Annotated in this window: 30 protein-coding genes (1 of these 30 running past the window's edge); 20 read left to right on the plus strand and 10 right to left on the minus strand. The window is 45.5% G+C overall.

Annotated elements, in window-relative coordinates; all coding sequences use genetic code 11:
* The 8 genes from GXP65_RS01505 to GXP65_RS01535 all read right to left on the minus strand — a co-directional run.
* Window positions 1–1,388 (minus strand): VWA domain-containing protein (locus GXP65_RS01505; RefSeq protein ID WP_162091818.1); only part of this gene is annotated, 1,388 nt, incomplete at its 3' end.
* Window positions 1,381–2,385, minus strand: a complete 1,005-nt coding sequence (locus GXP65_RS01510) for a VWA domain-containing protein (RefSeq protein ID WP_162091819.1) — start codon at window positions 2,383–2,385, stop codon at window positions 1,381–1,383. The genes GXP65_RS01510 and GXP65_RS01505, both read right to left, overlap by 8 nt.
* On the minus strand, window positions 2,378–2,854 hold the full coding sequence (locus GXP65_RS01515) for a DUF4381 domain-containing protein (protein WP_005432148.1): 477 nt from the start codon (window positions 2,852–2,854) through the stop codon (window positions 2,378–2,380). The genes GXP65_RS01510 and GXP65_RS01515 overlap by 8 nt, the downstream gene beginning before the upstream one ends.
* A gap of 43 nt (window positions 2,855–2,897) precedes the next feature.
* Window positions 2,898–3,824 carry a DUF58 domain-containing protein gene (locus GXP65_RS01520; protein WP_162091820.1) on the minus strand — a complete coding sequence of 309 codons (927 nt, stop codon included), beginning with the start codon at window positions 3,822–3,824 and terminating at the stop codon, window positions 2,898–2,900.
* 14 nt (window positions 3,825–3,838) lie between these two features.
* Window positions 3,839–4,795 (minus strand): MoxR family ATPase, encoded by a 957-nt coding sequence (locus GXP65_RS01525; RefSeq protein ID WP_005432145.1) that lies wholly within the window; start codon window positions 4,793–4,795, stop codon window positions 3,839–3,841.
* 175 nt (window positions 4,796–4,970) lie between these two features.
* Window positions 4,971–5,150, minus strand: coding sequence for a hypothetical protein (locus tag GXP65_RS25170; RefSeq protein ID WP_045457415.1), 180 nt, complete (start codon window positions 5,148–5,150; stop codon window positions 4,971–4,973).
* A complete protein-coding gene (locus GXP65_RS01530) occupies window positions 5,147–5,644 on the minus strand; it encodes a hypothetical protein (protein WP_240334925.1) in 498 nt (165 codons plus the stop codon). Before GXP65_RS01530 ends, GXP65_RS25170 begins: the two co-directional genes overlap by 4 nt.
* Window positions 5,645–5,725: 81 nt before the next feature.
* Window positions 5,726–7,102, minus strand: a complete 1,377-nt coding sequence (locus tag GXP65_RS01535) for a hypothetical protein (RefSeq protein ID WP_162091821.1) — start codon at window positions 7,100–7,102, stop codon at window positions 5,726–5,728.
* Window positions 7,103–7,215: 113 nt separating this feature from the next.
* Between GXP65_RS01535 and GXP65_RS01540 the strand changes: the two genes are divergently transcribed.
* The 9 genes from GXP65_RS01540 (at window position 7,216) to GXP65_RS01580 (ending at window position 16,650) form a co-directional block, all read left to right on the plus strand.
* A complete protein-coding gene (locus GXP65_RS01540; protein WP_144421250.1) occupies window positions 7,216–7,959 on the plus strand; it encodes a Crp/Fnr family transcriptional regulator in 744 nt (247 codons plus the stop codon).
* Window positions 7,960–8,172: 213 nt separating this feature from the next.
* Complete coding sequence (locus tag GXP65_RS01545) at window positions 8,173–10,089, plus strand: methyl-accepting chemotaxis protein (RefSeq protein WP_045376450.1); 1,917 nt, start codon at window positions 8,173–8,175, stop codon at window positions 10,087–10,089.
* A gap of 58 nt (window positions 10,090–10,147) precedes the next feature.
* Complete coding sequence (locus GXP65_RS01550; protein WP_005432140.1) at window positions 10,148–10,348, plus strand: hypothetical protein; 201 nt, start codon at window positions 10,148–10,150, stop codon at window positions 10,346–10,348.
* A gap of 177 nt (window positions 10,349–10,525) precedes the next feature.
* On the plus strand, window positions 10,526–11,194 hold the full coding sequence (locus GXP65_RS01555) for a LuxR C-terminal-related transcriptional regulator (RefSeq protein WP_077201958.1): 669 nt from the start codon (window positions 10,526–10,528) through the stop codon (window positions 11,192–11,194).
* Between the two features lie 229 nt (window positions 11,195–11,423).
* Entirely contained in the window at window positions 11,424–12,080 is a 657-nt protein-coding gene (locus tag GXP65_RS01560; protein WP_086015387.1) for a LuxR C-terminal-related transcriptional regulator, read from the plus strand.
* A gap of 204 nt (window positions 12,081–12,284) precedes the next feature.
* The gene (locus GXP65_RS01565) at window positions 12,285–12,869 is read left to right on the plus strand and encodes a calcium-binding protein (protein WP_005432137.1); all 585 of its coding nucleotides are present in this window, start codon (window positions 12,285–12,287) and stop codon (window positions 12,867–12,869) included.
* Window positions 12,870–12,929: 60 nt separating this feature from the next.
* A complete protein-coding gene (locus tag GXP65_RS01570; RefSeq protein ID WP_162091822.1) occupies window positions 12,930–14,648 on the plus strand; it encodes a type I secretion system permease/ATPase in 1,719 nt (572 codons plus the stop codon).
* Window positions 14,623–15,963, plus strand: coding sequence for an HlyD family type I secretion periplasmic adaptor subunit (locus tag GXP65_RS01575; RefSeq protein WP_050910498.1), 1,341 nt, complete (start codon window positions 14,623–14,625; stop codon window positions 15,961–15,963). Before GXP65_RS01570 ends, GXP65_RS01575 begins: the two co-directional genes overlap by 26 nt.
* Window positions 15,964–16,089: 126 nt before the next feature.
* Window positions 16,090–16,650, plus strand: a complete 561-nt coding sequence (locus GXP65_RS01580; RefSeq protein ID WP_045396287.1) for a sugar O-acetyltransferase — start codon at window positions 16,090–16,092, stop codon at window positions 16,648–16,650.
* 88 nt (window positions 16,651–16,738) lie between these two features.
* On the opposite strand, the gene GXP65_RS01585 is transcribed toward GXP65_RS01580, so the two are convergent.
* Both GXP65_RS01585 and GXP65_RS01590 read right to left on the minus strand, forming a co-directional pair.
* Entirely contained in the window at window positions 16,739–17,368 is a 630-nt protein-coding gene (locus GXP65_RS01585) for a response regulator (RefSeq protein WP_162091823.1), read from the minus strand.
* Window positions 17,365–18,759 carry a HAMP domain-containing sensor histidine kinase gene (locus GXP65_RS01590; RefSeq protein ID WP_162091824.1) on the minus strand — a complete coding sequence of 465 codons (1,395 nt, stop codon included), beginning with the start codon at window positions 18,757–18,759 and terminating at the stop codon, window positions 17,365–17,367. Before GXP65_RS01590 ends, GXP65_RS01585 begins: the two co-directional genes overlap by 4 nt.
* Window positions 18,760–19,045: 286 nt before the next feature.
* Here GXP65_RS01590 and GXP65_RS01595 point away from each other — a divergent pair, with 286 nt between their 5' ends.
* The 11 genes from GXP65_RS01595 to GXP65_RS01645 form a co-directional block, all read left to right on the plus strand.
* Entirely contained in the window at window positions 19,046–19,675 is a 630-nt protein-coding gene (locus GXP65_RS01595; RefSeq protein ID WP_240334927.1) for an SDR family oxidoreductase, read from the plus strand.
* Window positions 19,676–20,151: 476 nt separating this feature from the next.
* A complete protein-coding gene (locus GXP65_RS01600; RefSeq protein WP_162091825.1) occupies window positions 20,152–30,669 on the plus strand; it encodes a DUF11 domain-containing protein in 10,518 nt (3,505 codons plus the stop codon).
* Window positions 30,670–30,699: 30 nt separating this feature from the next.
* Complete coding sequence (locus GXP65_RS01605; RefSeq protein ID WP_162091826.1) at window positions 30,700–34,215, plus strand: hypothetical protein; 3,516 nt, start codon at window positions 30,700–30,702, stop codon at window positions 34,213–34,215.
* A gap of 29 nt (window positions 34,216–34,244) precedes the next feature.
* A complete protein-coding gene (locus tag GXP65_RS01610) occupies window positions 34,245–35,138 on the plus strand; it encodes an OmpA family protein (protein WP_162091827.1) in 894 nt (297 codons plus the stop codon).
* A gap of 327 nt (window positions 35,139–35,465) precedes the next feature.
* Entirely contained in the window at window positions 35,466–35,957 is a 492-nt protein-coding gene (locus GXP65_RS01615) for a DM13 domain-containing protein (RefSeq protein ID WP_162091828.1), read from the plus strand.
* A gap of 199 nt (window positions 35,958–36,156) precedes the next feature.
* Window positions 36,157–47,415, plus strand: a complete 11,259-nt coding sequence (locus GXP65_RS01620) for a DUF11 domain-containing protein (RefSeq protein WP_240334936.1) — start codon at window positions 36,157–36,159, stop codon at window positions 47,413–47,415.
* Window positions 47,416–47,483: 68 nt separating this feature from the next.
* Entirely contained in the window at window positions 47,484–50,999 is a 3,516-nt protein-coding gene (locus GXP65_RS01625) for a hypothetical protein (RefSeq protein ID WP_162091829.1), read from the plus strand.
* Between the two features lie 9 nt (window positions 51,000–51,008).
* Window positions 51,009–51,914 (plus strand): OmpA family protein, encoded by a 906-nt coding sequence (locus GXP65_RS01630; protein ID WP_162091830.1) that lies wholly within the window; start codon window positions 51,009–51,011, stop codon window positions 51,912–51,914.
* A 97-nt stretch (window positions 51,915–52,011) separates the two neighbouring features.
* Window positions 52,012–52,860 carry a mechanosensitive ion channel family protein gene (locus tag GXP65_RS01635; RefSeq protein ID WP_051118907.1) on the plus strand — a complete coding sequence of 283 codons (849 nt, stop codon included), beginning with the start codon at window positions 52,012–52,014 and terminating at the stop codon, window positions 52,858–52,860.
* Window positions 52,861–53,183: 323 nt separating this feature from the next.
* On the plus strand, window positions 53,184–55,274 hold the full coding sequence (locus tag GXP65_RS01640) for an EAL domain-containing protein (RefSeq protein WP_079401873.1): 2,091 nt from the start codon (window positions 53,184–53,186) through the stop codon (window positions 55,272–55,274).
* 337 nt (window positions 55,275–55,611) lie between these two features.
* Window positions 55,612–57,671 carry the 5' portion of an EAL domain-containing protein gene (locus GXP65_RS01645; RefSeq protein WP_162091831.1) on the plus strand. Its footprint extends 7 nt past the window's final position, so only the first 2,060 of its 2,067 coding nucleotides appear in the window; its start codon is at window positions 55,612–55,614; the stop codon falls past the right edge of the window.

Here is a 57,671-nt window from a genome sequence, read left to right on the forward strand (position 1 = left end):
TGCTGTTGCTGCTGTTGCTGCTGTTGCTGCTGTTGCTGCTGTTGCTGCTGTTGCTTCAGTTTCTCCTCTACAACCGACAGATTCTTTTTCGCAGCCTCAAAGTCTGGCTTCTCTTGAACAAGCTGCTTGTAGAGAGCGGCTGCGTCTTCAAGTTGGCCATTTTGAGCAAGTGCATTGGCTAAGTTGTAACGGCCATCAAGGCTTTGGTTATGAGAAAACGCTTCAATCGCGCTTTCGTAATCCCCAGCTTGGTAGCTTGCTGCGCCTTTCCAATTAGGATCAGTAAAGGTATTTTGGGCCTTTTCGTACTCACCTTTTTGATAAAGCTGTTCACCTTGTTGGTTCTGATTCAAGAACGCATTGGCTTCTGCTTTTGGTGTCCAACTCATCGGTAGCACGGTCGCAACCAGTACCCAAATCATGCCTCGACGGAAGAGTAGGGCTGCAGGAATCAACAGCAGAGGTAGCAACCAGAAACCACCGTTCAAGCGAGAGTCGGTTTTCACGTCTTCACTTTGCTTGGCAGCAAGGTTGTTACTCGCGTTATTAGTAAACGCGGCAATGTTCTCGACATCACGGTTATTGTGTTGAATTGGCACAAATAATCCGCCGGTCTCTTTGGCTAACTTCTGTAAGTTTTTCAGGTTAGTCTTCGCTACCACTGTGTTGCCTTGTCGACTCTTCATCAAAGAACCATCCGGAAGAGCAATTGGCGCACCAGTTGATGTTCCGATAGCGAGTACTGACACACGAATGTCTTTACCGTTTAGTAACGCTAATGAGCGAGATAGTTCGGAGTCATCCAAATCATCTGCCAGCACGACGATGTCACCTTGATTTACGCCCGCCTGAGTAAACTGACCAAGCGCGGTTTCAATCGCTGATGGTAAGTTGGAGCCTTGATACGGCATTAACTCAGGAGACAAGTTTTCGATGATGCCAGCGAGTGTGCTGGAGTCAGTCGTCAGTGGACTTAACGTATAAGCATCGCCCGCGTACGCGACCAAACCTGTTGAACCTTCTTTCCATTTCGGCAATAAATCCAACGCTTTATAGCGGGTTTGTGACAGGCGATTTGGCTTCACATCCGTTGCGTACATAGAGCGCGACATATCCAGAACTAACACTCGGTTTTGGCTTAGTTCAAAGCTTGGGCGAGTGTTGGATTGCCAACTTGGACCTGCTAGAGCAATACAAGCGATCGCCCATGCTAATCCCCAAATGGCGAAGTAGTGCTTGGTTTTCACTGAATGACCAAGCATTTTGGCTAAATGGGGCGCAATCAACGATGACTTTTTGGTTCTGTATTGGCTGTTAATCGCAAGAACGACAGGGATGACGAGCAAACCCAACAACCAATAAGGATTTAGAAAAGTAAACTCAGCCATGTTTTCTCCTTAGAACAAACAGGAACACGGAAAGCACAAGTGCAGCGCCTAGTGGGTAAGGGAACCATTCCGACTGAGGACGCCAAGTTTGCGTATCGCTAGAAACTGGCTCTAGTTGATTAATGGTGTCGTAGATCGTTTCGAGTTCTTTAGCATCACGAGCTCGGAAGTATTTACCACCAGTCATCTCTGCAATCTTGGTCAGCGTTTGCTCATCAAGATCTGAGGCGGTATTGACCTTGCGCGTCATGAAGAAGTCTTTCACCATCATTTCACCAGCGCCCACACCTACGGTGTAGATGGTTGCGTTGTACTTTTTAGCGATTTCAGCGGCTTCAAGCGGATCAAGGACACCAGCAGTATTGCTACCATCACTGAGCAAGATCATCACGCGTTGTGGTGCGTCACTGTCTACAAAGGTTTTAGTGCCTAAGCCGATACCATCACCAATCGCGGTGCGCTGGCCAACCAAGCCAATGACGGTTTGATTGATCTGTTGCATTACGGTTTTACGGTCAGCGGTCAGCGGCGTTTGCAGATAAGCATTATCACCAAATAGAACCACACCCAAGCGGTCGCCTTGGCGTTTTTCTACGAAATCAGATAAGACTCTTTTGACGGCGGTTAAACGGTCTATGTATTCACCGTTGTCGTTCATGTCTTCTTTCTGCATAGAGCCAGATAAGTCGACCACTAACATCATGTCACGGTATTTCGGTTGGAACTCAACCGGATCGCCATACCAAACCGGTCGAGCACAAGCGACAACTAACAGAGCCCATACGCCAATAGACAGGTATTTTTGTACGACCTGTTTTGGTTTGTTGCTGTGTTTGTTGTCTGGCAGGTACGCCAGCTTAATTTCAGCTTGCTGAGTCTCTTCAGGGAAGAACTTATAAATCAGCCAAGGTAGGGGCAGTAACAATAATGCCCACCACCAGACAAACTCAATGTTCAACCACTGAGAGAGGCTCGAAACGAGAGTTGCCTCAGTCACGAGTTTTTGCCTTTTTCTTTGGTGGCAATGCGGTCGCAATCCAGTATGCACAATCATCAATCAGATCTTGATGCTGTTCGTGACCTGATTTTTGATACAGCGCCGCTTGCCACTGTTGTTGTTTATCGACAAATCGAGTTTCTTTGGTGTAACTATCAAGAAACTCGTACCAAGCAGAACCTGTTAATGGCGCGATTTCTTCACGAGGGAAGTAACTCAAAGCCGCTTGACGAAGAACCTCTAATGCAGAAGACGGTGTGTGTGGTGTGATCGGATTGGTCAACAATTTCAATGCGGTCTTCTTGGCAACAAGACGCTTTGTACGCCATCTTAAGTACAGTACGACGATTAAGATGGAGAGAATTACACCGCCCAGAACAGCCCACCATCCCCAAGCAAGTGGGAACCAATCTGGTGCATTTGGCAGGATTAAAGGTTCAAGGTTTAGGCTTTGATTATTCGTTGTCATTATTATTACTACTGCTTGAATGATTTGTATGTTGTTGCTTTGATTAGCTTAACTGCTGAACCAACGGTAACCCGCTCGACAGACTGTTAAATGGAATCGCCATCGAATGACACTGCTGTTTGATGGCTTGCTGATGCTTAACGAAGTGAGATTCCAACGCTTGGCGCTGTCCTTTCGAACCGAAATTAAACCACTGACTTCGATGACCATCGGATGCTTTCGCTTGGCCTCGGAAGTCGGTTTCGCCTCGCTCTAGAGGATCATAAAACTGTACTGCACGAACGCTGTTGTGTTGCTTTAATCGACGCAGTTGAATCAGCTCTTTCTCCTCCACTAGAGCAAAATCACTCAGCAGAATAAGCTCACTGCCTTTCGGCGTCAGGTTGTGTAGCGTTTCAATTGCGCTCATGTATGGCAACGTGCGTGTTCTGTCAGCTTGTTGATTCGTAATTAATTGATTGTGAGTATTCACTATCGCGTCAAGAATTCTCAGCCCTTGCTTTTGTAAAGAAGAAGGGCGGAACTCAATACACTGGGAACCATCATCTATCACCGCGCCAATTCGGTCTTTCTTAGCTAATGTCAGCCAAATCAAGACGCTAGCGAAGTGTGCCATTTGAACTGACTTCAATACATATTGCGATCCAAAGTGCATGCTTGGGCTCAAGTCGATGTACAAGATCACCGCTTGCTCTTTGTCTTCAGCAAACAACTTGGTGTGCGCTTTTCTCGTTCGAGCCGTGACTCGCCAATCGATGCTGCGAATGTCATCACCCGCTTGGTATTGGCGCACTTCCATGAAGTCCATACCACGACCTTTTTGACGGCTGGTATGGTTACCGCTCATTTGCGACCAAATACTCTGTGCTGGTGGCAGCCAACGAACCGATTGAGTGCGATATTGAAGCAGCTCTTCAAGGGTTAATGTCACCCCATTCGCATGAGGTGGCAATGCATATGATGCAGACATGTCACCTACCTACGTTATGCGCTACCTACAAGGTTAAGAAGCTTGTCGATAACCTGATTTGCTGTAATGCCTTCTGCTTGAGCGTGGTAGCTAAGCAGCAGACGATGGCGTAGTACAGGGTAAGCCATGGCTTGAACATCTTCTGGTGAGACGAAATCACGACCTGCCAGCCACGCATGAGCGCGAGCACAACGGTCAAGCGCAATCGTCGCACGTGGACTCACACCCATAGATAGCCATTTCGCAAGCTCTGAGTCGTAATCGCTTGGCTGTCGAGTCGCCATCACAAGACGAACGATGTATTGCTCGATTGCGTCTGCCATGTGGATGTTGAGCACTTCTTTGCGTGCGGTGAAGATGTCTTCTTGGCTCAAGCTTGGGCGCTCAATCGTCGCTTCGCCTTTTGCCTCACCACGGTTGATGCGCAAGATCGCCAGTTCATGCTCTGCATCTGGGTAATCTACATCAAGGTGCAGCAAGAAACGGTCAAGCTGCGCTTCTGGCAGCGGGTAAGTTCCCTCTTGCTCGATTGGGTTTTGCGTTGCCATCACCAAGAATAGCTCTGGGAGTGCGTATGTGTTTCGTCCTGCTGTCACTTGCTTCTCAGCCATTGCTTCAAGCATTGCGGCTTGCACTTTAGCTGGCGCACGGTTGATCTCATCAGCAAGGATCAGTGAGTTGAAAATAGGACCAGACTGGAAGGTAAATTCGCCCGTTTCTGGACGGAAGATATCGGTACCCGTCAAGTCCGCTGGCAGTAAGTCTGGTGTGAACTGAATACGGTGGAAATCACCCTCTACACAATCCGATAGAGATTTCACCGCACGGGTCTTAGCCAATCCTGGAGGGCCTTCAACCAAGATATGCCCATCGGCAAGTAGAGCAATGAGAAGCTGTTTAACGAGATCATGCTGACCAATGATCTGAGACTCTAAGTAGCTTTGAAGAGTTTCGAAGTTTGTTTTGTGCATTTTTTGGACTCTCTGGTATCCATATGATTCTTGTTTTGAGTATTGGTCACTTCTTCTAAGGGAAAAGTTCCAGTACGCACATGCAATTTATCTTTTCAATATTGGGTTATTGCTATGTTTTACAAGGTCATGACAATGACTTAGGGCTACGGAAAGCCCTAACCTTAACAAGTGCTCATAGTGCGTGTTTCAATGTCAGCCAAAAATTGTCGTCTTCGTCAGCATTTAATGAAACTGTCGCCTCTTTTGTGATGTTGTGTCCAACCTGTGTCACTAACTCAAACAAACGAATTTTCTTACCACTCAAGCTGTAGGTGTATTGAGGCACTAAATTGACAAACCAATCGTCACTCATTTGCCAGCGAAAAAAGCTATACAAGGTAACGATAGGCGTTGTTGGGAAAAGGGTATCTCGTACTTGCTTGTCGTCTGTCCAAGTTGAGCCATATAACACAGCAGGGTTGATACGAATGGTCTCTGAAATGGGAATGATTTGAATGGCTCCAATGGAAGCTCTGTTGATTGGTAATAGACCCGCGTTGTTCCGTTGAGCGTCAACAAATACGCCGTACCAGACGACTTATAAATAGAAAAGTGGCGTAAGTGTACGGTTTCAAAATCATCTTTGAACTGCAGGAAACTATTATGCCCAAAGTGACTATCGGGACGATTAAAACTTAGCTGACCGATGGCACCATAGCCATTGGTTCCTGAACGAAAGCCAACAAATGAGCTAAGTGCGGTTGGATCATCAAGTTCATCGCGCTGCTCAGAGCGGTTGGTTGGGGAGGCATACACTGTTGCAACTAAAGAAATGAACAGCAGTAGGCACAGTAGCTTTAATATCATGGCTACCTCGATATCTGTCGTTAATGAGTGGTGAGATGGCAGGGAGGGGAGCCCTGCCATCTGGGTTGACGTGCTTGGCGATCAGTCCTGTGGACAGGGGAACATCAGTTCGAAATTGTTTGTCGTGGTGTAAAAGGTTCTTGGATAGTACTCTTTCATCACGGGTGCGATGTCTTTGTCTTGCTGAATGTTCTGGATAGCGTGCTTGAACTTCGGTGAGGCGAGCATGTGTCGAATTTGAACAATGGATGCGTCTTCATCAATGATGCCATCGCCATCGTCCGCCATAGGTAGCCAGCCAATGCCACATTGAGCAAATGCGTTACGCGGTCTATCTGATGCGCGGCTTACTGCAATGGTGTAATACCCGTCTTTGTCTACAGGAATATGTTCATCATACAAACAGTCATTCACTTTTGTAACGGCAAAGCCTTTATTTGAACAAACGGACCAGTAGCGAACCTCGCCTCCTTCCATCTCTTTGTTGCCGTGAAACGTCTTTGGTGCGGTCGGTGCTTTGGCGCGAAAAACAAATACTGGTCCATGTTTACGGTTAACAACGGTTCTTATGTAATTGTTGTCCAAGTTTGGATAAAAACCGCCGGAACTGCGTCGAGCTTCTGGATTTATCTTGCCTGTGTAAATGCCAAGTAGGCTTTCTCTGTCTAACTGTATATGCCATGTGGCGGGGTTGGTTGCAGGGAAGCCAGCAGGCTTGTTGGGTTGAGTAACCAACTTACGATACTTCTCAACCGGAATGCCCAGAGCATTGAGTTGCGCTTTTAAAGGCTGGCTGCTACTAAGAGCGTCACACGCCTCAGGTCCACGGAGCTCTTTTCCTGAAGCGAGCGTAACGACGGGTTCAGGTAGGGCTGTGTTGCCTGTGCCATCCGTGTTTTCGTCTTTTGCGTAGATACGGTAAATCAGTACTTGTTGATTGGATGCTGATTTTGGTGTGTGAAGGGCGTCTGTTTCAAAACCTTCGCGCATTTGACCTGCGGTGTAGTCGCTTTGTGGCTCTGAATCAAGCACCTTTACTTGATAACTTCTGAATACGCTATCTCGCTGGTTTCCATTTCTAAAAGGGTTCACGCTGCTTTTATTCGGTTTAATCATGTAGTCTGGGAGAGACTGAACTGGCCTGCCACGGTCATCATAGCTGATCAGTGACATGTAGCGAGAGTGGGGGAATTGCCCCTCCAATCTTAGTTTTGCACCCTCTGGCACGGTAAAGGCCGCTCCCCAATATTTTACTGCTGCGTCAGGATAGGCCACATTGATGTAGGGATCGGCGGACACTGGACCATAACGGAAGAAACAGGTTCTTTCTCCAGGAATTCCCTCAAACGTGTCATTTGCGACGGCCGTTGTTGTCCAAACTGCACTGCTTATTAATGCTGCTACGATGGAGCCATGACGGACCCATCGGTTTAGTGTTGTTACGCATGGCATTTGCATTATTGAATCCTCGTTCCACAACCTTGTGGTTTGTCTCTCGTATTTTTATGGGATTAATTGTTAATCTTGTTGTAACAATTGATTAACAACTTATCAGAGGTAGGATTGGAACAATGTCTAAAATCTTACAATCTCAATTTAGCCATTGGGCTGAGAGGGAAGAGCAGTATTCGCAAGTTGAGCTGCTACTTAAGAATGATCCTACCTTGGCGAAGCTAAATGACAGCGCGATTGAAGAAATGGCAAAGTCGGCAAAAGTTGAAGCATATAAGGTCCCAACGTTGTTGAACTCTGCCCACACGTCGGTTGATACCATGCGGCTGGTTGTGGCTGGTCATATAGAGTTAGTGAGTTGCAGTGCCAGTGGTGAAGAAGCGTGCATTGCAATACTGGGACCGGGAAGTTGGTTAACTTGGTTGGGGTGCTTTGAAGATGCGCCGACAAACCATGATTTCTACTCTTCATCTGATGCGGTAACCATTGCTATTCCGGTTAAGAAGATGCGTGATATCGCACAGCGTTACCCTCAGCTGTATCAAATTGCTATTCATGAAATCAGCTTTCGCTTCAGGCTTTTAATGGAGTGGACGACGGAGTCTGTTTTGCTAAAAAACGAATTCAGAGTCGCGAAGTTGTTGTCTCTTGTTAGCCGCTTAAATGCACCACATGGTGAGCACACTCCGATTGTGTACACGCAAGATAAACTGGCCCACCTTTCACGATGTACGCGGCAAACATTGAGCCGTTCGCTGCAGCAACTTGTTAAGCAAGGCATCATTACTATCGGTTATCGTCGTATTGAGATAGTCGACGATGAAAAGCTCAGTGCGTTCATTCTTGAGGGGATGCCAGATTGAGCATAGTTATCTGGTGATGATCGTCACATTAAGGAGTTAAATTATCTTACTAAACAATCTATTACATTGGGTTTGCATAAAGTTGTGAGAATTTTCTCTAGTTTTGTCAGATAAGGCCGATAAAAGTGTCATGCTGTGCATAGTAAATTTATATGCGCAAGGTTGTATTTATTCAGAATGCAGATAACTAGTGATTCTTTTAAAGGTCCAGATATGTTGAAACTTAGCTCTTTGAGTATCAAACAAAAGGTTGTACTCGGTATTACATTTGCAGTGCTTGCATCAACGATTATTGTAGGGGTGATGGCACAGCGTCATGCGCGAGACGTATTAAGTCATCGCCTTATTGATATTGAATTGCCTGCGATGTTGCAGCAAATCAATACGGAGATTGACCGTGAAGTTGTACAGATGCAGCAAGCGGCGAAACAGTTGGCGACCAATGAATTTGTTGTTGAAGCACTATCGACGACAGACCGTAACCCAACAGTCGAAGCGCAATTAGTTCGCCAACTAAATAACGTAAAGTCCCAATACCAGTTGAACGATGCTTCTGTCGCGAACAGACAAAGTGCTTATTACTGGAATCAAAACGGTTTCCTGCGTCAGCTTAATCGCTCGCAAGATGCTTGGTTCTTTGGATTCACCTCTTCTGGCCAAGATACGTCTGTAAGCGTATTTCAAGAGGCAAATGGCGACGTAAAAATGTTCGCGAACTACCAAAACGTCAATGGCATCTCAATGTCTGGCCTGTCCAAGTCAATGGACGATATGGTTTCGTTACTAAATGGCTTTAAGATTGAGAAAACAGGCTACGTTTTTCTTACCAATAGTAAAGGTGATATCCAGATTCATCGCCAGCAAGGTAAGAACCAAAGCTCTATCAACCAATTGTTTGGTCGTGAAGCTTCTCAGTTGCTCAACAAAAATCACTTCAATTTAGTAACGACAGAATTTGAAGGACAAGAGATGTTTGTCTCGAGCTTGTACGTGCCTTCAATGGATTGGTTTGTCGTTGGTGTTGTACCAGTAAACGAAGTATTTGCTGACCTAGATGCAACCGCCGAGAAAATGTTATTCACAACAGCGATCGTCGCGCTGATCTTCATTGCGATGGGCGTTCTTCTTGCAAACAGCATTACCAACCCAATTCGCCAAATTGCTGACCGCTTCACTGATCTTGGCGAAGGTGAGGGTGATCTGGCTCAACGAATTGAAATCAAAGGCAACGATGAGATCGCTCAACTTTCTAAAGGCTTTAACGGCTTTATTGAGAAGATCCATGCAACCATGAAGGAAGTGTCGCTAACCAGTGGTGCTTTAAGCCAAGCGGCAGACAGTGTTTCAAATAAAGCAACGTCTACGCATGATAATAGCCAAGAGCAACGTGACCAGACGATTCAGGTAGTGACGGCCATTAACCAGATGGGTGCAACGATCAGCGAGATTGCTTCAAACGCAGCAACCGCAGCTGATACGGCAAACCAAGCGTCTGATAATACGCAGACTGGCCGCCAAGTGGTGACGCAAGCAAAAGAAGTGATTAGCCGCCTTGCTGGTGATGTGGAAACGACAAGCATGGTAGTGACCCAGCTTGCAACAACCACCAAAGATATTGGTTCTATTCTGGATGTGATTCGCGATATCTCTGAGCAAACCAACTTACTTGCGTTGAACGCAGCGATCGAAGCGGCTCGCGCGGGTGAGCAAGGTCGTGGCTTTGCGGTGGTAGCTGATGAAGTACGTAACTTAGCGTCACGTACGGCTGATTCGACCGAAGAGATTCAGAAGATGATTAATCAACTTCAAAGTGATGCGCAAGATGCAGTAACTGCAATGGAAGCAGGTAAAGCGGTGACGTTTGAGGGTGTGGCTTCAACTGATGAGGCTGTTGTTGTTCTAATGAATATCTCTGAACGGATTGCGGATATTTCGGATCGTAATACTCAGGTTGCAACGGCAACAGAAGAGCAATCGACAGTGGTTCATACCATCAACCAGAACATCGAAGAGATTAATGCGATCAATGAGATGACGACAGCGACAGCAGAAGAACTTGCTGGTGCAAGTCGAGATCTCCAAGAATTATCATCTCGCCTAGATAAGATGGTTGGTAGCTTCAAGCTGTAGAGTTGGATAGAATAGACCTAGTTTACAAGTTTAACGACTCGATATTTAGGTAAGTACTATGAATGATTTCGAAAAAGAACTAGCACAGATCTCGCAAGAAGCGTCTCAAGAGCCGGAAGTAAAGCTACCAACTCTTGAAGAGCAGAAGCAAATTGCGGCAGAGCTCAAGAAGTTAGAAGCTGAAGGAAAACTGACTCCGGAAATCCTTGAGCAATACTTTGGTAAGTTCAATCAGAAAAATTCAGTGCCAGTGCATTAATAAAGGGGGAGTTTGATACTCCCTTTTTAATACCTATCCATTTCCTCACACCTTTTATCTACATACCAATCAATAATTTAGTCTTTGCTACTACTTTTTTTCATACTTGACAATAGTGCCTCTCTAACTAAATCTATGCCTTATTTCACTCAAAATGACTAAAGGGCATCGATCAAGATGGAGAATCAAAATACAAGGAAAGTGATCTTAATAACGGAGGACAGCTTACAGTCTTCACTGTTAAAAGATGTGCTAGAGACTAAGCTCAACATCAATGTTCAGTTGATCTCTCCTGAAAAGCTCGATACTCAGCCTGAATCGGTCAGTTCAATCTCTGCGATATTGTTGGATTACAGTGTGATATCAGACGAGGTCTTCTCTCGTTACATGGAGTTTAAAAAAACGGATCTCAAAGACACGATAGAAGTTCTTATTAACTGCGATAAATCGATTACAACGGAAGAGTTGTTTGTTTGGCAATCATTGGCTGGCATCTTCTACACTTCTGACGACATCAGTATGTTACAAGCTGGAATAGGAAAAGTATTACAGGGTGATATGTGGTTTAGCCGTAAGTTTTCTCAGCAATATATCACGCATTTACGTCGACACAGCAGACCACTTAATAAGACCGTTCCCGCAATTTTGACCAAAAGAGAACAGCAAATCATTACCTTTTTATCTATGGGGGCTTCGAATCAACAGATCGCTGAGCAGTTATTTGTGAGTGAAAATACTGTCAAAACTCATCTCCATAATATCTTTAAGAAGATTGATGTGAAAAACAGAGTGCAAGCATTAATTTGGGCAAAAGAGAATATGTCGGACCTCTCTATTGCCGTATAATTAGTGTGTTTATTACAATGGGTTTCATATTATTTGCGACTCATTGCAAATATAAAATTTCAGATTTAAAAAAGTGTTTCTTTTATGAGAAACACTTTTTTTGTTTCTGATCTTGATCAAATTACAATTTAAAAAAGTAGCAAATAACTCTACTCTATCGGCTAGCACTTAGATATGAGCTTAAATACTTATAACTAGTTATTAATCTAGAGCATTTAGTCAGTAAAGTATGAGAAAGATTATGGAACAGCATAAAGAAAAACCTGAAATCCTAATGATCACTCAGCAAAGTTTACAGAGTGAAAACTTCAAGGAGATTCTTTCTAGGAATACCGGAACAAAAATTACAATTATCGATAACAAGAATGTGAGCTACCACGAGCTCATTCCTGAAAAGTACTTCCTATTGGTTGATTTCTCAGTAGAAACACCTTCCGATACCTTAGTTTATTTAAAGGATAATGAGAAAGTGTTAGGAACGATCATGCTCAACTTAGGTCACGATTTAGATGCGTCTGAATTGGCCTCTTGGCCTCACGTTAAAGGTATATTTGGGCCTAATGATTCGATGGAAAAACTTTGCCAAGGATTAAGTGCGATTATTTCTGGAGAAAATTGGCTGTCTCGTCGTTTGCTTGATCAATTGGTTAATTACTACAAAGGAAAAGAGGTACACCACGTTGTGGAGCCTGCGATAGAGGTAGAGTTGACCAGAAGAGAGGTTCAAGTTTTACAGATGCTAAAAGAGGGGGGCTCGAATATGGAGATTGCTGATTCATTATTTATTAGCGAGCACACTATAAAATCTCATCTTTACAATATCTTTAGAAAGATTGAGGTTAAAAATCGAACACAAGCCACTAGTTGGGCAAAAAGAAACTTGTAGTACTAGATTTAACCTTATGTTTTCAATGTCTTTTATATCTAAAAGTACCAGTTTTTAAAGTGCTAATAATATTGTTAGTTTGAAATATCAATCCATATTCAAACTTGTTCCTATGCTTTTGTTTATTAGACTTCCCGGTGTCTGCAGGAAGTTAATTCAGACGTGAAAAGGTCTATTCAAATATAAAGCCAAGAGGGACATACAATGAGCACAAATGACACATATCTCGGTGATGCGGGCGAAAATCACGAAATCGCTGATTTCGATGGTGGTAACGATGTATTCATCGGTTTCGGTGGTAATGATTCATTCGTCGGTGGCGGCGGTGATGACTTTGTTGTTGGTGGGGCAGGCAATGACCGTCTAACAGGCGGTGCAGGTGATGATATTTTGATGGCTGGCACAGGTAATGATTACCTAGGTGGCGGCACTGGAAGCGATTTGCTACTTGGTCTGTTAGGTGACAACAAACTTAACGGTGGTGTTGGCGAGGATCTGCTTGTTGCTGGTTCAGGCGATAACATCTTGATCGGTGGTTCAGGCGCAGACAAGTTTATTTTCACGGATAAATTTGAAGGTCATGGTGAAGCTAAAGTGGTTGATTTCACAATCGGCGAAGATTCTTTGCACATCATCAGTGACTCTGTCACATCATTCTCTGATTTAACCATTAGCTACGACGCTAAAGGTAATGCTGTCTTTACTGATGGCGCAGATCTGACTGTCAAATTGATTGGTGTTACGCAAGAAGACATCAATACCTATGGCAGCGACTTGTTCATCATTTAAGTCATTCTATTAGGCGCTAGCGGGTCTAGCGCCTAAATATAAAAATATGTGGAAGTAATCGTGCAAAATACGGTTTTCAAAGAAGTTAAACAAAAACTATGCACGCTGACGGGCCTGCTGATTGGTTTTAGTTTATTTATAAATTTATTAGTGCTCTCTATCCCTCTGTACATGTTGCAAGTGTACAACCGCGTTATCTCTTCCTACTCAATTGATACCCTCTTTTTATTGACAGTGATTGTTCTGGCTGCGCTTTTAACTATGTCGCTGATTGATATCGCGCGAGCTCAGATGAGTAAGTCATTTGGGTATTGGATTGATTCAAAACTTTCGGTATTTATGCTCAAACGAAGCATTCAGTACCAAACACACACGGGCAAAAGCTATACATCTCAGGTGTTGAGAGATATCCAAAACATTAAAAGCTTTCTCAGTAGCCAAGCGCCTTATCCTTTGCTTGATGCACCTTGGACCCCGGTTTTTATACTTTTCGTTTATTTGCTGCACCCTGTTTTGGGCCATATTGCGTTAGGGGGCTCAATTGCTTTGTTTAGTTTGGGCGTGATCAATGAGCTTGTGACCCGAAAAACCATGCAAGAAAGTGAAGTTCGATCGATATCTCACATCAATCAAGCAGAAGTGGCGACTCAAAACGCGAATTCAATTATGGCTATGGGCATGATGAATGCTTTTCTGGAAAGCTGGTACTCACGTGTTAATAAGTCTAATCAACTGGAACAAAGTGTTACTGGTAAGTCGATTTACCTTGCTAACTTTTCGAAGTTCGTACGCGGCTCCCTTCAGATATGCTTATTAGGTGGTGGTGCTTGGTTGGTCATCCAACATGAGATTACCGCAGGTGCGATGATCGCCAGTTCTATTCTAATGAGTCGCGCACTCTCTCCGATGGAGCAAGCGATCGGTACATGGCGCAGCGCGATGTCTGCCAGAAATGCTTACAAGCGTTTATGGGAGATTGATCGGATTGTTAAGCAAGATGAATCTGACATGCCTTTGCCTCGTCCAAAAGGTCACTTTGAACTGACGGGGTTAGCTTATCGTCATCCTGGAGCATCGGAACCTGTTTTATCAGCGATATCACTGTCGATTCCGCCAGGTGTTTCTGTGGGCGTTATTGGTCCTTCTGGAACGGGAAAGTCAACGTTTGCAAGACTACTACTCGGAAATATCAAACCTTTGGCTGGCAAGGTCACCTTAGATGGTATGGAAGTATCAACGTGGGCTTCAGAAGACAGAGGTTCTCACTTTGGTTATTTAGCGCAGGAAGTGGAGTTATTCCCCGGAACAATTCGAGACAATATTGCACGATTCAAAGATGAAGACCCGGCAAAAGTGATTCAAGCTGCTCAACTTGCAGGGTGTCATGAACTTATTCTTAAGAAAAACAAAGGCTATGACTTTACCATTGGGGAAAATGGCCGCGGCTTATCCGGTGGAGAGCGACAACGCATTGCTCTGGCAAGAGCCGTTTACGGTGACCCTTCTGTTGTCGTGTTTGATGAAGCAAACGCGAACCTAGATGGAGAAGGTGAGGCGTCATATCAACGTTTAATAGCACACCTCAAGTCTCAAGGCTCAACAGTGGTTGTGATTGCTCATAACCCAAGTACGTTAAGGCAAATGGATCGACTTCTGTATTTAGCTGACGGACGAGCTAAGTTATACGGAGCGCGAGACGAAGTGTTGAAGCGTTTGATGGGAGAAGATAGAACAGATATACCGAGGGTGCGAAATGAGCAATCAACTGCCAACCGTTAATGAACTTGCAGCAGAAAAAGTATTCCGCTTTTTGCCTTCTTCGGAGCTTCACTTGAAAGGGCCGATTTTATTAGGTGTCTTAACGCTAAGCCTGTTTCTGGGAGGGTTAGGTTATTGGGCTGCCACGGCGAAACTGGAGAGTGCTGCTATTGCTTACGGTGATCTATCGGTATTAAGTAAGCGTCAGGAAATCCAACACTTGGAAGGTGGCATTATTGAAAAGCTCTATGTTCAAGAGGGCGACTTAGTGGAGAAAGGGCAATTGCTCCTTCGGCTTTCAAAGCACCAAGCCAATGCGAAACTCGACTCTCTTGGCGGTCAGTATATTCATACGATCGCTAAAGAAAACCGTTTGAATGCGGAGTTAGATGAGCTACCGGACATCAACTGGGCTCGTGACCTTGAGACCATTCAAAATGGAGAAATTGTCGCCGAGGCCAAGTTGGTCCAAAGCAAGATTTTCGAGGCTAGGAAACGCTTTTTTGACAGCAAGTTAAACATCATTGCGCAAAGTATATCTGGCGCAAATTTAGAGCTGGATAACCTCAGTGAAACGAAAGTCATTGAACGTGAACGCTTGAAGTTTATTGAAGAAGAGATAGCCAGTAATCAAGCGTTGGTACAGAAAGGTTTCTCCGGAAAGTCGGCGTTACTTCAGCTCAAACGTCTCGCCGCAGAAGTGCGTAGCACGTTGAGTCAACTTGATCGCCAGTCGCTCACCGTTAGTAAGCGGCTAGATGAAAACCAAGCAAAGATCGAAGAGCTAAAGCTAGAGCGACTCAATGAAATTGTCGAGGAGTTACGCAATACCAAGAAAGAGCTCGTCTCTATTCGGGAGGAGTACCGTTCGGCAAAAGACATTGTTGCACGTACCGACATTGTCGCTCCTATTTCGGGCAGGGTCGTCAATATGCAGGTCTTTACTGAAAAAGGTGTCATTGGTTCGGGAGAGACGTTGCTTGAGCTGGTTCCTCAAGATGACAAGCTGCTGGTGGAGGCTCGCGTGAGTCCCCAAGACATCGATTTAATTACACCGGGGCAACATGCTCAAGTTCGTTTAACGGCTTTGAATGCGAGAACACTTGCGCCCTTGGATGGTACAGTGTTAACGATTTCAGCAGATAAACTGTCTGAACAGAACCAAGATGACTTTTATCTTGCTCGCATCGCTTTGTCTCAAGAGGACGTCGCAAAGCATAGGTTGACATCAGGTATGAATGCAGAGGTACTGATTTTATCTGAACCAAGGACACCGCTCAGTTATTTGGTTAAACCATTAACGGAAAGTATGAATCGCGCATTCCGAGAAGATTGATGGATAACTTCTGTTTGAAATCTCACCACAGTGTTCACGCAAATAAATAATCCATTACGCCAGTCACATTTTGCGGCGTTGTGATGTGCTTTGATGCGTTTTTACTTTGGTGAGATGATGTAAATAATGAGAACAGAAAAAGAAAAAATGTTGGCAGGCGAGCCATACGATGCTTGGGATACAGAGCTATACCAAGCAAGAATTGGATGCCGAAAAGTTCTGCAAAAACTTAACAACAGTATTCCTGATACCGACGAATGGCGAAGCGCAATTGACGAGCTTATTCCCGATTCAGAGGGGGCCTACCTTGAGCCTCCTTTTCGATGTGATTATGGTTCTAACATCAAAGTGGGTAAAAACTTCTATGCCAACTTCAATTGCGTGGTGTTAGACGTTGCGGAAGTACATATCGGTGATAACGTTCTGTTTGCACCTAACGTGCAGATTTATACAGCGGGGCACCCTCTGGATGTCAAAGGCCGTGTAGAGGAGGGCGTTGAGTTTGGCACGCCGATTACTATTGGTGACAACGTATGGTTAGGCGGCGGCGTGATAGTTTGCCCAGGTGTGACTATCGGTGAAAACTCGGTAATTGGCGCGGGCAGTGTCGTTACGAAAGATATCCCACCGAACGTAGTTGCTGCAGGAAATCCGTGTAAAGTAATTCGTCCAATCACACAAAAATAATTGAATTGGTAACTTATCTCAGGACGGGAAAGCGAATTAAAATTAAGAAGCCGACATTCAGTCGGCTTTTTCATGCATTTAAAAGGCGTCAAAGCATGCTGGAATGAACTTGTTGACCTTGTTCTGTAAGTGAGTAAATTCGCCCATCTTCTTTAATAACCAAGCCGCTGTTGACTAGTTGTTTTAGGTGGAAGTTGAACTTGGTGTGGTCTTCAATACCGACGACTCGACACAGAACCATGAACTTCATTTTTCGATGGATTTTTAGTTGCTTGATAACCGAGCGGCGAATTGGGTTGGAGAGAGCACTAAAGATTTGGTCATGCTTCCTCTCATCGAGAGGAGATTTTGGTGACCGTTCAGCATGGACTCGTTTTAAGGTGACAGATAGAGCTGCGAGATTGAATGGCTTAGTGAGAAACTCATCCGCTCCTTTTTTCATGGCGTCTACCGCTACGTCGACTGTAGCAAATGCAGTAGTGATGATAATGCCAATGTTGGGATGCTGCCTTCTTAAGGTAGAAAGGGCCTCGATTCCGGTCATCCCCGTCATTACGACGTCAAATAGCGCTAGGTCGAAATGTTGTTCACTGGCGATGTCTAATGCATCTTCTGCATTATCACATGCGACCACTTGAAACGATTCCAAGGTTAATGCTTCAACGAGAACCTCTCGCAATTCTGCGTCGTCTTCTGCAAGTAAGAGTTTTAATGTCATTCAATGTTCCTTGGTAAGCGGATCTCAACCGTTAAGCCAGTAATGTGGTCACTCTTCTTCGAGTTCCTCAAGTTTAGCTCGCCACCGTGTTGTAAAATAATTTGATTACTGATTGCCAATCCCATTCCTGTGCCTTCACCCCTTGGTTTTGTGGTGTAGAAAGGTGTTTTCGCTTTGGCAATCTTGTCCAGTGGCATGCCAGTTCCCCAGTCGGAAATGGAGAGGATCGCCATCAGTTTGTCTTGATACGTTTCTATGTAGAGTTGTTTGTGTTCTTGGCTAGCGTCAATTGCATTGCCAATGATGTTGGTCACTACTTCTTCCAATTGACCTGCATCACCTAAGACACTAAGCGTATTATCTAGGGATGTGCTTACAGCAAAGTCTTCTAAACGGTATTGGTTCAGAGAGAGTGCCTGTTCAACGACCTGTTGCAGTGAAACGATTTCTCGCTGAATCGGTTTATGGTGAGCATAGTTCAGAACCTCATGACTGATTTCAGCAGCCCGTTCTAATCCTTGCCTAATTCGAGCCAGATGACGGTGACTAGCCTCGTTGTCGGGCAGTTGTTTTTCCAACAAATCACAACTCATGGTCGCGCTGGAAAGCGGTGTCTTGATTTCATGAGCGACAGCGGAAGTCAGTTCACCAAGTTCTTTAAGTTTGGCATCTTGTTGAGAAATTTGGATGTTGCTTTCGAGCTGCTTGCTTTTCTCATCATCAAATACGCGTAATGCAATCCAAAGGGTGCACAAAATAGAGAGTGCGCAAACCATTCTCACGAGCAGCACCCAGAGCCCTAAATCAACTGTAAGTAAGCCTGCTGAAATGCCGTATGCAATGAGCGAAAGGCCGGTCAGTTTAAAGGGTAGTGAAGCACCATGACCTTCTTGTTCGAGAATATTGGCGTAACTCATCATGGCTAATCCTGAAATTAGCCCAGAACCTAAACCAAAGATCCAGCGGACTTGATTCGCAGTATCGTGAATATAAATGGCGTACTCTTTGTTACCAAAGCGGATGACCAAGCTAGCAGCAAACAGAGCGATAACCGCTACGGCTCCGTATTTAATGGCTTTGACGTTTTTCCAATCAGTGAGGCCAAGCATCTTCCACGCAAAAGCACCGAGAGCAATGAACGAAAACAAAAGTTTGAATACCTTGAAAGTTTCTACGCCTTTGGTCAGGGTAAACTCGTGTTCATACATCACCAAGTAAAGTTCTGACCACTCATGGAAACCATGTATGAAGCCGAATAACGCAAGGATGGGCAAAGCAGAAGCAATTGCGATCCGGCTTTTTCGTAAATCCCGAAACAAAATTGCAAAAAAGATGGCGAAGAAAGCTAAGCCATAGAAGAGGTAGATTTTGAAGATGAGTAACATATCCATGGTTTCAGTCTAAATTGCGTTTTTATCAGTAGCAATAAGGGATATTTGCAATCTTATTGTGGAAAGTTACCTGTATATTCGAAGCGAGTTTCAGGGTTGAGTGAAGTTAACTTATCAATGCTATGGCTAATTTGATAGGAAAGTTACCCAACAGAATAGGGATACAGCTCATTTGATATTACTCCGCTTCTGGTGAAGGTATTTTGGTCGTTTTTGCTTTTATTTCTATTTTTATGAGTGGTAGCACTCTAAAATTGTGGTTATTAAAAACAATTAAGAACTCTGTATGTATAAAGATAAAGTGGTCGTGATTACTGGTGGTAGCCAAGGTATCGGTCAACACCTTGCTCTTGCCTACCTTGAGCAACAAGCAAAAGTTATCGTGCTAGACATTGCGCCCAATAAGAATCCAGATATGGATTTTCACCTCGTTGATTTAGGGCGACCAGAGCAGATTGAACAGGCTTTTGATGAGATCCAAAGACAGTACGGCAAAGTCGATGTTCTCATCAACAATGGTGCGATCGCCAACTTTAACAAACCCATTCAACAGCTGACTTTTGAAGAGTTTTCACGGGTGATTGATGTCAACCTCAAAGGTGCGTTTGCTTGTTCCCGACGATTTATTGAGTTGAATCATTCTCAGCCTTATGGGCGAATTATCAATATTGCCTCTACGCGCTGGAATCAAAATGAATCTGGTTGGGATGCTTACGGCGCGTCAAAAGGTGGTGTGGTATCAATGACACAGTCGATGGCTATTTCGTTGGCAGAAACGTCCATCACTGTAAATGCAGTCAGTCCGGGTTGGATTCAGGTTGAAGGGTATGACGAACTTGATGGTTTTGACCATCAACAGCACCCATCAGGCCGAGTAGGGAAAGCCAAAGATATTGTTAATGCGTGTCTTTTTTAACGCACCCTGAGAATGATTTCGTTAATGGTCATAACTTGGTTGTTGATGGAGGAATGAGTAAGAAAATGATCTACCAAGATAGTTTGCTAGATTAGAAAAGCCCTATTGCTATTGACTAGGAATACGCTTTGTTGAGGTGTTCCTGGTCACTCATGTCAACAAAAACTTCCCTCTTTGAACTTGATTTGGTCGCTAATTATGCGCATTTATAAGGTTCCATAAGCTAAATAGTTATAAAAATATTGGTTTTGATTTTATTCATTGCGCCAAAGTATCAATAACTTGAATGGTATCCCCCTCAAATTCTAGCTTACATATTGCTTTTCTATATGGTTGAAATAGGCATTTAAAAAACTCTTCAATAGAAACATGCCGACTGCATTGAAATCTACTTCGATACACTTTTCTGCTGATTAATTCGCCTTAATTAATCTTAATGAACCTTAACTTTCTGATTTTGGGTAGTAGAAGTAAGTATGTCGAAAGATTTTAGTCATTTTATCCGTATTCTCATTGGTGCCGTCATATCACTTTTCATGGTATTGATTGCTATGCCTGCAAAAGCGGATATAGCCGGTCTTGATGTCCAGTTGTCACCTATAAGTGGCCAATACGATAACGGCAGCCAGATTGAATACACATTGACTCTAACCAATACCTCTGGCTCCACGCTTTTTGGCTTAGAGGTTAATGACGATGTTATGAGCATCATGACTTCCGGGGAGTCTGGAGGTTCGGTTAATGCGTTTGAAAGCGCAGAGATCTCGGCAACTGCTTCTTTTCTATCTTCAGCAGGTGATTACGACAGAAATGGCAGCCTTGCCGCGACTAACGTAAACATTCGAAATAATGGCACGGTGTCTTACACTATCAAGGCCAAAGTATCTGTTCAGGCAGCAGGGGATATTGCTAATGTTGCAAATGTCCGCTCTGGTGCGCTTTTAAGAGAACAGTCTAATACGACGACACATCAACGCGTCGTTTACGAGCACTCCATTGAACTTGATGTAACTGAAGGCAACTACGGTGTTGGGGAGGCTCTTGTCTATGAGTTAACAGTTACAAACCTGGGTACAGCAAAAATCCAAGGCATGACTGTTACCGATCTCGTAGCGGATATCGAGGCAGAAGATACCAATGGCGCTTTGATTCCAGCGTTTACTTCAGTGTTAGTTAGCGCTAAGACATCAGATCCCGAAAGCAGTGCAGGCACATATTCTGACACTGGAAACTTGCAGGCGACGGATGTATCGATTACGGCGGGTGAGTCGGTCATCTATACCATCACTGGCATCGTAGATCCGAAATTAGTTGGTGATATCATAAACGATAGCGCAGAAGCTGAGACGCGTGACGGTACAAAAAAGCCAGCAGCGACGTCAACACCACCCAAAGAAGCCGATATAACGCTAACCCACACGCTGAACAAAACAGATGACTATCTCGTTAGCGACGATTTTTCTTATACCGTCAAGGTTAGCAATGCATCCAATGCTGGTATTGCTCACAACTATACTGTGCAGCAGTTGATGGACGCTTTAGCGTCAGAGCTAGGCAATGATATTAGCAACGACAAAAATGCTGATGACACCATGGGGAACCCTTACTCGAATTGGACCAACGAGGTCACTCATATTGACCCTCGAAGCTCTTCCGTTCTTGCTGCCTCTGGAGCAGAGACCAATAAGTCCCTTAATGACAAAGTGTCAATCTACCCTGGAGAGTATATTGAGTACACCATACTTGTCCACGCGAGTCCGGTTTCTATTGGTCAAATCCCGCCGATCGAAGCTAAGGTTCTTAACGACGAAGGCGGTGCAGATTCTGCTGGCGTCATGGCTAGTACTCTAAATACTGAAGAGGTGTTGGGTTCGTCTTCCAGCCAAATTACTCGATTCAAAAAAACCACTGACACGACTTATGTTCCAGGTGTTTCTGGTGAGAATGAGGTGGTGTATGACATTGAGATCTCAAATACAGATTCGAAGTACTTTGCCAACGATGTGGTGGTGCTAGATAGGTTTGCTTGTAACGTTACCGAGCAAGTGGATGGTTCAACTGGCTCAGCATTTTCTGAGTGGAAGCTTGAAGTTGCAAATAGCAGTGGTGAAGGTTCTAACTATGGTTCATTCAACTATGGCGCTTGGACTAGCAATGACATCAACTTAAAAGTTGACTTGGCCCCAGAAGGTTATGTTCGTTATAAACTGACCGCAAAAGTAGCAGATAACAGTGTCGGACAGATCGTAGACGATGGTACGGATACTGGGCTGTGTCTGGGTGATAACCTTGGTGAGGTAGGCTCTGGTGTTCAAATGCCTAACTCCAATCTTAAAGTTCAAAAGGAAGTCGATTCACGTTATTACTCTGCGGGTAATACGCTCAATTACACCATTACCCTAGAAAACACCGGTGATGGCTACGCCATCGATGTACCGGTTGTTGATGACTTAGCGTCAGTAACCACCACTTCTATCTATGGCACATCGATTCAGGCATACATCAGTTGGGTGGTGACTGCGGTTGCGTATGCGGAAGATGGCACGGTTTCTACGATCAGTGAGCCGGGCTTTTCTGGCGAAATTAGTGGTAATCAAACTAATAAAAATATCTTAAATGTTACTGCCACTGTCGCTCCAAAAGAAACCATCATCTATTCGATTGCTGCCATTGTAAACCCAATTGCAGACGGCGAGATCAGAAATGTCGTCGAAGTTAATGAAAAGCTTTTCTCTGACAGAGGCTCGTACCCTCGTGATTACTATTTGGTACTAGATAAGCGCGTCGATGGGAATGATGAAGAAAGTTGGTACACCAATACGACCAATGAAGTGACTTACACCATCAGTGTGACTAACCCTGAAGGCAATGGTTTTGCTTCTAATATCGCAATCAAAGACGAAATCAGCACCATAGAGGCAGAACTGCTGGAGCCTGCTGGTGCGATGAAGAAAGTATTCTCCTCCTGGACTATTTCAGCAGATATCGAGGCGGATTCACCTTGGTTAAAAGTCGCCGCTGACGCCGGAGACTTTTCTGATAACAACGATCTTGATGTTATCGCTCAAATCCCACCGGGTGTAACCATCACATATACCATTGTTGGTACTCTTGATCGCAGTGATGATACTGAGATCCTGTGGGGATCGTTCTCTAACACTGCAACCGTCAAGTCGACTGAAGTAGAAGACAATATCAATCTGGCGGATTCAGTCACGACGCACCCGAATGAGCCAAATCTTGTTGTGGCGAAAACAGCTCAAAACACCGATTTTATTGTTGGTGAGCGTGCAACGTTTGATATCTACATCTACAACCGTGGAGTGGGGTACGCCAATGATGCAACCGTTAAGGATGACATCGAAGCACTGAACTTCTTCTCGAGCTGGTCTGTAACAGGCTCGACAAATACCGACGAGCTTGGTTCACGCTACGGTGATGTTGCAGATAACGAAAATATTGATACCGACGTTGATATCACGCCGGGAGGTTGGGTTCACTATGTGGTTACGGGCGTTGTTGACAATGCTTACCCATTTGACCAAGTTTCTAACCGTGTTGATGTTTATGATCCACTAACCGATCGTGACCACAGTGCGTCTGCTCAAATCAACAATAAAGATAGTGCCTTTGATATTAACGTATCTCTAACAAAAACGACGGATGTTGTTCGCTATACGCCAGGGGATTACCTTGAATATACCATCTTGGTGAAGAACAACGACGAAGAAAAGATGGCAGAGGTTGAGTTAAGAGACGAGCTCACTAAAGTTTTGACAACGCTTGCTAATGACAAAGATGGCTTTGTGGGTGATGTTGCCACTCAGCAAGCCTTTGTTCACTGGTTAGTTGATACTGGTAGTGGTTACGGAAGCGAATCTACCAATGATGTAAGAATCCCTTTATCTCTTCCTCCTGGTGAGCTGAAGACGATTAAGATAAAGGCTTTAGTTAAAGATAACGCGGTATCCAATGGTGTTGAGTCTGGCAATCTAGATGTCATTCGCAATGAGGCAATATTGATTGATATGCGTGACTCCGGTTGTACGACAGACTGCGAATACTTCAAACGTGCCGTTGCTGAAAACCACCAAGTACATAACAATGGTGATGTTTTCCGTACCACCAACATCAACCGTTACTCGCCGGGTGATGAACTGATCTACACCTTCAAGTACACGTCACAAGAGGGCAGAGGTTACCGCAATAACGTTAATGTAAATGAACTGGTTAATGGTATTTCAGTTCAATTGCAAGATGGCTCAACAGGTAACCCGTTCTACGATCCTGCGACAAAATCTAACCAGTTCAGCGTAAGTGTTGAGAAAAGTGTACCTGCCAATGCGGGTACTACAGATGGTACTAAAGACGGTACGGTCGCTGACAACAATGATATCGTCACCGCGATTGATATTGATGAAGGTGAAGACGTTACTTATACCGTTAAAGGCGTGATTCGTCCGGATGCGGTCGGTGATATCAATTATCGTGGCACGATCGTTATTCCGAACGATTACCACCTTAATTTCGATAAAGTCACTGATGAAACAGTGTACGAACCAGGCCAAACCATCACATACCGATTGATCATTGAGAACGATGGTCAGGCAAATGCGGATGACATTTCAATTATCGATGAAATTTCTGGAATCGAAACAGAGCTCGTTGATGGCTCTATGGGGCCCGCATTCACTACTTGGACAATCACTCATACAGCCACAGGTGAGAGTAGCGAATATGTCAATGCAGGTGATTATGAGAAGGTTGATAATGACCTAAATGTCTCTGCCGATATTCCGATGGGGGCGACCCTAGAGTATGAGGTTGTGGCTACTGTTAATGACAAGGCTAATGGCAACATTGATAACGAGTTAATCGTTGATAGCGATAAGATTTCGCATGAGATTCGACAAACGGTTCGCCAAATTAAGTATGAGAAAACAATCCTTGCCTACTACGACGTCGACGGCAACAAGCTGACTGGTGCGACACAATACATGCCAGGTGGTTACGTTGAGTACCAAATTCGTATTGATAACATTGCTAGTGCTCACGTTGATGACATCAGCTTGCGTGATGATATCGATCAGATAACAACGGATTACTACGACGGAACTCGAGGTCCTGCTTTTGACAGTTGGACGATTCAAACCTTCTCTGATAACTCGGGTATTACAAACCCAGACGTAGACAATGCGATTCAAGATAATCAACCGATCAATACACACTTTGATATCGCAGCAGATAACTTTGGTGGCGTTCTCTCTGACCCACATGTGCGTTATGTCATTCGTGCCAAAATAAGTCCCAAAGCGGTCGGTTCGTTTACAAACCGTGCATATATTGATGAAGATGATGGGAATGCATTGATTGCGTCTTCCCCTCCATCTTCTATGGCTGATCCAGAGATTACTTTCAATAAGAAGGTCTTCCCTGATGCAGGATTCAGCGTAGAGAAAAATTCTTACTCACAAGCTGCAGGGGAGAGTGAGGTTTATTACCGTATTCTATTAAAAAACAACGGCTATGGCACCGAGTATGGCTCTCGCCTAAAAGACACCATCTCAGCGATTCAAACCCGTATTGCGGAAGATAATTCGACGGCGGGTGGTGATCCGGTTGGACAACCTTTTGTTGCTGGCTGGGAAGTAAGTCTAGTCAAAGATGCGGCAACGAGCTCTATTACCGAAGCGGTAGATTTTGTCGATGGCAATAATATCGATATTGATCATGACATTGTTATTGCACCTCAGGAGTCATTGGTCTTCACCATTCATGGCGTTATCCGTGAAGACGCGTTAGGCGATGTTAAAAACACCGCAAATTACGATGGTAAAAATCGCACGGCTACATTGATGCCTTTGGCGAACAATATCAATGTGGAAAAACGCGTAGTTTCAATCAATGGTGCGCCTTTCACCTCAGGAGATACATACATTCCTGGTGATGAAGTGGAGTACGAGTTCGTCGTTACTAACCCTGAAAACGGGTGGGCGAACGATGTGCGTATTCAAGATACGGTGACCGATATTGGTGTAGAGGTCATTGGTGGAGCGACAAAGCCGGCGTATGCCTCTGGTGATATCAGTCATGCGGTGAGTAATGGTATCGACGCGAACATTGATACCTATGTTCCGGGTTACAGCGTAGCCGGCAATCTCGATATCGAAGTGGATATTGCAGCTGGCGAAGCGTTGACCTTTAACCTGACAGGTACAGTGAGAGACGACGCGCTGGGTGAGATTGAAGCGAACCGAGTGACCGCTGATAGTAAGTCTGCTTCGTCGGAGCCTATTCCACCTAAACCTTCAGAAATTAACTACTTCAAGACCCTAGAGTATACCGATGGTGAGTCGGTGAGCTGTTCGGTTCCTTCGAGTGATGGCAGTGGCTGTACTTATGCACCTCGTGGTGATGTGGAATATCAAGTCACCCTTGAAAATACGGGCGATAGTATTGCGAATGACGTTCGTGTTATCGATGCGATCAATAACATAAAAACATCAGATGGCACGAATGCATTTAAACAGTGGGCAACGTCGATCGCGATTGAGCCTGTCGGGTCTTATTCCGTAAAAGGGAACTACAGTGGCAACGTTCCACTAGATGCGAGGGTAGATCTTCGACCTGGAGAGCACATAGTCTTTGATGTGAAAGGCACGGTAGCTGCTTCTGCGACGGGAACGATAACCAATACAGCTCAAGTGATGCACAATGGTGTTAGTAACACTACAAATGACATTATTCTTGATGCGGGTCGATCTCAATATCTGATCAATAAATGGACGGATACTCCTCAATATGTACCGGGTGGAACGGTTAACTACTACATCGACATCACTAATGATGATGTGAGTACAGGTTATTTTGGATTACTAGATGACATTGCGAGCTTTGAGGTTGAAACCGTCGATGGCTCAATGAAACCCGCTTTAAAAGAATGGACTCTGGATTATGAAGTGCTGTTAGACTCCGCGCCGTCTGATCCTGCAGCAAATGACTTCTCTGAGCTAGATAAACTCGTTGGTGTCGCTAATCCGGACATCAATATTCCTGCGGGTTCGATAAAAATGGCGGGACGTGATGATGCTGCTACTGGCGGTGGTGATAAATACACCCTTATTCGTATCCACATCCAAGGTAAAGTTCGTGATGATGCCATCGGTCGCTTTACTAATACTGCCTTTCTTCTCTATGGCCTCGGTAGTAAGCGAGCGAAACTAACACAAGGTTATATCACACCAAAACCAGGCCAATTGGAACTGACCAAAGAGACAACACCAATTGCGGAGCCGGAGGCAAAATACCAGCCGGGTCAGCCTGTAGCGTACAAAATTACGTTAACTAACGTCGGTGAAGGCTACTTGGTCGACCAAGTGCTGGTGGATCGCATCGATACCATTATGACCGATGTGGCGAACAGTACTGACAAAGCACAAGCCTTTACGGGTAAATGGGTGATCAGTGATGAAGTACTCGGTGGTAGTGGCGATCCTTTGCTGAACGCTCGTAAAAACGTGATCGATACCGATCAGGGTTATAGCGCGACTTACAGTATCCATCCTGGCGATAGCTATTCTTTTGTTGTGACGAATACCGTTAACGACAGGGCCAAAGGCAACATCACTAACCTAGTTAAAGTGGACAGTGATGGTACAGACTACACAGCGGAAGCAACGTATTTGCCTGAAGACGCACAAGTCACGTTGGCGAAAGAAGTCGACAAGCTTGAATACCTACCGGGTGATAAGCTGACTTATACCGTTACGGTTAAGAACAACGGCTTAGGTTGGGCAGAAGCCGTTGAAATTGAAGATACATTGAAGTCGATTGAAACAACGCTTGCTGGCGGTACCACAGGAAAAGCGTTTGACCCAAGTTCGATCCAGATTTCAGCGGTCTCAACAACGGGTGAAACGCCAGTACCAGCACCAACAACAGGTGAAGATCTGAAAGAGACGCTGGATATCGCTCCTGAAGATACGATCGTTTATACCATTCAAGCGACAACGGTAGCCAATGCGACGGGTGACATCACCAATACCGCGAGTACAACGTTTGAAGGGAATACAACAGAAAAAAGTGCAATCAGTACACCGATCCTCGCGACGGTATCCATCGACAAATCGGTAGACACGCCAACCTATGAAGTGACGAAGCTGATCAACTACGACATTACGGTGAGTAACACGTCATTGGCGTTTGCTTCTGGTGTTGAACTGAAAGACATCATCAGCGACATCGATGTTGACACCACCAGTGGTAATAAAGAGTCGGCGTTTATGTTGTGGGAAGTGACGTACGAAGCATCGGATGAACGCACGGTTGTGACACCAAAAACGTTCGAGCTCAGCGACGATATTAATGCAACCATGGATATTGCGCCTGAAAGCACCGTGACCTTCCGTGTGAAAGCGCTGATCCGTACCACCGCGATTGGTGAGATCAGCAACACAGCAACCGTCACTTACAACGGTGTTTCTCAAGATTCAACGGCGATTATGCTGCCGATGGATTCCGATTTTGTTGCCACCAAAACAAACGTTCAAACCGAATACGAGCCTGGTGAAGAGTTGGAGTTCTTGATCACTATCGAGAACACCTCGAATAACTACATCACCGATTTGAGCGTGGTGGATGACATGTCGTCTATCCAAGTTGGTTATTACGATGGTACGACAGGCCCTGCGTTTGTCGATGGTTCAACATCGCTTGAGGTTGAATCACAAACTATAGGCAGCAATGTCGAATCAGTCAGCCCAACAGAATACAGCGTGGATATTGCACCAAAAGGTAAGGTGGTATTCCGCGCGAAAGGCACGGTTGTGGATTCAGCGACTGGGGCCATTGTGAACACCGCGCAAGTCGATGGTGGGGATGTGATCAGCCCTCCTGTTCAGAGTGTGAGTGCGGTTGTACAAGCTGAGCTTTATACCGACGCACCACATTACGTGCCGGGTGAAAAAGTGGAATATCACCTAGTGATTGAAAACATTGGACGCGGTATTGCGAAGAACGTTGCTATCTATACCCAGTTCAGTGAATCCATGGGTGATTACATCGATGGTTCTCGTGACAAAGCCTTTGATGATTGGACGCTAACGGCCGATTGGCAAGGTGCTGAGACTCAGCCGGGCGATTATGAAGACGATAAAGATCTGTTCACCATCGTTGATATCGCACCGGGCGGTAAGATTGATTACACCTTCACGTTGACCGTCAATGAAGACATGCTGACCAACATTGATGTACTCGGTTACTACTTAGATCTGACGTGGAACCCGGCTGCAATGGCGCGCTCAAAAGGCATGATGCCGTCGCCAACCTCAGTGCAGGGTTCTGCAGACCAAGTCGCAGCGTTGGATTTACCGCCTGTTCCTGCTGAGCTTGTGGTTGAGAAGCGTTCTGATAAGCCGGAATACACACCGGATGATGATTCCGTGACTTACTACCTAGCCGTGACGAACCAAGGTGATGGTAACGCAGCCAATGTTCGTCTAACCGATGAAATCAGTGAGCTGAAAAATGAAGCGGGCAACAAAGTCTTTACCGACTGGACCATTGAAGGTGTTGAAGTAGACGACAGCGGCAGCGTGATTGATCGCCATACCTTCCCGGCAAGCGAAGATTTGGATTTGACGGTCAACCTTAAGTCGAAAAAACGTAATGCGTTTGCCTTTGAAGTTGTGGGCACGCTAGATAAAGGCTTGGATGACGACATCACCAACACCTTTACCGCGACAGAAACCGACGGTACACAAACCAGTGACAGTGTGACCACGCACATCAAGAAGATCCCAGATAACAGTGGTGAACTTTTGCTAACGAAAGCGGCGTTGCAAGACACCACACAAGTGGGCGATGCCGTGGAATACGAAGTGATCGTGGAAAACAACAACGAATCGTACTTCAAAAACGTCACCGTGGAAGACCGTTACCCTGGCGGCTTCAAGTACATCCTTGATACATCGGAAGTGGTGTTGAGTGGTCCAGATGGTGAGTTTGGGAATGAAGACGACCGAGTGTTGACGATTGAACCATCAGACACGGGCAAGCTGCTGTTTACATCATTGAACTTCGACCCGGGCGAGAAGCTACGTATTCGTTATCTACTGCGAGTTTCCGTTGGCGCAACGTTTGGTGACTACATCAACACCGCGGTATCGAAAGTCGATGGCCTTGCGGTATCGAACGAAGACAGTGCCAAAGTGACCGTAGAGCCGGACAAGGTGTTTGATACCTCATCCATCATCGGAAAGGTGTTTGAAGACCACAACAAAGACGGCTTCCAAGCAGACGCGACGGCATTTGATGTGGAATTGATTGCCAACTTGCCTACACAGGACTACATCGCTGGCTCTACAATCGTCGTCCGCGATGGGAAAGAGCTGTCGGTTGAGGATGAGCAAGACAATGGTCAAGTGATTTCAGCCGTGCAAGAAGGTGTTGAATTGGGTGATCTTTGGGGCCACTCGATAAACCGCACCATCTCTGAAACAAAATCTGTCGCGATTCAATTCAAAACACGTACTCGTGAGAGCTTTGATTTTACCGTCACATCGGACGGTGGCTCACGCATCGAATTTGATGCGCAAGGCCAAATCAAGTTTGCTCATGAATCAGACAAAAAGAACGGCCTAAGTGCAGAGAATCTTAACGTCACAAGAAACCTCTATCGACATGGCGATGCCTACCTGTGGGAAATCGTGATTGAGAACAAAGGGGTTTATGAAGACGGGATACCAGGTGTCAAGCTGATGACGGTGGAAGGCATCGTTATTCATACAGACCAGTACGGACGCTACCACGTGCCCGACCAATGGGTGCTGAATAAGAAAGGGAAAAACTTCCTAGTGAAGTTAGACACTGACTCGTTACCAACTTCGATGGAAGTGGTGAGCGAAAACCCGAAAGTGTTGCGAATTACCCCGAATAAGCTCACCAAGTTTAACTTCAGTGTTCATCGCAAAGCGAAAGACACCGAGCAAGAGTAGTGAGTCATTGGAGCAGTATCTGGAATTTGTATGAAAGTATTTAGCAAGTCTCGTTTAGCTACCTGTGTTATGTCTGCCATGCCGATGATGGGCATGGCAGCTGATACCAGCAAGTTAGAAAAACTCGAGTCAGAGACCACTGATATCGCGGTCGAAACACCAAAACAAGAAGACGACGCATCGCGTATTTATTTAGACCAAGGCGCAATTTGGGCGAGTCGTGATATCACGCGGTTTGACCCAGTGCTGGATGTGAGCGTCAGTGATGAGCTAGAAGTGGAAGAGGGTACGCTGCGCGATAGCGTTGGTTTCACCATTACCACTAACTACAGCTACTACATCAAAAAATACCAACTTGAAGTTTATCGCGTGGGCGACTTTGGTTTGTCCGAGCCGATTGCAGTGCTAGAAGGCGATAAGTTGGCCAACGATTTTGATATCAACTGGGACGGTGCTACAGATGTAGACTACCAGTTTGACGTTGGCGGTCAGCTGCTGTTCCGACTTAAAGCATGGGACAAAGACGGCAATATGGATGTCACTACTGTGGGTGTGACGGATCTCGTTCGTCCGGATGCAGAAGTGGACATCGATCGTAATGACAACGAAGACGAAGAGGGCAAAGGCCGCAGCTATGGCCAAGCTAAGTTGATGCGTCACAACATTCCGACCGACGCAGGTCTGGCGAAGTTTATTGGTACTGGCCTTAAAGGCGTTGATAAAGTCATCATTGGCGAAGACGAATTCGACGTTGAAGATGGCAACTTGTACGCAGAGCAGTACCTACCTACCGACGCGTATGTATTCCCAACCAAAGTCGTGTTTGATAATGGCGATGAGCGCCGTTACCAACTCTACGTGCGTATCCCAGACACTTACTATGCACAAACTGGTTTGGCGGATTTGTACATCGGTAAGAACAACGTATCAGGCAACAATGCAGCGCTTGGCGTCGATGATCAATACCAAAATGACATCTATAACCAAGGTCGTCTGGCGTACTTTGGCCAAGGTAAGTTTGGTGACAAGCTGCGTATTACGACTCACTTTGACACCAAAGAAAGTGAACTGAAAGACATGTTTAAGCACCCGTTTGCATCGGAAGATTCAGACGTGTTTGACATTCTAGAAGACGATGACGAGTTGTACTACGGCAACTATGGCGACAGCTCAAACATCGAGAAAGTGGTCAATACCAAAGGCAAAGTCTACCTAAATGTAGAATACGACAAGTCGCAGTACTTGTGGGGCAACTACAACACGGGTGTCACAGGCACAGAAACCAGCGATTACAACCGTAGCTTATATGGCTTCAAAGCGGACTACCGCACTCGCGATACCACTCAGTACGGTGAAGACCGATTGAACATCGTTGGTTTTGCAGCAGAAGCAGACTCTCTGTATGCACACGATGAATTTCTTGGCACTGGCGGCTCGCTTTATTTCTTGCGTCACGGCGAAGCAGTACCAGGCAGTGACAAGGTCTACGTTAAGGTTGTCGACGAAAATAACCTCACGCAAAACGAAGTGCCATTAGAGCCGGGGCGTGACTATGAATTTGACCCATACCAAGGCCGAATTATCCTGACTAAGCCGCTCGACAACATCATGTCTGACAGTTTTGGCAGCGTGATTGAAGGCAACGACGATTACGAAAACTATCTGGTTGTGGACTACGAATACGTCCCTCAAGGCTCTGACTCACTGGATGCGATGTCTTACGGCGGCCGTGTGAAAGGCTGGGTGAATGACTACATCGGCCTTGGCGTCACCTACGCGACGGAAGAGAAAGACAACCAAAACTACCAAGTTTACAGTTCTGATTTAACGCTTCGTGCGACGGAAGGAACGTTTATTAAAGCGGAATTCGCTCACAGTGAAGGCCGACAAACCGAGTCGAACTTTGTCTCGTACGATGGTGGTTTAACCTTTACGCCAATTGGTGACAGTCTAGAAGACCGCGAAGGTGACAGCATTCAAGTGACAGCCGTTGCGAACTTGTATGACTTAGCTCCGAGCATCTTCGGTGCGGTCGGTAATGATGTCAAACTTTGGTACAAAGACAAAGACGCCGGTTACAGCTATGCAAGCAGCAGCGACGACCTTGAGCAAGAAGCGTATGGGGCGGAATTACGTCTGCAAGCCACTGACCGTATTGCTGTGTTATCGCGTTTTTCTGCCAACGAAGAGCGTGACATGGATGGCAATCTGAAAACAGATTCAGAGACCATTGAGTTAGAAACCCAATTCAAATTGACTCAGCACATCAAGCTATCGGCAGCAGGCCAACAGGTGGATGAGCTCAACCAAGCCGATGAACAAAGTAATGCAACCTTGGCAGGTTTACGTTTGGATTACATGTGGGACAGCGACAACAGCGTGTATGTCAAAGGCCAAACCACCATGAACCAATCGGACGACTACGACGATAACGACAGTGTTTCTGTTGGGGCTGAGTTCCGCGTGTTGGAAGACTTATCACTGGGCGGTGAGTACACCACTGGTGACCGTGGCGAAATTGCCGAAGCGACGGTGACGTATGATGTCTCTGACGACCACTCTACCTATGTCACTTACGTGGATGACAACTACGAAGGTGAAAACAACGTGATTGTCGGCCAACGTGCTGACCTGACTTCAAGCGTGGATTTCTACCAAGAGAACCAGTTTGTCGATGAAAACGATGGCCACGGCCGTATCGACTCCTACGGATTTGGTTACGACGTGACAGACGATGTCGAAATGGGCATTGGTTATCAACAAGGTGAAATCGAAGACGATGAAAACCAAATCACCGAGCGACAATCCGTCAGCTTGAATGCGTCAATCGATTTGGATGACATCAACTTGAGCCACAAACTGGAATACCGTGTCGACAAGAACGAAGACGATCCCGATGTCGCACAGCGAGAGCTGGAGCAGATCGTGACGACCAACAGTTACACGCATCGCTTAACGGAAGAGCACACCTTGTTTGGTAAGTACAACTACTCGATCACTGAGAGTCAAACCACAGGTGAGACCATGGCGCGCTTTGTCGAAGCAACCGGTGGCTTAGCATACCGTCCAATCTACAACGACCGCCTTAACTTACTGAGCCGTTACACCTACATTGCGGATTATGATCAACTAGACCGTGACGTGGATTACCAAGACGAAACCAGCCAAATCATCGAAGTCGAAGCGATTTACAGCATCGATGAAAACTGGGATGTCGGCGCGAAATACGCACACAAAGACAAAGAAGAAGTCTTTGCGCGTGAATCCGGTAAGAACGAAATCGTCAAAAGTGACATTGACCTGTATGGCTTAAGCGCTTCTTACCGAGTAATGAAAGAGTGGGACGTCACCGGTGAATACCACTGGAAAACGGACACCTTAAATGACGAGTTGGAACATGGTGCCTTGGTGTCAGTGAACAAGCACATCGGTGACAACTTCAAAGTCGGTATTGGTTACAACTTCTCTGCCTTTGATAGCGACTTAACCAACGATGATGACTACGACGCACAAGGCGTATTCATCAACTTGGTTGGTAAGTTATAACCCCATCCGTGAATGAGTGAGAGGAATTTATGAAAACAACCCTTCGTCTTCTTGGTGGGGTAGTGGGCACGCTGCTTATCGCTGGTTGCGCCACTGATACTTACGTAAGCCAAGAGAACCGAGACAAGTTTACAGACTTGGACGTATCGAAATTCTTAATCAGCGAATGTCTAGCGCCAGAGCGAGAAATTCACATTGTTGTAGCGGAGCATTTCGCCTTTGATAAGTACAACATCCGTGACGTAGATGCGACGAGCTTAAATGCGTTTGTAAGTGAAATCGAAGGTCTAAGTGGTCGAATTACCATTGTTGGTCATACCGATTACAAAGGTTCACTGGAATACAACGAAGCTTTGTCACTGCGCCGCGCTCAATCAGTGGAAAGCTTTCTGAAAGAAAAACTCGACCCAGACCATTATGACTGGGAAGTGAAGTATTTTGGTGAAACGCAGCCATTAGCGTTAGGTAAGACCGATGAAGATCGTGCTGAAAACCGTCGTGCTTTTGTGGTGTTCGAAGAGGCGCAAAAATATGAAGAAATGCCATTTTGTGAGCCACCAAAGCCGGACCGCAAAATCTACATGGCGATGACGCCGCACTTCGATTTCGATAAGTCCCAACTGAAACCGGAAGATTTAGCCAAATTAGACAGCTTCACTGATAAGTTACAAGGCTTGCAGGGTAGTATTCTGGTTGTGGGCCATACGGACCAAATTGGCTCGCTGTCATACAACGAGAAGTTGGCACAGCGCCGAGCATCTGAAGTAGTGAAGTATCTGAAAACCAAAATCGACCCATCGCAATTCTTATGGGAAGTGAAGTCGTTTGGTGAACTACAGCCGGCTATCGATGAACGTTCTAAAGAGGCCAATGCACTCAACCGTCGAGCTTTTATAGTGTTCAAGGAAGGTTCGATAGAGTAACTAATCACTTAACTTAAGCCTTTGTCAAAAAGCCAGTCTCTAATCAAACAAATTAAAGGCTGGCTTTTTAGTTTTTCCTATTATTCCTTTCAATTTTTCCTCTCTACTACCAAAACTTTTCTCATTATCATTTCCATTAGTTGCACTTCCTTGGTTGGCTCTCTTTTGGTTTAGGTATTGAAAGTCTTCATATAATAATTCGAAGTGTGATATTGCCCTGAAAATCATATAGGAAATTTCTTGGTTTTGAGTAATTGACTGATTTAGCGAGATTTATGGACTAAATTTATCAATGACGTCGTGTTAGTTAAAGCTAGGTAAATAACTATGAAATGGATTTTGTTCCTTGTAAGCCACACGTTATGTGTTTTGGCTGGTTTTGCTGCGGGTATTTACGCCCTACCTATTCTTATCCAACCGGACTCTCCGGATATTTCTGTTATCTCGAAATCTAGTCAAGGTGTGCTGTATCAGGGGACTTTCGATCGTAATCGAACTGACAGTGACTTCTTGCATTGGGGGGAGGGCGAGATTTGGTTAACTGAGGACACCATTGCGTTTCAAGGTGAGTTAGCTCCTGGCCCGGATTATAAAGTGTATCTCTCTCCAACATTTGTTGAAACGGAAGCCGATTTCAATCGATTGAAGGCGCAAATGGTTAATGTCGGTGACGTGAAAACATTTGACCGTTTTATGGTCACTCTTCCTCAAGATCTGCCTTTAGACAACTACACGACCGTTATTGTTTGGTGTGAAACATTTGGTGAGTTTGTTACCTCCGCGAAGCTCGAATCTGTCGCAAAACTGAATCAGAACTGACTGTCAAAAAGTTTTAACGGATGCCGCATTAAAAATGACAGAAACGTGACAAAGCAAAATCCTCTATCGCCAATATCTCGGCGCTTTGTTTTTGACGCTATCGTTAGCTTTGTCATAAATGGATGAATAATTAATATTTTGTATGAGTTGGAAAAGTATTGTGCCAATTGTTCAACGTTATCTAGCCCTATTCTTACTGATGGTTTTATTTCCTGTTCAAGCTTTGGCGGCAGGTGAAATCGTTATATCTACCAGTCCCACTATTGGGTTACCTTATGATAACGGTGCCGTCATTACGTACTCTGTTGAAGTAAAAAATACGACAGCGAGCACTATCAGTGATGTCTCCGTGACCAATGCGATTTGGGATGTAATGTCTGGTTCGAATAGAGCTTTCAGCAGTTTGACCATATCGGATTCTCATACATTAGGCACAGACCCTGGCTCTTATACCTCAAGTGACAGTAACCTCAGTGTTACTGGAGCGAACTTACTTCCATTTGGTCGTATTACCTATCAAATAGAAGCAAGGGTTTCTGACGATGCGGCGGAGAGCATTACGCTGGGCGGTACCGAAGTAAAAGGGACGGTTTCTGGCACAGAAACCACTTTTACCAATACTGATACCGTTACCTTCGAACCTGCTGAATATAATTATACTCTCGATGCTTTTGTATCCCCTGAGGAATATAACGTCGGTGGCACGCTCACTTACTCTTTAACCGCAACCAACAATGGCAGTTATGCTGTTAAAGGTTTAGATATTGAGCAAGACTTTGCGTCTCTCGTAGGACAAAAGCTCGATGGTTCGACAGGGAATGCATTTAGTAACGTTACGATCAGCGCGGTAGCTTCGTCTGGCAGTAATGCGGGTACGTTTGCGACTACTGGCGATTTATCTGTCACTGACGCGGAGATCTCTGTCGGTGGCTACATCACTTACACTATCACCGCGACGGTTGCATCCGATCTGCTCTCCAACATTGATACTCAAGCGACTTCCACTACTCGTGCCGGAAATGTCGACAGTAATGCGCTTTCCACCCCTCCGGCAGATCCTGATATCGAACTCGAGCATACAATCAACTCAACGTCGCCATATTTGATTAATGGAGAGGTCGATTTTGAGTTGAGGGTGACGAACAACGGTGGCGCAATTGCTCATAATTACCACGTAAAACAGAATATTAATGATTTAGTTAGTAGCAATGGTCTCGCCAACAACTTATCTCCTTCATACAACAACACCGATGTAGATGGGAATCCATTTGCTACTTGGAACATCACGGTTTCAGGCATCGGCAGTAACTCACTCTCAGACTACCAAGGTAGCCCACAAACGGATGTGGACTTCGACGATACCGTTTCTATCTACCCGGGTGAGTCAATCACCTATCAAATTAAAGCAACTTTAACCTCAATCACCATCGGCACTTTGCAAGGTTTTACGGCTTCAGTCACGGATGAATCAGGTTCATTGGTACAAAACTCGACAATCTCCAGCACGGTTGATGCAGAAAAAGTGTTAACCGTAACGGACTCAGATATTTCAATTACGAAGACCACATCAGCGTCTGAATACGTACCTGGTGGAGAAATTGAGTATGAAATTACTGTCACCAATGGCTCTTCAAAGTACTTCGCGAACAACCTTCTGGTTCAAGATAACTTAACATGTGTGATTACTGAGCAAGCGGGTGGTGCTGGGGATGGCCAGGCTTTTGAAAAGTGGAAAGTTGATGTCATTTCTGGTGAGGACTCGATAGGTTCGGATCCGGGATCTTTTAGCTATGGAACTTGGACGTCCAGTCCGCTTTCGCTTACGCCAGACATCGCGCCGGGTAAAACCATCAAGTACAAACTGACGGCCAAAACGAATGATACTAGCACTGGCTTAATTCTTGATAACAACCCAAGTTGTTCTAACGATAATGTCACAGAAGAGGGGTCGGGTGTTCAAACTCCAGACGATAACTTACGTGCAAGTAAAGACGTCGACAGCCGTTTCTACTCTTCAGGGCAGGCGCTGACTTATACCATCACAGTGACCAACGATGGCGATGGTTTTGCAAACCAAGTTCAGGTTTTAGATGACCTCCACTCAGTAACAACAAAAGACATTTATGGCGGTGATATCGAAGCATACTCGGATTGGAAGATTACGGCTGCGGCTTTTAAAGATGATGGCACTGCTGCGACCGCTTCTGATACCGGTATCTCGGGTGAAGTGAATTATCCTAATAATTTGAATGTTATCGCGACACTTGAGCCTCATTCTTATATCGAATACACCATAGTTGCAAAGACAGATCCTCTTGCAAATGGCCACATTTCTAATGAAGTGACAGTGGATGGCTCTGTTTATGCTGACCGCGGCTCCGACCCGCGTGACTTTGCCATCGAGCTTAATAAGCGCGTTAAGACCAATACCGATAAAGGTTTCCATGGTGATCAAACCGCGTACTCTAAGCTTGATACTGAGGTGACTTACCAAATCAGCCTTAAAAACGACAAAGAAAACGGCTTTGCGACAAACGTTGCGGTGAAAGATGTATTATCAACAATTACTGCGGGTGTTTTAGAGCCGGATGGAAAAACGAAAGCGGTATTTAAATCTTGGACGATCAGCGCCGAGATTATCTCTGATGATTCTATACTCAACGGGAATCCAGCTTATACATATGTCGGCACGTTCGCTGATAATACAGACTTAGATACCACCGCTCAGATCCCACCAAACGTTGAAGTGCTGTACACGATCGTTGCGCAAATCGACCGAACTAACGAAGATGAAATCCTATTTACTCGGTTTGATAATACTGCGGAAATAAAGACACCAGACTCAAGCATTCAGAACTCAGCTTCTGACACGGTCGTGGTTTATCCACACGACCCGAAAGTGATTGTTGCTAAAACCACGCCCGATAATGCGTTTGTTCCAGGTCAGTGGGTGAGCTTCAATGTCACAATTTTGAACACGGGTCCAGGTTATGCCAACGAAGTGCATGTGACAGACGATATTATTGGCCTAAATGCATTCTCAGAATGGACAATTACAGCGTCTACTGACTCGAATAACTCTCCTTTTAAAACAGGTAGTTATGAAGGCGAAAAATCTGGCTTCCCAAATGATGGCAACATCAATAGCTCCATTGATCTAGATCCTCGAATCAATGGAGCAGAAGGTGCTGTTGTTTATACCATTAGCGGTAAAGTTAAAGACGACTATGTCGAAGATGAAATCTCTAATACGGCAGAGATATATGATCCTTCAACCAATCTAAATCAATCATCCTCTGCACAAATTGGTAGTAAGACGGGGGATTCACTCAACGTTTCAATTTTGAAGACCGCCGATAAAGTCCGCTTTATCCCTGGCGATGATGTGACCTATGAAATTCGTGTTCTAAACAACGGTGCTAACCCAGAAGTTGGTCTAAAAGTTGTCGATTTATTGAATGAAATTCGTTCGGTTCTCGCTAACAAAAAAGATAACCACTACGCAGACTACCCAAACCAGAAGCCATTTGAATACTGGCAGTTTGATTACGATGATGGAGCTGGTTTCCAGCCACAAACGAATGATGATTTCATCTATCCACCGGGTGATGCGTCTAACACGATGACACTTGAGGCTGGAGAACTTCGTACTTTCCGAATCAAAGCGCGAGTTAAAGATAATGTCATTGGTTCTCAAGACTCAATGGGGAACCTGAACAACAAAATTGAAAATGATGCTTATGTGTATCGTGACTTTGGTCAAGTGACCGAAGAGTCTCACGTGTCCCACCATGAGATGGAGCGTGCGTACAACGGCGGCGATGTCGTTAGAAAGTTACTGGTTAACGGTGTGGAATCCAACTTCTATTCACCAGGTGATACGCTTACCTACCAAGTTACTATCTCCTCGCAAACGGGTTACGTGAATGACCACGGCGTAAACGAAAACATCACGGGTGTAACGACTCAGCTTCTTGATGGCACCACGGCAAACCCTTTTGCAGCCGGCTTTAGCGTTGATGTCAGCAAAGATGATACTAACGGTGGAAATGGTACGACAGATGGCACCTTGGATGGCACAGTTGCAGACAACCAAAACATTACGACCACAATCGATGTAGCAGGCGGAGACTCCGTTACCTACCAAGTAGAGGGTGTAGTCCGTGAAGATGCGGTCGGTACGATTACGATTGGCGGCATTACTGTCGTTCCAAATAGCTACCACCTTTCATTTAGTAAAACAGTTGACCAAGCAAGCTATGAGCCAGGGCAACCGCTCGTTTACCGCTTAACAATTGAAAACGATGGTAAAGGTAACGCTTATAACATTCCGGTGATTGATCGACTGTCTGAGATTAAAGTTGACCTTATTGATGGCACTAATGATAAAGCATTTGATTCCGGCTGGACGGTAGCGCCACGCATTGTAAGTGGCAGCAGTAAAGCGATTCTAGATCTCGATGGTAAAATTGCGGATAACGTCGATATCGATACCCACGCCTCCATCCCAACGGGTACCAAGATTGAGTATGTCGTGACTGCAAAAGTCAATGATAACGCAGTGGGCAACATTCTGAACTTATTAACGGTTGATGGCGATACGGTCAGTGCGGAGACCAAAGCCTCTACAGAGAAGTACGACTTCTCTAAACATGTCACCAAAATCTACGATCAGGATGGCACAACCGAGTTAAGCGGTGGGTACACGCCTGGTGGTTACATCGAATACGAAATCTTATTGAAGAACCTGAACAATGTTCACATCAATCAGATGCCAATTAAAGATGAAATCAGCAAAATTAAAACTGACTATTTTGGCGGTGTTAAAGGGCGTGCATTTGATTCATGGACGATAACGACCAGCGTCGATGCTAGTACGATCAGCAATGCCGGCAAAGTCGTCAACAATGCTGACATTGATACTAGCTTCGATCTTGCAGCAAACGAGTTTGTTGCTGGTGGCACCTTTGTTAAGTACACCATTAAAGCGAAGATCAGCGAGCAAGCAGTAGGGCAAATCCTGAACGTTGCGGTCGTTGATAACAGTCATAACTTACCATCCGAGCCAGTGAGTATGCTGCCAGCAAGTATCTCTAAAACGCATAAAGCGTATACAGATACAACGCTTGCTACACACAAGACCACATACAACCATACGACTGACAGCGAGAAGATCGTCTACCACCTGCGGATTGAGAACAATGGTAAGGGCTTGGAGTACAACAAATCACTGAAAGAGCTGTTCTCTAATGTCAAAGTGCGTGTCGCGCAAAACGCCGCGGGCGAATCGGATTCTCAAACTCTGCCAGCATTTGGTCAGTATGGATGGACAGTTACCGCAACAACTTCTGGCGAAGCGACCACGTTGATTGATGGGTATACTGGTGGTCCAAATGCGGACATTGATATCTCTACGCTGTCGATTGCGCCTGGTGGTTGGATTGACTTTGTGATGGAGTCACAGATCCGCCAAGACGCTCTTGACCAAATTGTTGCGACACCAAAATACAATGGCAGCAACTTCCATTCAGCAAAAGTAACGCCAGAGGGTAGCAACCTTTCAGTCAGTAAAGAAATTGTCTCTATTGATGGCAAATCTTATGTATCCGGTGACACCTACAAACCTGAAGATGAGGTGATCTATAAGTTCACCGTGACCAATACGGAGCCTGTGTGGCGAGATCAAACGGCTATTCAAGATATCGTTTCTAATGTTCGTGTTGAGGTGATTGGCGGTACAACTAAGTCTGCATTTTCTGAGACGAACATTTCACATGTTTTCACTTCTGCGGGCACGACAGGAACGCAGGACACCTACGTTGAACCTTACGATGCGACGGACGATCTTGACCTACTCGTTGATATTGCTCCAGAAGAAGTTATTGAGTTTACGGTTACAGGTAAGGTTCGCCCAGATGCGCTAGGTGATATTGATGGCAACACGGGTAAAGCGGGCAATCACAGTGATACAACGGATGTCATTCCGCCAGTAGTGCCAGTATTGGACTTTGAAAAAGCAGTTCTGAATACAACCGCAGACAGTGGTACATGTACCTTCCCATCAACGACTGGCACAGACTGTAACTACAACCCGAACGGTCAAGTTCAATACCAAGTTAGCGTGACCAACGTGGGTGAGAGTATTACTAATGGCGCGACGATTGTTGATGAACTGAACAGCATTGATACATCTGATGGTAAGTCTGCATTCCAAGATTACAGCGTTGCGATCGTGAGTGCACCGGATGCAGATCGATTCTCAATTACGGGTAATTACCAAGGAACGGTACCACTGAATGCTGCGTTCGATTTGATGCCAGGCGACACCGTTGTGTTTGAAATTGACGGTACAGTAGCAGCGGATGCGACGGGGACGATTACCAACGTGGCTAAAGTCAATGGTGTTGATAGTAACGCCGTCGTTTTAGACCCTGGTACGTCGAGCCTTATTGCCCAAAAATCAACAGACACACCAACCTACACACCGGGTTCTGAAATCCACTATCAAATGCGTGTTCGTAACGAGACGGCAAATAATGAGCTGATTGATATCCGAGACATTATTTCTGACTACAAAGTTGAGGTGGCTGATGGCTCTGAGCAAGTTGCTCTGAAGGATTGGACAGTCAGTGCTCAAGTGATTACTGATGGCAATCCTGCTTATACAGACATCAGTAACCTCAATTCTATTGCTCCAAACACAGATATTGATGTGACCGTTCAGATGGGCGGGAAAGCCGCTGATGATACTTACACGGAAATCTTAATCACAGTTGAGGGCCACGTTCGTGATGACGCGGTTGGTGAGTTTACAAACCAACTACAAGGCAAACTGAACTCAGGAACCAATTACTTTACCTACAACCTCAAAGAAAAAGTCATTGTTCCAGAACCAGGAAGCCTTAAGGTAGATAAAGTTACCTCAATCACCCCTGCGATTTACCATCCGGGCGATACCATTGGCTTCGATATTGAAGTGAAAAATATTGGTACAGGTTATGCGACCGACGTTCTGATTTCAGATCTTTGGAAGACGATTCGTGCTGAGAAAGCAGGTGCGACATTACCTGTGCGTGCGTTTGATTCTTGGTCTGCAACATCAGTGAGTGTTGATGGTATAGATCCAACGTTGACTCAACCAATCGCGGGCTCTGAGGTGACTGGTGACAATGGTTATCAGATTCGCTACAACATCCATCCAGATCACACAGTGAAACTTCATGTTGAAGGTATCGTTAAAGCGGACCTTGTTGGCGATATTACCAACGTAGTGGAAGTGAGCGATTCAAGCGGTTCCCAAACAGCGGCTGCGACCTATAAGGCGGCTACTGCTGATTTGACCGTCGAGAAGATGGTCGATAAGAGCCAATATGAATCAGGCGATACGCTGACTTATACCATCAAGATTGAGAACACCACAGCCAACTGGGCGAATGACGTTCAAGTCAAAGATTTTGTAAACGATATCACCTCGACCAGTATTACTGACGCGACAGTAAAAGCGTTTGAATCTGGCACCATCTTCTTCAATGCATCTTCACAGACGGGAGAAACTAAGTTCCCATCGGCGACTGGGGAGTTCATAGATGGCAGTTTGGATATTGGTCCAAATGACATTGTGACTCTGAGCGTAGAAGGGGAGCTAGATCCTGAAGTGGTAGGAGATGTCACCAACCAAGTTGCGGTGGATTATAACGGTACGACCAAGACAGCCGAAGTCACCAGTACGGCAAAGATTCCAGATTTAACCTTCACCAAAGAGCCAATGGTAGAGTTTTATAGCCCTAACCAAGCGGCAGGTTACATCCTGAAAATTGTCAACGAAGGCAACAGCTACGCGAATGACATCAACCTGAAAGATGAAATTGGTGCGCTCACCGTGAATACCATTGATGGCTCGGCGAACCAAGCTTTCTTGCAATGGGCGGTTCAATACGTAACGGGAAGCTCGCTGACCACAGTCGACGCTAACTCACTCGTTGTCGACAAGGATATCGATTACAACATCGACCTCGCACCGAAGGACACCATCACTCTTTACGTTATTGGCTTAGTCAATACGGAAGCGACGGGCGACATCGTTAACCAAGCGACATTGAACCACAACAGTAAAGATGTGACTGCAACTGCCACTATCAAGCCACGTCCGGGTGATATCGTTCTGGAGAAAACCACCGATGAGCGTTATTACCAGCCGGGGCAGTTCTCCACATTCCGTGTCAAGGTGACCAACAATGGTTCTGGCTTTGCGGCTGATGTAAAAGTCGAGGACATCATTTCTTCACTTGAAGTGGAAACCTCAGGTGGTGCAATGGAGCCTGCGCTAAATGATTGGACGATTGTGACCACTAAAGGCGACCCACGTACCAACATAGAAACGGTTCCGGGACCAAATGGTGATATTTCTACCAACCTTGATATCGCACCAGGCGACACGGTTGAATTTGCCATCACAGGTACGGTGAACAGTAGCGCGGTTGCAAACATCGTGAATACCGCAACGGCAGAGTTTGGTGGAGCAACCCTCGATGCAACCGCAACGCTAGAAAGCTTACCTGAAGAAGTTTGGATTGAGAAAACCGCAGAGTCACCAAACTATATTCCGGGTGAGGAAGCGGTGTTCCATGTTCGTGTTTACAACGGCACCGGTGGTTTCGATAACGACATCGAACTGGGTGACATCCTATCGGGCATCAAAGCGACCAACATCTACGGTGTTAATGAGCGAGCGTTTGAAAGTTGGACGATTAAAACGACCAACACGGACAGTCGTACCACGATCACACCAATGCCTATCGATAATCAAGACATTCGCTCAGTGATCGATATTGCGCCTCACGATATTGTTGAGTTCACCATTACAGTGAAAACAAACCCATTAGCAGCGAGTGAAATCACCAACACGGCTATTGCGGACTTGAATGGCACTGTGCAGCAATCGAGCGCGACCATTCAACCTCAGTCGCAAGGTATCTCAATCGAGAAAACGGCGGACACCGAGTATTACATTCCGGGCAAAGAAGCCACCTTCCGCGTCAAAGTGAAGAACGAGGGAACCGTTCCGGCAACTGGCGTAGAAGTGAAAGATGCCATCAGTGACTTAGAAGTGGTTCGTTTGGATGGAACCACAGTAAAAGCGTTCGACTCTTGGCGTATCGAAGTCAATAAGGGCAGTTCCGATACTGATATCACAAACATTCCGAGTGTAAATACGGACATTGATTCAACGCTGACCATTGCAGCAAATGATGAGGTGGAGTTCGTTATCACAGGCTTGGTGAATCAGTACGCAACGGGCGAGATTGAGAACACGGCAAGTGCGTTGTTCCGCGGTGAAACTCAAGAAGCAAGCGCGATGCTATTGGCGATGCCAGAGTCGGTCAAGCTAGAGAAAACCGTCGATGATGAGTTCTACCGTCCGGGTGAAAACGTCACTTACCACGTGGTGTTAAGTAATGAATCTGGTTCGTTTACCGAAGAGATAGTGCTTAAAGATCTTATCTCAGAGTTGAAAGTAAATACGATTCACGACACCGAAGCGCCAGCGTTTACCAGTTGGAGCATGACAAGCTCATACAGTGACGATCGCACCATCGTGTTACCACAGATTCAAGGTGACAATCTGGATGTGAATAGCCGTGTGATTATTGCGCCAAACGATAAGTTGGACATTGAAATCACAGGTGTCGTCAACGCGGATGCGATGGGAGAAATCACCAACCACGCGTATGCCTACGATAAGTCAGAAAGCGATGTATTAGCGGATGATTTCGCAACTATCAAACCATTGCCGATCATTTTGTCGGTGACCAAGGTGGCAGATAAAGCGGAATACACCAACGACGACGATGAAATTACTTTCACGATGACGGCGACCAACCGAGGCTCTGCGGATGCAGAAAGCGTCAACCTGTTGGATGAAATCGATAAGCTTATTGGTAACAACGGCAATCCATTGTTCAACACATGGAAAGCGACCATCACTGAGCTTAAATCTGGCGTTGTGGTTTCTGTCGATTCAGATAGCAACGTCGATTCAAATCACACCATGAAGGCGTACCAAGGTAATGAATACGAAATCGTAGTGACGGGTGAAATCAACCAAGGCATTGATGACAACTTCACGAACGTCTTTACCGCGAAAGCGTCGACAGGTGAAGTCGCTTCCGCCAACGTCACGATCAAGGTTAAGAAGCAAGCTTACAACGAGGGCATGCTGAAAGTAACCAAGGTAGCGAGCAAGTCAGAGGCGAGCGTCGGTGAAGTTGTCGAGTACGAAATCGTCATCACCAACGAAAACGATAACCCATTCACGGGTGTGCGTTTGGTTGATCGCTATCCGGGAGGCTTTGCTTATATCGCAGACTCGACGGAGATGGTTAACAGTGGCCCTGATGGCGTATTTGATACCTCGGATGATATCCAAATAACCGTAGAGCCAACGAAGACCAATCAACTGTTCTTCGAAGTCGGCGACATGAATATCTACGGCAAGGGCGATTCGAAAACCGCTGATGCGGTACGTATCCGTTACCTAATGCGTGTGAGTGTTGGTGCCACCTTTGGCGTTTACACCAACACCGCATGGGCTGAAGCGCCACCGGCAGAAAGCTTCTCGGCACAAAACACCACGACCAACTACGTTGTGAAGTCGAACCTCGCCAGTGCGACGGTCGAAGTCATGCCAGACAAAGTATTCGATACCGCTTCAATCATCGGCAAGGTGTTCGAAGACCACAACGGTGACGGTTTCCAAGCAGACGCAACGGCAGATGACATTTATATCGATGTAGACCTTGCCGCGGGCGATTACGTACCGGGCTCAACCTTTATTACTCAAGATGGTGTTGAAACCCAACTTAAAGATGTGAAGGTGAAACACAAAGGCCAAGACGTTGTTATGTCGAGTGTGGACAAAGGCTATGAAGTCGATGAGCTGTACGGCCTATCCCGCAACCGTACCCTCGAACACAGCAACAAAGTGGTGTTCCAGTTTAATACTCGAACTCGCCAAGGTTTCCCATTCAAGGTGACAACGGATAACGGCACGCACATTGAGTTCAACAAGCAAGGTAACGCGATTACCAAGCACAAAGGAGATAAGAAAAAAGGTCTGTCGGCAGAGAACATCGACGTGGTGAGAAACCTCTACCGAGATGGTGATATGTACTTATGGGAAATCATCGTAGAGAACAAAGGACTTTACGAAGACGGTATCCCAGGCGTTCGACTGTTAACGGTCGAAGGCATCATTATCGAGACAGATCAATATGGTCGATACCACGTTCCAGATCAGTGGGTGTTGAATAAAAAAGGTAAGCAGTTCTTGGTCAAAGTCGATACAGACTCGCTACCGACAGGCATGAGGGTAGTCAGTGAGAACCCGAAAGTACGCCGAATCACACCAAACAAGCTGACGAAATTTAACTTCAGTATTCAAAGCAGTGGGGATGATTAACCGTTCGCAGTACAGACGCAGGCTGGGCGAGTCCCAGCCCACCACTCAAGCGGTTAAGCAGGATTATTATGATTAGATTTAGACAATCAAAACTGACAATGTGTATCGCGGCTGCGTTGCCGATACTTTCGTACGCGAAAGACACCAGCCAATTGGAGAAACTTGACAGTGACTCACTGGGTATTGAAGTAAAAGCTCACGAACAAACGGATAACTCGCGTATCTACCTAGACCAAGGTGCGATTTGGGTAAGCCGCGACATCATGCGATTTGATCCGGTACTTGACCTGAGCATTAGCAGTGATGTTGAAGTGAAAGATGGCAAGCCATTACAAGAAATGAGCTTCGCTATCACAACCAACTTTAGCTACTATGTTGACCATTACCAACTGGAAGTATTCCGTGGTGGTGACCGTGGCTTAGTTGACCCTTTAGCCGTGGTAGAAGGTCAGCAATTTGCTAACGATTTCAACATTGTTTGGGATGGCACGACCGACCAAGAGTATCAATTTGAATCCAACACACAGCTGTTGTTCCGTTTAAAAGCCTTCGATAAAGACGGCAACATGGACGTGACGACGGTTGGTGTGATTGACCTTGTCGAGCCAGATTCTGAAGTCGATATCGATAAGAACGATGGTGAAGAAGAGCAAAGCCGCAAGCTCGGCAAAGCTCAGTTGATGCGTCACAACATTCCTACCTCTGCGGGTCTGGCAAGGTTCATGGGTACGGGACTAAAAGGCGTCGATAAAGTCGTGATTGGCGAAGACGAGTTTGATGTGGAAGAAGGCGAGCTATACGCAGAACAATACTTGCCAGCAGATGCGTATCTCTTCCCAACTCGTGTGGTCTTCGACAGTGGTGAAGAGCGTCGTTACCAACTGTACGTGCGTATCCCTGATGAGTATTGGGTACAAGCGGGTCTTGCGGATTTCTACATCGGTAAAAACAAAGTGACGGGCAACTCCGCCGCATTAGCCGTCGACGAGCAATACCAAGATGACATCTATAACCAAGGACGTTTAGCGTACTTTGGTCAGGGTAAGTTTGGCGACAAACTCAGAGTGACCACTCACTTTGATACTAAAGAGAGTGACGTACGAGACATGTTTAAGAACCCGTTTGCCTCTGACTCCTCCAGCGTATTCGACATTCTCGAAGACGACGATGAGATGTATTACGGCAACTATGGTGACAGCTCCAACATCTACAAAGTGGTGAACACCAAAGGTAAGGTTTACCTTAACGTTGAGTACGACAAATCCAATGTCTTGTGGGGTAACTACAACACTGGCATTACTGGCACTGACAACAACGATTACAACCGTAGTCTATACGGCTTTAAAGGGGATTACCGTACCCGCTCAACCACCAAGTTTGGTGAAGATCGCTTAAACATTGTCGGCTTTGTGGCTGAATCTGACTCACTCTTCGCTCACGATGAATTCCTAGGTACTGGTGGTTCTTTGTACTTCTTGCGTCATGGTGAAGTGGTACCAGGCAGTGACAAAGTAATGGTGAAAGTTGTCGACCCAGACAGCAGCATCACTGTGCAAGAAATGCCCCTGCAATCGGGGCGTGACTATGAAATCGACCCGTATCAAGGCCGCATCATCCTGACCAGACCGCTGAACAACATCATTTCGGATAACTTCGGCACTGTCATCAACGATCAACCAGCATCTGGCTATGACAACTACCTTTCGGTGGACTACGAATACGTCCCTCAAGGCAGCGATGCGCTTGACGCAATGACTGCTGGTGGTCGTGTGAAAGGTTGGGTGAACGACTACATCGGTGTGGGTGCAAACTACCAAACTGAAGAAAAAGACAACCAAGATTACGAAGCGTACGGCACAGACTTAACTTTGCGTGCATCTGAAGGGACGTACTTGAAAGCCGAATTCGGACACAGTAAAGGTCGTCAAACCGATTCCAACTACGTTTCTTTCGATGGCGGCTTAACCTTTACCCCGATTGGCAGCAACGCGGAAGATCGTGAAGGTGATATCTACCAAGTGAAAGGGGTAATGAACCTTTATGACCTAGCTCCAAACGTATTCTCTGCGGTGGGTAACGACGTCAAAGCTTGGTACAAATCCAAAGACGCAGGTTACAGTTTTGCCAGCCAAGATGATGACTTAGAGCAAGAGTCTTACGGTACTGAAATTCGTTTCCAAGCCACTGACCGAGTTGCGGTGAAGACGCGCTTTACCTCGGTTGAAGAGCGTGAATCCGATGGTGATTTACGAACGGATACCCAGCAAGCGGAATTGGAAACTCAAGTTAAAGTCACCAAACACATCAAGATCTCGGCAGCGGGTAAACAAGTTGAAGAACTAAACAACCAAGATGAAAAAGGCAAAGGGACCTTAGCGGGTCTGCGTGCTGACTACATCTGGGACAGCGACAACAACGTGTATATCAAAGGCCAGAAAACCGTAGGCCAAACCGACGAATACGACGAGAACGACAGCGTCACGCTAGGTGGTGAAACGCGAATTCTAGAAGACTTCGTGGTTGGTGCGGAATACACCACTGGTGATCGCGGGGATGCCGCAGAAGCGAGCGTGACGTATGACGTAACCGAAGATTACAGTACGTATTTAACCTATGTAGATGACACATACGAAGGCAAAAACAATGTGATTGTTGGTCAGCGTGCAGACCTAACTTCTACGGTTGATTTCTACCAAGAAAACCAATTTGTTGATGAAAACAACGGCAAGGGTCGTATTGACTCGTTTGGCTTTGGTTACGACATGAATGACGACATCGACATGGGCATCGGCTATCAAAAAGGCGAAATCGAAGACGATCAGAAGATCACCACAGAGCGCCAAGCCGTGAGTGTGAGCACTTCGATTGATGTGGATGACGTATTGTTCAAGAACAAAGTCGAATACCGTGTCGACAAGACCGATGATTCCGCAGACCCAGATAAAAAACGTGTCGACCAATGGGTGACGACTAACCGTTACACACATCATCTAACGGAAGAGTACACCTTGTTTGGTAAGTTCAACTACTCACGCTCAGAGAGCAAATCGAGCGATAAAGTGTTGGCTCGTTTTATTGAGTCGACAGCAGGTTTAGCATATCGCCCAATCTACAACGACCGTTTGAACGTACTCTCTCGCTACACCTATTTGGTGGACTTCGACCAACTTAACCGCGATGTGGATTACAAAGATGAAGAAAGTCATATCATCGAAATCGAAGGTATCTACTCGCTGGATGCAAACTGGGATTTAGGCGCGAAATACGCTTACAAGGACAAGCATGAAATCTTCACTCGTCAGTCCGGCGAAGACATTCCGGTTGATAGCAAAATTTCTCTCTACGGTTTGAGTGCCTCTTACCGTGTTATGAAAGATTGGGACGTTACTGGTGAGTACCACTGGAAGACGGACAGCACCTACGACGAGCTAGAGCAGGGCGCATTGGTTTCGGTTAACAAACATTTGAGCGACAACTTCAAAGTCGGTGTGGGTTACAACTTCTCAGGCTTTGATGGCAACCTAGCGAATGATGACGATTACGACGCATCAGGCGTGTTCATTAACCTAGTTGGTAAGTTATAAGAGGGCGATATGAAAACGACGATTCGTTTGTTAAGCGGCATGATCGCAGGGGCAATATTGGCAGGTTGCTCGGCAGATGCGTATGTTAGCCAAGAGAACCGAGAAAAGTTTGTTGATGTCAATGTTTCCAAGTTTTTGATCAGTGAATGTTTAGCACCGCAACGCGAAATCCATATTGCGGTTGCTGAGCATTTTGACTTCGATAAATCCATCATTCGTGAAGCCGATGCGGCAAGCCTAGATGCGTTCATCCGTGATATTCAAGACTTGGCCGGGCGCATTACGATTGTTGGTCACACCGATTTTAAAGGCTCTGACGAATATAACGAGAAGCTGTCTATGCGCCGTGCTGAATCGGTAGAGGCGTATCTTCAGCAACAACTCAACCCAGAGCAATACGATTGGGAAGTGAAACACTTTGGTGAGTCGCAGCCGCTAGCGTTGGGTAAATCGGATCAAGCTCGCGCCGAAAACCGTCGTGCTTACGTGATGTTTGAAGAGGCGAAGAAGTACGAAGAGATGCCTTTCTGTGAGCCGCCAAAACCAGAACGTAAGATCTACATGGCGATGACACCTCATTTTGATTTCGATAAGTCGGAATTAAAACCGGAAGACCTTTCACAATTAGATGATTTCATCGCAAAACTGCAAGGTTTAGAAGGTAGCATTATGGTGGCTGGTCATACCGACCAAGTGGGCTCGCTCTCTTATAATGAACAACTGGCGGAGCGAAGAGCACAAACCGTAGTGGCGTACCTCAAAACGAAACTCGATCCATCGCAGTTTGTGTGGGAAGTAAAAGCCTTTGGTGAGCTTCAACCTGTGATCAACGAAGAATCTCCAGAAGCCAATGCTTTAAACCGCCGTGCGTTTATCGTATTTAAAGAGAGCGAACTGGGACAACCGACTGAATAATTTGGTAAGGTTGTCCTCTCGCAAGCTAGTTATCTGTTTTCTGAGCGATAGTTAGCATCAAAGGTCAACCTATCCAAACCAAACAGGGAGTCGGGTAATGGAGAAAGTGCAGTTAGTCGTCGATTTTCTTCTCACTCACAAAATTTTATTTTCCGCATTAATCCTGCTGTTCATCATTGTTCTGCGTCGTTTGATTCTGTCTCGAATTCGTGGCGACGATGCCTTCATTACCGAAGAACAACGCAGCTGGATGTCGAGAACCAAAAACGGCACGTTCGCGCTTACGCTGATCCTGTTGTTCATCTTATGGCAATCAGAAATCAGCGAGTTCGCCCTAAGCGTTACCGCGATTGCAGTGGCTATTGTTGTTGCATCTAAAGAGATTATTCTTTGTTTTACCGGTTCGATTCAACGAGCCAGTTCGCGCTCGTTTCGCATCGGTGACTGGATTGAAGTCGGCAAGCTGTGTGGCGAAGTGATTGAGCACAACATGATGGCGACAGTGATTCAAGAAATCGACTTGCACCATGGGCAATACCACTTCACGGGGAAAACCGCGACGTTGCCTAACAGTATGTTTTTCACCTACCCAGTGAAGAACCTCAATTTCATGAAGCGTTACGTTTACCATGACTTTTCTGTTGTGGTGAAAGACTTCGTCAATCTCTACCCACTTTTGCCGTTACTGACCGATAAGATTGACGAACATTGCAGTTATTTTGCTGATGTTGCACACCGTTATAACGCGATGATCGAGAAGCACGCTGGTGTCGATCTTCCGGGGGCTGAGCCGCATATCCATATCTCAAGCAACATCAATGGTGAGCAAATCCTGCACATCATGATTTTCTGTCCGACAGATAAAGCCAACCACTTAGAACACCTGATTCGCAAAGACTTTATGGAGCTTTATGAGCAACGATTTCCAATGAACTCGGAGCACTGAGTCTCAGCTCAATAATCACCAGCTCAATGTAAACCCTCACCAATCAAAGGTGGGGGTTATTTTTATTGTTCATTTGTCGTAACGATAAAATATCTTAATGGATCGAGGCGCATATAATCGTTAAATTACGCGCGCAATCTGCCCTCAGACAACTTCCGCTTGTTGCTTAAAATACATAATAAAAACATCAATTAAGACTACTCAGATAGTCCGTACCGCAATAGCTAGTTTCCTATGGAAGCGACAGCATCGCGGTAAAGGTTGCACGTATGGCTGTTTACTAAACCGCTGAATCTCTATCACGTTTATCATTAAGATGCTTCATGCAAACTGGCTTTAAAATCAAATTTGCTCCTTCTCAACGCCTATTCGCATTGATGGGGCAGTGGCAGTCCGCGTCCAAATCCTATTTAACGGACTTGGCGTCGATCGCATTGCTACTGCTGCCTTTGATTCTCTCTAATGCGTTGGCAGTATTTTTTGGGCACGTCTTCCGTTTTACTGGTTTAATGGATTTGTCCCAGTTGCTGTTTCACGTGTCAGATATCCTGATCAACTTGTACCCGAGTGCATTCTGTGTGGTGGCGGGTTATTACCTTTCCCACAAAACCAATGTTTCTAGTGCGGTGTTCATCATCTATTCGTTGATCATGTTCTACTTGATCTCCATAGAGAATGGCAGTCTTTCACAGATGTACATGTTGCCAAATAACCCGCTGTTGGCGCTATTGAGTGCCACAATGACGTACGTTTACTGCAGCATCTTTAAGATACGTTTGTTAGAGCCTCAAGCCCTCGATTTTTCATCACGGCTGCTTAAGCATGTGGTGCACTTTTTCTTGTTTGTGCTTGTTGCGCTCGTGATGTCCCATTTCACGGCAATCTTTATGGCATTGGCTGGTGGTATGGTTCGCGGACTCGGTGTTGATCCATTAACGTTCAAAGGTGGTCTTATTTACCAAACCGTGCTGGGCTTGCTCGGATCGATTGGTATAAACGGACACAACTTGTTGTTTGCGATTAAGCAGCAGATCTTCGCCGCGACCGAAGCGAATATGATGGCATGGCAAGCCGGAGAGGCGTCACTGAATGTCATCAGCCAAGGTTTTTATGATGCATTTATGTCGATGGGCGGCTCGGGGAACTCGATCAGCTTGCTTCTCTGTGTGTTGATGTTTGCTAAAGAGCGTAACCACTTGATGTTGGCTCTGGCGGCAATGCCACTGGTTATTTTTAACATCAACGAAGTGTTGTTGTTTGGTTTGCCAATCATCTTCAACCCGATTTTGATCATCCCTTTCGTGCTGGTGCCGTTAGTGAGTTTTGTCATCACCTTCTTGTGTATTTCATCGGGTCTTGTTCCGCCAGTTGAAAACATTGTGAACTGGATGACGCCACCACTGTTCAGTGGGTACATGGCAATGGGGAATCAAATCGAAGGCTCGATCTTGCAAGCGCTGATCATTGTTTTGGGTATTTTCATCTATCGACCATTTTACTTGGCATACGCGGGGAAATATTCAGCGCAGTTCCGCGCCAATACGGCTTATTCTGGGATAGAAAGCTCTATCTTTAAAACATTGCTAAGTAATGTAAAAGCATCGAACAACTCAAGCATCAGTAAGTCGACAGCCCAGAAGCGTTTAACTACGATTTTGCGCGAAGGGGAGTTAGTGATGTTCTATCAAAAACTGCAGTCGACGAGAAATATTAACGAGTTCTCGTATGAAGCTCTGCTACGTTATATCGATAAAGATGGCAAGTTATGCCCACCGACATTTGTGAGTGATTTCCAGATGCTTAACTCGATGCCATTACTGGATAAGCTGGTGATTGAGAAAGTCTTGGCAGACATGCAGCAAATGAACTTATCGAAAGATCGTCGTATTGCCATCAACATTGCGGTGGCGACGATCGAGCAAGAAGAGTTTGTGCCGCATTTGTTATCGCGTTTGGCCCATTACGGTATCTCGCCAGAATGGCTGGAGATTGAGATCACGGAAGAAGCGATTCTGAGCAACAAGGTATTCTTGATTAAAACGATGGAAGCGCTGCAAGCTCAAGGCATTCGTATTGCAATGGATGACTTTGGTACTGGCTATGCCTCGTTCCCGCATTTGCTCAAGTACCCGTTTGATAAGATCAAACTTGACCGCTCGCTCTTACTGGATGCCAACGATAAGAAAGGAAAAGATTTATACGAGTTGGTGGCGAAACTGGGTCATATCACCCATTGTGAGGTGGTGGCTGAAGGGGTTGAGACACAAGCGGAGTATGACTTTGTAAAAGCGTGTGAGGTGGATAAAGTGCAAGGTTATTTCTTTGCTCGTCCAGCTCCGTTATTGGACATTTTAGACGAACAGCAAGAAAAGCCATTTCTATCGTCACAATTACAAAGTCGAGTGGAAATATAGACTTGCTGGCGCTAATGTGCGCCTCCTTGCTTAATAAGCAAACAAAATAACAAACTACGTTGACCAAAGAAACAACGAGTTTGAGCAGAATGGAAGGGTGTCGAGGGTTTTGGCTGGCACACTTTCATTCTGTTAAATAGCAACAAGTTGGCTGTAGCTACCTTTGTTGAGTGACTATGCGCAACGTTGAACGATCAACGCTTTGTTACTCGAATGATACCGTCATCGACGTCCTTGTCGAAACTCTCCCTCATTACGAAACAAATTACATGGATTTAATTGCGGCGAATTTCTTAAGCGGCTTCTAGGCCGTTTTTTGATGGATTTACTTAGCCAAATGAACAATCGATATATCAATCGACTTTTTACTTTAATATCTTCCAACTTATACATTAACGGTTTATGTAACGTCCTCGTGATGTTGTTACCAGTCTCGTTAATTTCTGCATTCAGTACATTGCTGAGTAATTTACTGGTGATAGCTGGCTACGAGCAGATTGGTATCACTGTAGGTACAGCGAGTGCCATTATCTGGAAGCTATTTCCAATTTTGCTGTTGGTGTACTTCTCGCAGTTTCTTTCCTCACTGTTGAAAGTCTCTCGTGTGAACGTCATAACGCCATCGTTGATGATTTACTTTATCGTCTGCAATGAATGGGGCTTATTGCAAGATGGTACGGTCGTTCCAAGTAACTACCCATTGGCAATTCTTGTTCCGACCGTCGTCGCTTGGTCTGTGCGTTTTATGCAAAGCCGAAAATGGTTTATGCGCTCTGATTTGCCGAATGTTGTGGATCAATCCTACAACCTCATCGTGGCGACGGTGGTGTTGGTCGTTGGTTATACGGTTTTGGGCTATGCGCTTGGGCAAGCGTTTTGTGCTGCGGATGTTGCGCATCTTCTACTGCCAAAACTGGATCCTAACTCACTGCTTGATGGCGTGATCTACGAATTTGTGCGTAACCTATTTTGGTCGATTGGCATCAACGGCCACATCATTTTTGCGCCTTACAAAGCCGAGCTTTATGAAGTGACGCGTGTTGCGATAGAAAACCATGAAGCGCTTGGAACACCACTGCCAATCTTAACTACTAATTTCTTTGATTTTTATGCAGGGATGGGGGGCGCAGGGAACACCATTTCACTGGTGCTTTGTATGCTTTTTCTGACCAAAAATCGCAGTTATAAAGCGCTTGCGGTAGCGGCATTGGTTTTGAGCTTGTTCAATATTAACGAGCCAATCATTTATGGCTTACCCATCATGTTCAATCCCGTCATGATTGTGCCGTTTCTCATTGCTCCTATTGTAGGGTTAGTCATTGCTTACGTTGCGACAGCGATGGGGCTGGTGGCACCGATTACTGAGATCGTCAGTTGGATGACACCACCATTAGCGAGTGGTTTCATTGGCACAGGCTACACGTGGACGGGCGTGATTTTGCAACTGATCATTATTTTGGTTGGTGTGGTAATTTACTACCCATTCTTTAAGCAAATGGACAAAATTGGTAATGCGGATACGCTGTTTGCAAAGTCAGTTTCTGATGATTTCTTCAATTATGAAGGATTAGACAATGGCAAAGTGGCGGGGGCATTTTTCCCTGAAATCACGAATAAGTTTGCGGCGCAAAAACGCATCAGTGACTTGAAAAAGCATGGCGAGTTTGTGTTGTTCTATCAACCACAGGTTAATGCTCGTACGGGTGAGATTCGTTCGCTTGAAGTACTGATTCGTCATCGCTCTGAAACAGGAGAGATCACACCACCAACGTTTCTTGAGAACTTTGCCAAAGTCGGCTTAATGAGTGAGTTGGATTTATGGGTGGTCGAAACGACATTGCGTGAAGCAGCGCTTTTGGCGAATCGACCAAACTTCAAAGTTTCAATTAACCTATCGCCAGAAACTTGCTTGGTACCAGACTTCACTGAAAAGGTACTGACGATGATTAATGAAAGTGCTCTCTCTTGCTCTCAAGTGGAGTTTGAAATTACCGAAGACATGCTGATTCAGGACGAGCATCGTACTCACTATGTGTTAAGCGCACTGCGAGCTGCGGGGGTGAAGATTGCGTTGGATGACTTTGGTTCTGGTTATTCGTCTATTGGTTACCTGTCAAAATACGATTTCGATAAAGTGAAAATAGACCGTTCGTTAGTACTTAACCTCAACAACAAAAACGGTCGCGAACTGTTTAGGTTAACCGCGAAGCTGGTAAAAATTACCGGAGCCGTCACCGTTGCCGAGGGTATTGAAACAGAGAGCGAATTAGAGTTTATGGCAGAATTAGGTATTGATTTGATTCAAGGCTTTTACTTCTACCGCCCAATGCCGTTTGACGATGTTGTAAAGCTTGAATACAGCGAGCGAGAAGAGCGTTCAGATTACGATCACTTTGC

Origin of the sequence: Vibrio sp. LB10LO1 (genome assembly GCF_010092875.1) — a bacterium.
GTDB lineage: Bacteria > Pseudomonadota > Gammaproteobacteria > Enterobacterales > Vibrionaceae > Vibrio > Vibrio campbellii.

Coding starts and splice junctions, on each gene's coding strand:
- GXP65_RS01515 (WP_005432148.1), bottom strand. CDS start 2,854: ATGACAACGAATAATCAAAGCCTAAACCTTGAACCTTTAATCCTGCCA.
- GXP65_RS01520 (WP_162091820.1), bottom strand. CDS start 3,824: ATGTCTGCATCATATGCATTGCCACCTCATGCGAATGGGGTGACATTA.
- GXP65_RS01525 (WP_005432145.1), bottom strand. CDS start 4,795: ATGCACAAAACAAACTTCGAAACTCTTCAAAGCTACTTAGAGTCTCAG.
- GXP65_RS25170 (WP_045457415.1), bottom strand. CDS start 5,150: ATGAGTGACGATTGGTTTGTCAATTTAGTGCCTCAATACACCTACAGC.
- GXP65_RS01530 (WP_240334925.1), bottom strand. CDS start 5,644: ATGATATTAAAGCTACTGTGCCTACTGCTGTTCATTTCTTTAGTTGCA.
- GXP65_RS01535 (WP_162091821.1), bottom strand. CDS start 7,102: ATGCAAATGCCATGCGTAACAACACTAAACCGATGGGTCCGTCATGGC.
- GXP65_RS01540 (WP_144421250.1), top strand. CDS start 7,216: ATGTCTAAAATCTTACAATCTCAATTTAGCCATTGGGCTGAGAGGGAA.
- GXP65_RS01545 (WP_045376450.1), top strand. CDS start 8,173: ATGTTGAAACTTAGCTCTTTGAGTATCAAACAAAAGGTTGTACTCGGT.
- GXP65_RS01550 (WP_005432140.1), top strand. CDS start 10,148: ATGAATGATTTCGAAAAAGAACTAGCACAGATCTCGCAAGAAGCGTCT.
- GXP65_RS01555 (WP_077201958.1), top strand. CDS start 10,526: ATGGAGAATCAAAATACAAGGAAAGTGATCTTAATAACGGAGGACAGC.
- GXP65_RS01560 (WP_086015387.1), top strand. CDS start 11,424: ATGAGAAAGATTATGGAACAGCATAAAGAAAAACCTGAAATCCTAATG.
- GXP65_RS01565 (WP_005432137.1), top strand. CDS start 12,285: ATGAGCACAAATGACACATATCTCGGTGATGCGGGCGAAAATCACGAA.
- GXP65_RS01575 (WP_050910498.1), top strand. CDS start 14,623: ATGAGCAATCAACTGCCAACCGTTAATGAACTTGCAGCAGAAAAAGTA.
- GXP65_RS01580 (WP_045396287.1), top strand. CDS start 16,090: ATGAGAACAGAAAAAGAAAAAATGTTGGCAGGCGAGCCATACGATGCT.
- GXP65_RS01585 (WP_162091823.1), bottom strand. CDS start 17,368: ATGACATTAAAACTCTTACTTGCAGAAGACGACGCAGAATTGCGAGAG.
- GXP65_RS01590 (WP_162091824.1), bottom strand. CDS start 18,759: ATGGATATGTTACTCATCTTCAAAATCTACCTCTTCTATGGCTTAGCT.
- GXP65_RS01595 (WP_240334927.1), top strand. CDS start 19,046: ATGTATAAAGATAAAGTGGTCGTGATTACTGGTGGTAGCCAAGGTATC.
- GXP65_RS01600 (WP_162091825.1), top strand. CDS start 20,152: ATGTCGAAAGATTTTAGTCATTTTATCCGTATTCTCATTGGTGCCGTC.
- GXP65_RS01605 (WP_162091826.1), top strand. CDS start 30,700: ATGAAAGTATTTAGCAAGTCTCGTTTAGCTACCTGTGTTATGTCTGCC.
- GXP65_RS01610 (WP_162091827.1), top strand. CDS start 34,245: ATGAAAACAACCCTTCGTCTTCTTGGTGGGGTAGTGGGCACGCTGCTT.
- GXP65_RS01615 (WP_162091828.1), top strand. CDS start 35,466: ATGAAATGGATTTTGTTCCTTGTAAGCCACACGTTATGTGTTTTGGCT.
- GXP65_RS01620 (WP_240334936.1), top strand. CDS start 36,157: ATGGTTTTATTTCCTGTTCAAGCTTTGGCGGCAGGTGAAATCGTTATA.
- GXP65_RS01625 (WP_162091829.1), top strand. CDS start 47,484: ATGATTAGATTTAGACAATCAAAACTGACAATGTGTATCGCGGCTGCG.
- GXP65_RS01630 (WP_162091830.1), top strand. CDS start 51,009: ATGAAAACGACGATTCGTTTGTTAAGCGGCATGATCGCAGGGGCAATA.
- GXP65_RS01635 (WP_051118907.1), top strand. CDS start 52,012: ATGGAGAAAGTGCAGTTAGTCGTCGATTTTCTTCTCACTCACAAAATT.
- GXP65_RS01640 (WP_079401873.1), top strand. CDS start 53,184: ATGCAAACTGGCTTTAAAATCAAATTTGCTCCTTCTCAACGCCTATTC.